This is a genomic window from Lysinibacillus sp. PWR01, from assembly GCF_043359455.1.
GTDB classification, from domain to species: Bacteria; Bacillota; Bacilli; order Bacillales_A; family Planococcaceae; genus Lysinibacillus; species Lysinibacillus fusiformis_F.
Genome location: NZ_JBHERJ010000027.1, coordinates 1 through 57,671 on the forward strand (window position 1 = coordinate 1; position 57,671 = coordinate 57,671).

At 39.1% G+C, this 57,671-nt stretch carries 55 protein-coding genes (1 of these 55 running past the window's edge); 41 read left to right on the forward strand and 14 right to left on the reverse strand.

Going from position 1 to position 57,671, the window contains the following annotated elements; all coding sequences use genetic code 11:
• From ACEVFT_RS03590 to ACEVFT_RS03650, 13 genes are all read left to right on the forward strand, one after another.
• The coding region (locus ACEVFT_RS03590; RefSeq protein WP_393948159.1) for an ethanolamine ammonia-lyase reactivating factor EutA at positions 1–712 on the forward strand (712 nt) is incomplete at its 5' end.
• Between the two features lie 5 nt (positions 713–717).
• Positions 718–2,088, forward strand: a complete 1,371-nt coding sequence (locus ACEVFT_RS03595) for an ethanolamine ammonia-lyase subunit EutB (protein ID WP_008176446.1) — start codon at positions 718–720, stop codon at positions 2,086–2,088.
• 9 nt (positions 2,089–2,097) lie between these two features.
• Positions 2,098–3,108 (forward strand): ethanolamine ammonia-lyase subunit EutC, encoded by a 1,011-nt coding sequence (gene eutC / locus ACEVFT_RS03600; RefSeq protein WP_393948160.1) that lies wholly within the window; start codon positions 2,098–2,100, stop codon positions 3,106–3,108.
• Between the two features lie 11 nt (positions 3,109–3,119).
• Positions 3,120–3,770, forward strand: a complete 651-nt coding sequence (eutL, locus tag ACEVFT_RS03605; RefSeq protein WP_036077522.1) for an ethanolamine utilization microcompartment protein EutL — start codon at positions 3,120–3,122, stop codon at positions 3,768–3,770.
• Positions 3,771–3,785: 15 nt separating this feature from the next.
• Entirely contained in the window at positions 3,786–5,276 is a 1,491-nt protein-coding gene (locus tag ACEVFT_RS03610) for an aldehyde dehydrogenase family protein (RefSeq protein WP_342443119.1), read from the forward strand.
• Positions 5,277–5,292: 16 nt separating this feature from the next.
• The gene (locus ACEVFT_RS03615) at positions 5,293–5,571 is read left to right on the forward strand and encodes a BMC domain-containing protein (protein WP_004269321.1); all 279 of its coding nucleotides are present in this window, start codon (positions 5,293–5,295) and stop codon (positions 5,569–5,571) included.
• 91 nt (positions 5,572–5,662) lie between these two features.
• A complete protein-coding gene (locus tag ACEVFT_RS03620; RefSeq protein WP_342443120.1) occupies positions 5,663–6,253 on the forward strand; it encodes a phosphate propanoyltransferase in 591 nt (196 codons plus the stop codon).
• 12 nt (positions 6,254–6,265) lie between these two features.
• Complete coding sequence (locus ACEVFT_RS03625; protein ID WP_393948162.1) at positions 6,266–7,135, forward strand: phosphate propanoyltransferase; 870 nt, start codon at positions 6,266–6,268, stop codon at positions 7,133–7,135.
• 36 nt (positions 7,136–7,171) lie between these two features.
• The gene (locus ACEVFT_RS03630) at positions 7,172–7,456 is read left to right on the forward strand and encodes a EutN/CcmL family microcompartment protein (RefSeq protein WP_036118365.1); all 285 of its coding nucleotides are present in this window, start codon (positions 7,172–7,174) and stop codon (positions 7,454–7,456) included.
• A complete protein-coding gene (locus ACEVFT_RS03635) occupies positions 7,449–7,817 on the forward strand; it encodes a BMC domain-containing protein (protein WP_205442524.1) in 369 nt (122 codons plus the stop codon). The genes ACEVFT_RS03630 and ACEVFT_RS03635 overlap by 8 nt, the downstream gene beginning before the upstream one ends.
• Complete coding sequence (mdh, locus tag ACEVFT_RS03640) at positions 7,817–8,764, forward strand: malate dehydrogenase (RefSeq protein ID WP_342443121.1); 948 nt, start codon at positions 7,817–7,819, stop codon at positions 8,762–8,764. The genes ACEVFT_RS03635 and mdh overlap by 1 nt, the downstream gene beginning before the upstream one ends.
• A gap of 255 nt (positions 8,765–9,019) precedes the next feature.
• Entirely contained in the window at positions 9,020–10,114 is a 1,095-nt protein-coding gene (locus tag ACEVFT_RS03645; protein ID WP_393948164.1) for a helix-turn-helix domain-containing protein, read from the forward strand.
• Between the two features lie 76 nt (positions 10,115–10,190).
• Positions 10,191–11,687, forward strand: a complete 1,497-nt coding sequence (locus ACEVFT_RS03650) for a carboxypeptidase M32 (protein WP_393948165.1) — start codon at positions 10,191–10,193, stop codon at positions 11,685–11,687.
• A gap of 48 nt (positions 11,688–11,735) precedes the next feature.
• Here ACEVFT_RS03650 and ACEVFT_RS03655 read toward each other — a convergent pair whose 3' ends face one another.
• From ACEVFT_RS03655 to ACEVFT_RS03670, 4 genes are all read right to left on the reverse strand, one after another.
• Positions 11,736–13,397 carry a b(o/a)3-type cytochrome-c oxidase subunit 1 gene (locus ACEVFT_RS03655; protein ID WP_342443124.1) on the reverse strand — a complete coding sequence of 554 codons (1,662 nt, stop codon included), beginning with the start codon at positions 13,395–13,397 and terminating at the stop codon, positions 11,736–11,738.
• On the reverse strand, positions 13,384–13,875 hold the full coding sequence (locus tag ACEVFT_RS03660; RefSeq protein WP_036118325.1) for a cupredoxin domain-containing protein: 492 nt from the start codon (positions 13,873–13,875) through the stop codon (positions 13,384–13,386). Before ACEVFT_RS03660 ends, ACEVFT_RS03655 begins: the two co-directional genes overlap by 14 nt.
• Before the next feature lie 24 nt (positions 13,876–13,899).
• Complete coding sequence (locus ACEVFT_RS03665) at positions 13,900–14,022, reverse strand: hypothetical protein (RefSeq protein WP_009370491.1); 123 nt, start codon at positions 14,020–14,022, stop codon at positions 13,900–13,902.
• Between the two features lie 334 nt (positions 14,023–14,356).
• Complete coding sequence (locus tag ACEVFT_RS03670; protein WP_205442530.1) at positions 14,357–14,815, reverse strand: chemotaxis protein CheX; 459 nt, start codon at positions 14,813–14,815, stop codon at positions 14,357–14,359.
• 492 nt (positions 14,816–15,307) lie between these two features.
• On the opposite strand from ACEVFT_RS03670, the gene ACEVFT_RS03675 reads away from it, so the two are divergent.
• The 11 genes from ACEVFT_RS03675 to ACEVFT_RS03725 all read left to right on the forward strand — a co-directional run bounded on the left by ACEVFT_RS03675 (position 15,308) and on the right by ACEVFT_RS03725 (position 27,310).
• Positions 15,308–16,321 (forward strand): ABC transporter ATP-binding protein, encoded by a 1,014-nt coding sequence (locus tag ACEVFT_RS03675; RefSeq protein WP_393948167.1) that lies wholly within the window; start codon positions 15,308–15,310, stop codon positions 16,319–16,321.
• Positions 16,296–17,273 (forward strand): ABC transporter ATP-binding protein, encoded by a 978-nt coding sequence (locus ACEVFT_RS03680; RefSeq protein ID WP_393948168.1) that lies wholly within the window; start codon positions 16,296–16,298, stop codon positions 17,271–17,273. The genes ACEVFT_RS03675 and ACEVFT_RS03680 overlap by 26 nt, the downstream gene beginning before the upstream one ends.
• Complete coding sequence (locus ACEVFT_RS03685; RefSeq protein ID WP_205442534.1) at positions 17,270–18,061, forward strand: IclR family transcriptional regulator; 792 nt, start codon at positions 17,270–17,272, stop codon at positions 18,059–18,061. Before ACEVFT_RS03680 ends, ACEVFT_RS03685 begins: the two co-directional genes overlap by 4 nt.
• Positions 18,062–18,093: 32 nt before the next feature.
• Complete coding sequence (locus ACEVFT_RS03690; protein WP_393948170.1) at positions 18,094–19,674, forward strand: ABC transporter substrate-binding protein; 1,581 nt, start codon at positions 18,094–18,096, stop codon at positions 19,672–19,674.
• A 67-nt stretch (positions 19,675–19,741) separates the two neighbouring features.
• On the forward strand, positions 19,742–20,674 hold the full coding sequence (gene nikB, locus ACEVFT_RS03695) for a nickel ABC transporter permease (RefSeq protein WP_004269337.1): 933 nt from the start codon (positions 19,742–19,744) through the stop codon (positions 20,672–20,674).
• A complete protein-coding gene (locus ACEVFT_RS03700; RefSeq protein WP_205442536.1) occupies positions 20,674–21,576 on the forward strand; it encodes an ABC transporter permease in 903 nt (300 codons plus the stop codon). The genes nikB and ACEVFT_RS03700 overlap by 1 nt, the downstream gene beginning before the upstream one ends.
• Before the next feature lie 191 nt (positions 21,577–21,767).
• The gene (locus tag ACEVFT_RS03705; protein ID WP_393948172.1) at positions 21,768–24,410 is read left to right on the forward strand and encodes a M14 family metallopeptidase; all 2,643 of its coding nucleotides are present in this window, start codon (positions 21,768–21,770) and stop codon (positions 24,408–24,410) included.
• A 5-nt stretch (positions 24,411–24,415) separates the two neighbouring features.
• The gene (locus tag ACEVFT_RS03710; protein WP_393948174.1) at positions 24,416–25,030 is read left to right on the forward strand and encodes a pyroglutamyl-peptidase I; all 615 of its coding nucleotides are present in this window, start codon (positions 24,416–24,418) and stop codon (positions 25,028–25,030) included.
• Positions 25,014–25,709: a 5-oxoprolinase subunit PxpB gene (gene pxpB / locus ACEVFT_RS03715; RefSeq protein ID WP_393948175.1), complete on the forward strand. Its 696-nt coding sequence runs from the start codon at positions 25,014–25,016 to the stop codon at positions 25,707–25,709. The genes ACEVFT_RS03710 and pxpB overlap by 17 nt, the downstream gene beginning before the upstream one ends.
• Positions 25,710–25,712: 3 nt before the next feature.
• Positions 25,713–26,576 carry a 5-oxoprolinase subunit C family protein gene (locus ACEVFT_RS03720; RefSeq protein WP_393948176.1) on the forward strand — a complete coding sequence of 288 codons (864 nt, stop codon included), beginning with the start codon at positions 25,713–25,715 and terminating at the stop codon, positions 26,574–26,576.
• Complete coding sequence (locus tag ACEVFT_RS03725) at positions 26,573–27,310, forward strand: 5-oxoprolinase subunit PxpA (protein ID WP_393948177.1); 738 nt, start codon at positions 26,573–26,575, stop codon at positions 27,308–27,310. The genes ACEVFT_RS03720 and ACEVFT_RS03725 overlap by 4 nt, the downstream gene beginning before the upstream one ends.
• Positions 27,311–27,346: 36 nt before the next feature.
• On the opposite strand, the gene ACEVFT_RS03730 is transcribed toward ACEVFT_RS03725, so the two are convergent.
• Positions 27,347–27,667: a DUF4183 domain-containing protein gene (locus ACEVFT_RS03730; protein ID WP_342443131.1), complete on the reverse strand. Its 321-nt coding sequence runs from the start codon at positions 27,665–27,667 to the stop codon at positions 27,347–27,349.
• Positions 27,668–27,682: 15 nt separating this feature from the next.
• Positions 27,683–28,108 (reverse strand): DUF4183 domain-containing protein, encoded by a 426-nt coding sequence (locus ACEVFT_RS03735; protein WP_342443132.1) that lies wholly within the window; start codon positions 28,106–28,108, stop codon positions 27,683–27,685.
• Positions 28,109–28,361: 253 nt separating this feature from the next.
• Here ACEVFT_RS03735 and ACEVFT_RS03740 point away from each other — a divergent pair, with 253 nt between their 5' ends.
• The 9 genes from ACEVFT_RS03740 (at position 28,362) to ACEVFT_RS03780 (ending at position 40,012) form a co-directional block, all read left to right on the forward strand.
• Positions 28,362–31,973: a dynamin family protein gene (locus ACEVFT_RS03740; protein ID WP_393948178.1), complete on the forward strand. Its 3,612-nt coding sequence runs from the start codon at positions 28,362–28,364 to the stop codon at positions 31,971–31,973.
• 10 nt (positions 31,974–31,983) lie between these two features.
• A complete protein-coding gene (locus ACEVFT_RS03745; RefSeq protein WP_342443134.1) occupies positions 31,984–32,793 on the forward strand; it encodes a sulfurtransferase in 810 nt (269 codons plus the stop codon).
• Positions 32,794–33,367: 574 nt separating this feature from the next.
• Positions 33,368–33,874: a sigma-70 family RNA polymerase sigma factor gene (locus ACEVFT_RS03750; RefSeq protein WP_393948204.1), complete on the forward strand. Its 507-nt coding sequence runs from the start codon at positions 33,368–33,370 to the stop codon at positions 33,872–33,874.
• Positions 33,871–34,989: a hypothetical protein gene (locus ACEVFT_RS03755; protein WP_393948180.1), complete on the forward strand. Its 1,119-nt coding sequence runs from the start codon at positions 33,871–33,873 to the stop codon at positions 34,987–34,989. The genes ACEVFT_RS03750 and ACEVFT_RS03755 overlap by 4 nt, the downstream gene beginning before the upstream one ends.
• Positions 34,982–35,536 (forward strand): hypothetical protein, encoded by a 555-nt coding sequence (locus ACEVFT_RS03760; RefSeq protein ID WP_205442548.1) that lies wholly within the window; start codon positions 34,982–34,984, stop codon positions 35,534–35,536. The genes ACEVFT_RS03755 and ACEVFT_RS03760 overlap by 8 nt, the downstream gene beginning before the upstream one ends.
• Before the next feature lie 54 nt (positions 35,537–35,590).
• Positions 35,591–36,421 carry an MBL fold metallo-hydrolase gene (locus tag ACEVFT_RS03765; RefSeq protein ID WP_393948182.1) on the forward strand — a complete coding sequence of 277 codons (831 nt, stop codon included), beginning with the start codon at positions 35,591–35,593 and terminating at the stop codon, positions 36,419–36,421.
• A gap of 404 nt (positions 36,422–36,825) precedes the next feature.
• Positions 36,826–38,028, forward strand: a complete 1,203-nt coding sequence (locus tag ACEVFT_RS03770; RefSeq protein WP_205442551.1) for an NAD(P)-dependent malic enzyme — start codon at positions 36,826–36,828, stop codon at positions 38,026–38,028.
• A 237-nt stretch (positions 38,029–38,265) separates the two neighbouring features.
• A complete protein-coding gene (locus tag ACEVFT_RS03775; protein ID WP_393948183.1) occupies positions 38,266–39,033 on the forward strand; it encodes a cache domain-containing protein in 768 nt (255 codons plus the stop codon).
• Positions 38,930–40,012 (forward strand): methyl-accepting chemotaxis protein, encoded by a 1,083-nt coding sequence (locus ACEVFT_RS03780; protein ID WP_393948185.1) that lies wholly within the window; start codon positions 38,930–38,932, stop codon positions 40,010–40,012. Before ACEVFT_RS03775 ends, ACEVFT_RS03780 begins: the two co-directional genes overlap by 104 nt.
• Positions 40,013–40,098: 86 nt before the next feature.
• Here ACEVFT_RS03780 and ACEVFT_RS03785 read toward each other — a convergent pair whose 3' ends face one another.
• The 3 genes from ACEVFT_RS03785 to gdhA form a co-directional block, all read right to left on the reverse strand.
• Positions 40,099–40,752 carry a Yip1 family protein gene (locus ACEVFT_RS03785; RefSeq protein WP_205442553.1) on the reverse strand — a complete coding sequence of 218 codons (654 nt, stop codon included), beginning with the start codon at positions 40,750–40,752 and terminating at the stop codon, positions 40,099–40,101.
• 146 nt (positions 40,753–40,898) lie between these two features.
• A complete protein-coding gene (locus tag ACEVFT_RS03790; protein ID WP_342443139.1) occupies positions 40,899–41,585 on the reverse strand; it encodes a phosphoribosylaminoimidazolesuccinocarboxamide synthase in 687 nt (228 codons plus the stop codon).
• Positions 41,586–41,800: 215 nt separating this feature from the next.
• Positions 41,801–43,174 (reverse strand): NADP-specific glutamate dehydrogenase, encoded by a 1,374-nt coding sequence (gene gdhA, locus ACEVFT_RS03795; RefSeq protein ID WP_393948186.1) that lies wholly within the window; start codon positions 43,172–43,174, stop codon positions 41,801–41,803.
• Between the two features lie 175 nt (positions 43,175–43,349).
• Here gdhA and ACEVFT_RS03800 point away from each other — a divergent pair, with 175 nt between their 5' ends.
• Together ACEVFT_RS03800 and ACEVFT_RS03805 are read left to right on the forward strand one after the other, a co-directional pair.
• Entirely contained in the window at positions 43,350–43,823 is a 474-nt protein-coding gene (locus tag ACEVFT_RS03800; protein WP_089935008.1) for a YaiI/YqxD family protein, read from the forward strand.
• Entirely contained in the window at positions 43,813–45,141 is a 1,329-nt protein-coding gene (locus ACEVFT_RS03805; RefSeq protein ID WP_393948187.1) for a D-serine ammonia-lyase, read from the forward strand. Before ACEVFT_RS03800 ends, ACEVFT_RS03805 begins: the two co-directional genes overlap by 11 nt.
• A gap of 1,160 nt (positions 45,142–46,301) precedes the next feature.
• On the opposite strand, the gene ACEVFT_RS03810 is transcribed toward ACEVFT_RS03805, so the two are convergent.
• The gene (locus tag ACEVFT_RS03810; protein WP_393948189.1) at positions 46,302–47,471 is read right to left on the reverse strand and encodes a pyridoxal-phosphate-dependent aminotransferase family protein; all 1,170 of its coding nucleotides are present in this window, start codon (positions 47,469–47,471) and stop codon (positions 46,302–46,304) included.
• A 141-nt stretch (positions 47,472–47,612) separates the two neighbouring features.
• On the opposite strand from ACEVFT_RS03810, the gene ACEVFT_RS03815 reads away from it, so the two are divergent.
• On the forward strand, positions 47,613–48,668 hold the full coding sequence (locus ACEVFT_RS03815) for a DUF1835 domain-containing protein (RefSeq protein WP_393948190.1): 1,056 nt from the start codon (positions 47,613–47,615) through the stop codon (positions 48,666–48,668).
• Positions 48,669–48,696: 28 nt separating this feature from the next.
• Here the strand turns inward: ACEVFT_RS03815 and ACEVFT_RS03820 are convergent, their stop codons facing one another.
• The gene (locus ACEVFT_RS03820; protein WP_205442560.1) at positions 48,697–49,194 is read right to left on the reverse strand and encodes a hypothetical protein; all 498 of its coding nucleotides are present in this window, start codon (positions 49,192–49,194) and stop codon (positions 48,697–48,699) included.
• 352 nt (positions 49,195–49,546) lie between these two features.
• Positions 49,547–50,173, reverse strand: coding sequence for a nitroreductase family protein (locus ACEVFT_RS03825; protein ID WP_393948192.1), 627 nt, complete (start codon positions 50,171–50,173; stop codon positions 49,547–49,549).
• 193 nt (positions 50,174–50,366) lie between these two features.
• Here ACEVFT_RS03825 and ACEVFT_RS03830 point away from each other — a divergent pair, with 193 nt between their 5' ends.
• On the forward strand, positions 50,367–52,397 hold the full coding sequence (locus ACEVFT_RS03830) for a methyl-accepting chemotaxis protein (RefSeq protein ID WP_393948194.1): 2,031 nt from the start codon (positions 50,367–50,369) through the stop codon (positions 52,395–52,397).
• Between the two features lie 37 nt (positions 52,398–52,434).
• Here the strand turns inward: ACEVFT_RS03830 and ACEVFT_RS03835 are convergent, their stop codons facing one another.
• A complete protein-coding gene (locus ACEVFT_RS03835; protein WP_393948196.1) occupies positions 52,435–53,667 on the reverse strand; it encodes a ferredoxin reductase family protein in 1,233 nt (410 codons plus the stop codon).
• 159 nt (positions 53,668–53,826) lie between these two features.
• Here ACEVFT_RS03835 and ACEVFT_RS03840 point away from each other — a divergent pair, with 159 nt between their 5' ends.
• Positions 53,827–54,315 carry a metal-dependent hydrolase gene (locus ACEVFT_RS03840; RefSeq protein ID WP_205442566.1) on the forward strand — a complete coding sequence of 163 codons (489 nt, stop codon included), beginning with the start codon at positions 53,827–53,829 and terminating at the stop codon, positions 54,313–54,315.
• A gap of 41 nt (positions 54,316–54,356) precedes the next feature.
• Here ACEVFT_RS03840 and ACEVFT_RS03845 read toward each other — a convergent pair whose 3' ends face one another.
• On the reverse strand, positions 54,357–55,178 hold the full coding sequence (locus ACEVFT_RS03845) for a squalene/phytoene synthase family protein (protein ID WP_393948198.1): 822 nt from the start codon (positions 55,176–55,178) through the stop codon (positions 54,357–54,359).
• Positions 55,179–55,391: 213 nt separating this feature from the next.
• Here ACEVFT_RS03845 and ACEVFT_RS03850 point away from each other — a divergent pair, with 213 nt between their 5' ends.
• The 3 genes from ACEVFT_RS03850 to ACEVFT_RS03860 form a co-directional block, all read left to right on the forward strand.
• Positions 55,392–56,126, forward strand: a complete 735-nt coding sequence (locus ACEVFT_RS03850) for an SDR family NAD(P)-dependent oxidoreductase (protein ID WP_205442568.1) — start codon at positions 55,392–55,394, stop codon at positions 56,124–56,126.
• Positions 56,127–56,539: 413 nt separating this feature from the next.
• Entirely contained in the window at positions 56,540–57,376 is an 837-nt protein-coding gene (gene coaW, locus ACEVFT_RS03855) for a type II pantothenate kinase (protein WP_393948200.1), read from the forward strand.
• 126 nt (positions 57,377–57,502) lie between these two features.
• Positions 57,503–57,671, forward strand: partial view of a hypothetical protein gene (locus ACEVFT_RS03860; RefSeq protein WP_004269369.1) — the 5' portion only. 56 nt of this gene lie beyond the right edge of the window; only the first 169 of its 225 coding nucleotides appear in the window; its start codon is at positions 57,503–57,505; its stop codon lies beyond the right edge, outside the window.

A 57,671-nucleotide genomic window follows, 5' to 3' on the forward strand; every position in this document is an offset into this window, starting at 1 on the left:
AGATGAAAAGCATCCATTATTACTAGGGCATTTACCAAACTGGCATAAACCTGTGGATGCCATCGTTTTTACAGGTGGTGTGGCCTCTTGTATTTATGAAAATGAATGTACACAGCGCCAATATGATGATATTGGTGAAAGATTAGCGAAGATGCTATTACAGCAAGAACAGCTACAATCATTTTTATGGCTACGACCAGAGGAAACAGCGCGGGCAACAGTGACTGGTGCTGGTACACAAACCACTGAAATTAGTGGGGCAACCATTCAGGTGGATGCTCATGTGTTACCACTAAAAAATGTACCAGTCTTCAATTGCCATATAGATACGTCTACAGACTTTAACACGACTGTGAAGACAGCCGTAGAGAGAGCAGATGATTTATTTTCTATACAGGACAATCGTTCACCATTTGCACTCTATTTTAGTGAATTGCCGTATTTAAGCTTTCAGGATGTACATGCATTGTGTCAGGCCATTCTGCAACATTTGGCAACAAGATGCTCTAAGGACATACCAATTATCATAGTCATTCAATCAGATTACGCAAAAATTATTGGACAAACCATACAAGCTATTAATGCGACAGTGCCAATTATTTGCATCGATCAAATTAAAGTGGAAACAGGTGATTACATCGACATTGGAGAGGTTCTGCCATCTGGCGTTGTTCCTGTTGTGGTGAAGACCCTTGCCTTCCATTCAAAGTAAGGAGGATGAATGTGAACTTATCGGTGATATTTGGTGGAGAAAAATATAATTTTAAATCATTAAAAGATGTTATGGCCAAGGCCAATGAAGAAAAATCAGGCGATCAGCTAGCGGGTATTGCCGCTGAGACGGTTCAACAACGAATCGCAGCGAAGGCTGTATTAAGTGAGCTTTTAGTAAAAGATATCCGAGAAAATCCATTAGTGCCGCAAGAAAATGATGAGGTTTCACGCATTATTGAGGGCGATATTAATGAGCAAATCTATGGAGAAATCAAAAACTGGAGCATCGAGCAGCTGCGTGAATACATTTTATCGAATGACACAGGTGATCGTGAATTAAAGCGTTTAAGTAAAGGAATGAATTCGGAGATTATTGCCGCTGTTACAAAGCTAATGTCCAATTTAGATCTTGTTCATGCAGCCAATAAAGTCGAAATACTATCAACGTGTAATATTACGATTGGCCAAAAAGGGACATTGTCTTCTCGCCTTCAGCCAAACCATCCAACAGACAATATTGATGGCATCATCGCCTCTCTAAAAGAAGGATTGTCTTATGGTATTGGGGATGCTGTTATCGGCATTAATCCTGTAGATGATTCAGTTGAAAGTGTTAAAAAAGTACTTACGGCTACAAAAGAATTCATCAATGATTGGTCCATTCCTACGCAAAACTGTGTATTAGCTCATATTACAACACAGATGAAGGCGATTAAACAGGGCGCCCCAGCGGATATGATTTTCCAAAGTATCGCAGGGACAGAAATTGCTAACCGTTCGTTCGGTATTTCTGCTGATTTAATAAGAGAAGCAGAGGAGCTAATAAAAAAACAAGGAACAGGTACTGGTCCAAATTTATTCTACTTTGAAACAGGCCAAGGCTCAGAGCTATCGGCAGAGGCACATATGGGCATTGACCAAGTAACTTTGGAATCTCGCAATTATGGATTTGCAAGACATTTTAATCCTTATATTGTGAACACAGTAGTGGGCTTTATCGGCCCAGAATATTTATACAACAATAAACAAGTCATTCGAGCAGGTCTCGAAGATCATTTCATGGGCAAAATGCATGGCATTCCTATGGGGGTAGATATTTGCTATACCAACCATATTAAGGCAGACCAAAATGATGTGGAAGATTTAAGTGTATTGCTAACAGCAGCTGGCGTTAACTTTATTATTGCTGCGCCAATGGGCGATGATGTGATGCTCAATTATCAATCGATGAGCTTCCATGATGTAGCTACATTACTCCAAACATTTGGTAAAAAACCAGCACCAGAGTATTTAGCATGGTTAGAGAAAATGGGCATTTATGAAAATGGTCGACTGTCAGCAAGAGCCGGCGATTTATCCATTTTTGAAAGGTAGGTGAGTCAAGTGAATGATCAATTAGTTTCTATGATTACACAGCTTGTCATGGAGAAGATGGAGAAAAATACAGGTAGCCAAGCACCTGAAGTGGCAACTACTCCAACAGAACAACCACTTATTAATTTTTATGATACAGTAGAAAATCGTTCTTCAGAAACAACAGAAGCTACAGCAACATCACAGGAGCCATTAATTCAGCTATATCAGCATGGAGCTCCACAGCAAGTAACAACGCTTGCTTCTGTCACTTTCGACCAGCCATTAAACGAAGCTGTACCGATCAAGCCCTTTCAGTTTGAGGCAGAAGCGTTAACGGAAAGTGTGCAGGCTGCTAAAAAACATACACCTGCTCGCATTGGTGTAGGGAGAGCTGGGACAAGACCGAAAACGAAAACATGGTTAAAATTCCGACTCGATCATGCTGCTGCGGTAGATGCTGTGTATGGCGAAGTGTCAGAAGATCTTTTACAAAAGCTTGATGTCTTTCAGGTAACAACGAAAGTCACGGATAAAGAGGAATACATTACAAGACCTGACTTAGGCCGTCGTTTATCAGAGGAATCAAAGACATTGATTCAGCAAAAATGTAAACCACAGCCCAAAGTACAGATTATTATCTCGAATGGCTTAAGTGCGAGTGCGATTGAGGAAAATGTACAAGATGTCTACTTAGCCCTTCAGCAAAGTCTTGGCAATTTAAATATTGACATCGGTACAACATTCTATATTGATAAAGGCCGTGTTGCTTTAATGGATGAGATTGGTGAACTGCTACAGGCAGAGGTTATTGTTTACCTAATTGGTGAGCGTCCAGGGCTTGTATCGGCAGAATCGATGAGTGCATATTTATGCTTCAAGCCAAGAATTGGGACAGTGGAAGCGGAACGTATGGTGATTTCAAACATCCATAAGGGTGGTATCCCACCATTAGAAGCGGGAGCTTATCTTGGAACAGTCGTAGAAAAAATCCTGCATTACCAGGCAAGTGGCGTAGAGCTTGTCGCAAAAGAAGGTTAGGGGGCTGAAATATGTATCCTCAAAAAATTATGGCTCAAATCTTGGCGATGCAAACCATTCCAAGAGTCAACAGTGAACTAGCAGAGCAGTTAGATTTAAAGCCACATCATCATAGTATTGGGCTTGTCACACTGACAATCGACGATGTTGGATACGTTGCCTTAGATGAGGCGACGAAAAAGGCAGATGTCGATGTTGTCTATGCAAAAAGCTTTTATGCGGGAGCGGCACATGCGTCTGGTCCATTGTCGGGTGAAGTGATTGGCATCATCGCTGGAAGCTCACCTGATGAAATTCGTAGTGGTCTTGATGCTATTCAACAAAAAATTGAATTTGATACGTATTTTGAAGCCATTAATAATAATGACAATCATGCCTTGTTTGCCCATACCGTGGCAAGCTGTGGGACGTATCTTGCTGAGCTTGCAGATGTAAAGGTTGGCACACCACTTGCTTATTTAATCGCACCGCCACTTGAGGCAGTGGTTGGATTAGATGCAGCATTAAAGGCGGCAGATGTTGAGTTAAAGGTTTTCTTTGGTCCTCCATCTGAAACCAATTTTGGTGGTGGCTTATTAACGGGCAGTCAATCGTCATGCGAGGCTGCAGCACATGCATTCAGAGAAGCTATTGAAAATATAGCTAGAAACCCAGTGATCTAGAAAGGAGGCGGCTTTATGGCCACATTAGACAAAGACTTATTAGCGATTCAGGAAATGAGAGATGCCGTTAAACATGCTAATACAGCACAGGCTGCCTACATGCAATTTTCTCAGCAACAAGTAGACACCATTGTAAAGGCTGTTGCGGATGCTGCCTTTAAGGAAGCAGATCGTTTAGCAAAAATGGCTGTGCAAGAAACAGGGATGGGTATTCCCAACCATAAAAAGATGAAAAATGAAGTGGCTTCACGAGATGTCTATGAAGATATTAAAGACTTAAAAACAGTTGGTATTGTGGGCTATGATCGGATGAAAAAAGTAGCCGAAATTGCAAGTCCTTTCGGTGTCATTGCTGGTATTGTACCCACAACAAATCCAACCTCTACAGCCATCTTTAAAACGCTTATTTCTTTAAAAACGAGAAATGGTTTAGTGCTTAGTCCACACCCATATGCAGTGAAATGTACAAAAGAGGCCTTAGATATTTGTCGAGTAGCTGCTGAAAAAGCAGGTGCGCCAGAAGGATTACTACAATGTTTAACAATGTCCTCCATGGAAGCAACACAGCAGCTAATGAAGCACCCAGACATTCATTTAATTTTAGCTACGGGTGGTGGTGCATTGGTCAAGGCAGCCTATAGCTCTGGCAAACCTGCCTATGGGGTAGGACCAGGAAATGTACCAGCTTACATTGAAAAATCGGCTACTATTCAAAAGTCTGTACGTCAATTGGTGCAAAGTAAATCGTTCGATAATGGCACAATCTGTGCAACGGAGCAAGCCATTATTGTCGATAAGGCGATTGCAGAGCAAGTGCAAACAGAATTAAAGAAAAACGGTGCCTATCTATTAAATGCTGAAGAAAAAGCTAAAATGGAAAAATTGATTTCGCCAGTTCCTGGGAAAGTAAATCCCCAGATTGTCGGTAAATCAGCTACTTGCCTAGCCGATTCTGTTGGTATTACGGTTCCAGACGATACAAAAGTTCTTGTGGGCTTCGAAACAATGATTGGTAAAAATATTCCGTTTTCTCTTGAAAAACTATCACCAATCTTTGCACTTTATGTTGTTGAAAACAGTACAGAAGCCAAGCAGGTGATGATTGACCTGCTAAATATTGGAGGACGCGGACATACATGCTCCATTCACACTGAAAATGCAGCATTAGCAGAGCAATTTTCCGTTGAATTACCAGTATCACGCATTGTGGTCAATACATTATCATCTATCGGTGCAGTTGGTGGCACAACGGGCTTAGCGCCATCCTTTACATTAGGCTGTGGTACATTTGGCGGCAATATTACGTCAGATAACATTACAGCAAGACATTTATTAAATATCAAACGTATGGCGTATGGCATTAAAGATGTCGAAGTGCCAAAACCAGAATTTGAAGTACAGTCCGTTGTCGAGTCGGTAGTCTCACAAGAGCCTGCTCTAGACACAACGATGGTTCAACAAATTGTCGATCAAGTATTAAAACAAATCACATTACAAAATAAATAATTTGGAGGAATGACAAATGAGTACAGCATTAGGAATGGTAGAAACAAAAGGTTTAGTAGGAGCAATTGAAGCAGCAGACGCAATGGTAAAGGCAGCAAGCGTTAATTTAGTAGGAAAAGTACATGTTGGTGGCGGTATCGTGACAGTTCTTGTACGCGGTGATGTAGGTGCAGTAAAAGCAGCAACAGATGCAGGGGCAGCAGCAGCACAACGTGTAGGAGAGCTATTATCAGTTCATGTAATTCCACGTCCACACCACGAATTAGAAATGATTTTACCAAAAGCAGAAGCATAATTTCATGTTCTGATGAGAGCTGGATCTAACTTTAGAACAGCTCTCAACTTGTCCTTATAAAATCAATCAACAAAATAAAGAGGTGGCTAACGTGACAACAGCAACAAAAACTTTTCCAGTGGCCATTTCGGCTCGTCATATCCATCTAAGTGAAGCGGATTTACAAGCACTTTTTGGTCCAAATGCAACCCTTACTAAGGATTTCGACTTATCACAGCCAGGGCAATTTGCTGCAAAAGAGCGTGTCTCTATCGAGGGACCAAAAGGCATTATTCATAATGTCCGTGTCCTTGGACCTGTAAGACCAGCAACCCAAGTAGAGGTAAGCCGTACAGATGCCATGAAGCTAGGGGTGACACCTCCTTTACGGCAATCAGGTGATATTGACAATTCTGCAGGCATTAAAATTCTTTCTCAAGACAAGGAATTAGAGATCCAGCAGGGGGTCATCATTGCACAGGCACATATTCATATGACAGAAGAAGATGCCAAAGCATTGGAAGTACACAATAATGAATTAGTTTCAGTGGAAGTTGTAAGTGATCGTCCTGTCACTTTTCGAGGTGTCGTTGTACGTGTTTCCAATGATTTTAGTCTGGAAATGCACATTGACACGGATGAAGCAAATGCTGGCTTTATCGAACAGCAGGCACAGGGTAAATTAATGAAAGTATTATCGTAAGGAGGAGGCAAGATGCAAGAAAATTTAGTGCAAAAAATTGTGGAAGAAGTTCTGCAACAAGTCTTAAAAAATCAATCTTCCCCTCCACATGACGGTAAAATTCCGATTGGTGTATCTGCCCGCCATGTCCATCTTGCACAAGCAGAAGTGGAACAGCTTTTTGGTGAAAATTATCAGCTTACACCGAAGTCTGAGCTTTCACAACCAGGGCAATTTGCTGCGGAGGAAACTGTAGTGATTGCAGGTCCAAAAGGGTCGATAGAGCGCGTACGTATTCTTGGCCCCGCTCGTTCCTTATCCCAAGTGGAAGTAAGCTGGACAGATGCGATGAAATTAGGGCTGAAGCCACCACTAAGAATATCTGGTGATATTCAAGGTTCAAGCCCTGTTACATTGATTGGTCCAAAGGGGAGTGTCGTGTTAAATGAAGGACTCATTATTGCACAGGCACATATTCATATGTCCCCAGCGGATAGTGCGAGATTCCAAGTAGTAGATGGACAATCAGTTCAAATCAAGGTGGAAGGTATTCGCCCGATTATTTTATCAAATGTGGTTATCCGTGTTTCAGAGCGCTATCGCTTAGAAATGCATATTGATACAGATGAAGCAAATGCAGGGTTAATTCAACAAGGAACACTTGCAGAAATTTTGTATCATCAAGTAAGCGAACCAGCTATCGCTGTGAAAGAGCAGTCGCCAGTCGTACAGAAAGTAGAACAGCCATCCGTCTATCATTATGACAAAAAGCTACTTTCACAAATAGAAGTGCTCGATATCGATGCACAAGAAATTGTCGTTCCAAAGAAAACCATTGTGACAGCATTGGCTTATGATAAGCTGCGAGAGTTAAATAAAACATTAACAATCCGCTCGGAGTAGTAAGACAAGCTGTGTCGCATAAAGAGGGTGAAGTTCATGCAAATGGGAAGAGTGATAGGCAGTGTATGGGCAACTCGCAAGGAGGAAGGGTTGAATGGTTTAAAGCTACTAATCATTCAACCAATTGATTCCAATCAACAGCCGATTCGCACAGAAATGGTTGCAGCTGATCGCATAGGAGCGGGTATTGGTGATGATGTACTTATTACAAGTGGTGGATCATCACGCTATATTATGAAAGAAAATCCGTTACCGATTGATGCAGTTGTCATTGGTATTATTGATTCTACGGAAGTAATGAGAGGTGAGGACAATGAGTAGCGCAATTGGAATGATCGAAACAAAAGGATTAGTTGGTTCTTATGAAGCTGCTGATGCGATGATTAAAGCGTCAGACGTCACAATCGTCAAACAAGAATTTGTTGATGGTGGCATCGTGACGATTGTCGTGAAGGGTGACGTAGGTTCTGTACAAGCAGCAGTAGAAGCTGGAAAAGCAGCCGCTATGCGTGTTGGTGAATTATTAGGCGCTCACGTCATTCCGAGACCTGATGAAGATGTCTTTAAAATGATTAAAGGACCAGAGGCACCAAAGAAAAAGCCTGTCTCTGCACCAGCAGCAACGCGGGCGAAAAAAACAACAGAAGCAACATCCGCAACAGATAACCGAGGTGAGGCATAGTGGCATTTCGTAAAAATAAAATCGCTGTAATTGGAGCAGGCCACACTGGTTCCACATTGAGTTTATTTTTAGCGCAGAAAGAATTAGGCGATGTGGTCCTTGTTGATATTCCAGAAGCCGAGAACCCGACAAAAGGGAAAGCTTTGGATTTGTTACAGACAGGCCCAATTGAAAAATTCAATGTGTCCATTCAAGGCACGAGTCAATATGAAGATATCGCTGGAGCAGATATTGTTGTCATTACAGCAGGCATTCCACGTAAACCAGGGATGAGTCGTGATGACTTAGTGACAACAAATGCCAAAATCATTCAACAGGTTTCAAGACAAATTAAACATTATGCTCCAAATAGTATTGTTGTTGTGTTGAGTAATCCTGTTGATGCCATGACGTATGTGTGTCATAAGGAAACAGGCTTTGCCAAAAATCGTATCATTGGTCAATCGGGTGTGTTAGATACAGCTCGCTTTAATACGTTTGTTGCGCAGGAGCTTCACATTGCACCAGAGGATGTATCAGGCTTCGTGCTAGGTGGACATGGCGATGAGATGGTGCCATTAATCCGTTATTCCTATGCAGGCGGCATTCCATTAGAGAAGCTAATTCCTCAGGATCGACTGCAGCAAATCGTCGAGCGTACACGTAAAGGTGGCGGAGAAATTGTCGGCTTACTAGGCAATGGTAGTGCCTACTATGCACCAGCCGCAGCGTGTGCCCAGATGGTTGAAATCATTATCAAGGATCAACGAAAAATTATCCCTTCTATTGCTCTTTTAGAAGGAGAATATGGGTACCACGATCTCTTTTTAGGGGTACCAACGATTTTAGGTGGCAATGGCATCGAATCTGTCATCGAATTGCACCTAACAAATGAAGAACAAACAGCCCTTCAGCATTCTGCAGAGGCTGTGAAACAGGTAATTGCTATTTGCCAAAACATTGAATAGGGTAAACAGACTCTATTTTTCAATGGATCGAAAGGATCCCCAACTTTCTTTCCATAAGACTTCATGATAGCTCAAAAAAATGTTTGATTGGAAACCGAACATGACTTGAAAGCTAGCGTAAATCCCCCATTTTTAGAGAAAGCTCTCAACTGTAGCAGGCGCAAAAGCTTGCTACAGTTTTTTTATTGCACCTTCACAACTTATATCATAAAAACAATTACCGATTCTACTATAATCAAAGTAGGAGGGATGTGGATGAACAGTATCGTACAGGAGATGATTGATTGGATTGAAAGTCACCTATTAGAAGGATTTTCATTAGAGCATTTAGGGAAGGATATGGGCTATTCTCCGTATTATTGTTCTTTTAAATTCCATCAGATGACCGGGATGACAATTAAAAAATATAGATCACTACGCAAAATCTATCTTGCATCTATTGCATTAAAAGACCCCCAAGAGAAAATAATTGACATCGCCTTTCACTACGGCTTTTCATCACAGGAATCCTTTTCTAGAGCCTTTAAAAGGTACTTCGGTATAAGTCCGAATGATTACAGAAAGTCTCCTCAACCTTTACAAACCTTTGTAAAGTTGAAATTACAAAATGATGGAGGATGGTTTACAATGGATATTTCTCAGAAATTAAAAATTGAAGCGTTACAAGAGAAGATCAATGCGCAATACGATCGAGAGATCTTGAATGTATTAAATGGTCAAATGATGTATGAGGAGTTTGTCAAACAGCAATTAATGGGCAATAGTGATTACGTACCTTTCAATGAAGCGATGTGTGCGAATCCAACGACTAGTCCGATTTTCAGTGAAGAATTTAATAAACTTCGTGCTACAGGGCATCAGGTGGCATTACAAGAATATGAGCAGGTGACATTAAATCCGTTGAAGCCATTACTGACAAATGACTATCAATGTATCGTTTTATGGTTTGGTGATGATATGTTTTGTCAGATGAACTTACTGACAGTGCTGGCTTTCCTGGAGCAACAAAGGTATCAAGGCAAAGTCTATTATTATATGGTCAAGGAAATGACCTATGATGTGGAGGAAACAGAGATAGAACTTGGACCTTATGGGGAGGTCTATCAAGAGGTGTTGATGCACCATCGTCTGCCCAAGACAACGCTTATACCTGTCATGTATCAGGGCATTCAATTATATTTCAACTATTTAAAGGAAGAGAATGAGATCACTACATATATAAAAAAACACCTCAATCTATCTCAAAATGACCTGTTAAAGCAATTGTTTTCCCTATTTCCACACTATGGATTAGGAGATATTCAATATATCAAAATAATAGAGAAGTTAAAAAGAGAATATTCTGAATAATTTACCTAGAAAGTCCACAATATACAAAATTTTCGAAAATATGATAAACTGATAACGTGAAAAGGAGGATGAATGCATGACTGTTCAACAATTTACAGACTATGTGAAGAAGATGCAGCATTATGAGGAAGCACTCAATGTGATTTATTGGGATATGCGGACGGGTGCACCAAAAAAGGGGTTAGCGCAACGTTCTGAGGTAATTGGTACATTATCAGCCTCCTTATTTGATATGCAGACGAGTGAAGAACTAGGAGAGCTTTTAGCAGCATTAGAGGTACAAAAAGCTGATCTTGACTATGTAACACTGCGTTTAGTAGAAGAAGTAAGAAAGAATTACGATCAAAATAAAAAAATCCCTGCGAATGAATACAAACAATTCGTCATTCTTCAATCAAAGGCGGAAACGGCTTGGGAAGAAGCGAAGGCCAGCAATAATTTTGCCTTATTCCTACCTTATTTAGAGGAAATCATTCAATGGCAGAAAAAGTTCATTCAATACTGGGGTATTAAAAATGGATCTCCATACAATACATTACTAGATTTATATGAACCAGATATGACAACAGATGTCTTAGATCAAGTATTTGGTGATTTACGTGAATCCATTGTGACGCTTGTTCAAAAAATTGCTCATTCATCGAATAAACCAGACACTAGCATGTTATTTAAGCATTTCCCGCGTGAGGAACAGCGTGAATTATCGTTAGAATTGCTTGCTCAGCTTGGCTATGACTTCGATGCTGGGCGTTTGGATGAGAGTGTCCACCCATTCATGATTGGTTTAAACTACGGAGACGCTCGTATTACAACAAAATATGATGAAAATGATTTCCGTTCGGCTATTTTTGGCACGATTCATGAGTGCGGTCACGCGATGTATGAGCAAAACATTGATGAAAAACTTGCAGGTCTGCCATTAGCTACGGGTACATCGATGGGGATTCATGAATCTCAATCATTATTTTATGAAAATTTTGTCGGTAGAAATGAAAAGTTCTGGGAGCATAACTATGAGCGCCTTCAACATTTCTCACCAGCACAATTTGGTGATGTTGCATTAGCCGATTTTTTACGTGCCATTAATATGGTCGAACCATCTTTTATTCGTATTGAAGCGGACGAATTAACGTATCCACTACATATCATGATTCGCTATGAAATTGAACGTGATTTGTTCAATGGTGATTTACAGGCGAAGGATCTGCCACAAGTGTGGAATGATAAATATGAGGAATATTTAGGCATTCGTCCTGAGACAGATGCAAAAGGAGTATTACAAGACATGCACTGGTCAGGAGGCATGTTCGGTTATTTCCCATCCTATGCATTAGGAATGATTTATGCAGCACAATGGAAGCATGCGATGGACAAGGATATCCCTAATTTTGACGAGTTACTGGAAAAAGGGGAGCTGCTACCAATTCGCGAATGGTTAACTGACAAAGTCCATCAATATGGGGCATTGAAAAAACCGTTCGAATTGTTAAAAGAAGCGACAGGGGAAGGCTTAAATGCCAAGTACCTTGCAGACTATTTACAAGAAAAATATACAAAGCTATATCAGTTATAAAAAACAAGCGATTTCTCTACAATGAGAAATCGCTTTATTTCTAAATGCTTACCACAATTGATAGCCTTTGGAGCCGGCTGGTGAGTTCGAGATAATATCGATAATTGGTACTGTGTAAGCGAATAAAATTAAGGCTACTAAAATAACAAGCCAGATTTTAAAGTTTTCTAAAATAGCTGGTGTTGGACCGCTAAGCTCATGTACATCACCTACAGGGAATTCTTCTTCACCTTTAGGTGCGAACCAAGCTAATTTCACCACGATATAAATGATCACTAGGATGGCGATAAAGAGAATTGTTCCACCCACAGCTTGCGCGATTTGATAAGGAATCCAATCATAAGCCTGCTGAGCGCCACCATATTCTGAGTAATCTGAGCGACGAGGAGCACCGAACAGACCAGCAATATGCATCGCAGAAGACATAATCGTCATACCAGTAGCCCATAAGATACCAGCGAAATTACTAAGATTATTTAAAGACTTCGAAAGTGTACGACCTGTTAAATGTGGAATTAACCAGAATGCCGCACCGAAGTAAGTTAAAACAACAGCTGTTGCAATCGTTAGATGGAAATGTCCTGTAACCCAAATGGTATTATGAATTAATTGGTTCATTTGATAAGAGGCATTGACAATTCCGCCTGCACCCCCTGGAATAAATGACACCATACCGATAAATGGTACGAAGAAACGAGCATCCTTCCATGGCAATTTTTTAAACCAACCGAATAACCCTTTACCACCTAATTCACGACCACGTAACTCGAACATCGCAAACATCGAGAAGGCTGTCATCAGAGATGGCACGATTACAGCGAATGTTAATACAACTTGAATGAACTTCCATGTACCATCAATACCAGGCTCTGTTAACTGATGGTGAATCCCAACAGGAATAGAGAAGAGTAAGAACAGCATAAACGAAAGTCTTGCTAAAGAATCGGAGAAAATTTTTCCGCCAATTACTTTTGGAATAATCACGTACCAAACCATATAGGCAGGTAATAACCAGAAGTATACGAGTGCATGACCAAAATACCAGAAAAGGGTACGCGATAATGCCACATCGACACGCTCAATTAAACCTAATGACCATGGTAACAATTGAATTAAAACAGAAGCTGCAACACCAAGCGTTGCCACGAACCACATTAAATTATTAACAACTACCATAAATGATAGTAATGGGCTGCGTTGTCCGCTCGCTTTATTTTCTTTACGCCACTGGACATAACGTAAAATTTGACCTACGCCGCCAACCCAAGAACCAACTACGACTAATGTAAGACCTAAATAGAAAATCCAATGTGCCTTTAATGGTGCATAGAATGTATAAAGAACAGTTGCTTTATTCAATAAAACCATCGTTGCGGCAGCAGCTGTACCGATAGTCATTAACCAGAAACCAATCCAGCCAAGTCTTCGTTGAGTATCAGTGAATGTACCTGATGTTCGACTTACACTTGCAATTTGGAAGCCGTAAATAAAGAATGTAGTTAATATAAGACCGAGTAGTACACCATGAACTGTTAATACTTGATAATAACCAATGCCTGCTGGTAATGTAAATTGACCAGAACGTACAAAAACTTGTAATAAACCTGCAAGACCACCTAATAACAATGCGATAAATGCCACGTAAATATGTGCCATTGCTAGCTTTGCATCTCGACGATCCACTTTTGTCATTGAATTAGTGTGACTCATTTGAATCCACCACCTTTAGCATAGAGTGCATCATCGTATGTCCTGTACCACAATACTCATTACATACGATTAAAAACTCGCCAACCTTATTGACTTCTGTCACATATTCCGAAATATAGCCAGGCTCAAGCATCATATTGATATTCGTACCTGCAACCTCAAAACCATGCATAACATCTTCGCTTGTCGCGATAAATTTTACCTTTGCACCAAGTGGAACCTCAATTTGTGGAGGATTATAATTGAATGCAGAAGCAACTACCACCACTTCGTAATCCCAATCCTTACCTTCAACCTTATGGACACCTGGATTATCAAAAGGTGCTGTCTCTTTCACTTTCTCGTAATCTAGTGTTTTTTTACCATTGTTTGGATGGGAGCCTTGATGAAATGCCCCGATACCGAGAATGATCAGGAATGCGACTAAAGTGGCAACTCCAAACACAAGCCAGTATTTCTCATACTTATGTATGTGCATATGTTTCTGTCCCTTCTTCGTAGATTAAAACCGTCCAATGAACAAATCGAAGCAGTACACCCAAAGTAAAATGATGATAATACCTACTCCAAAAACTGCATAGAGTGAACCTTTTAAATTTTCATCTGACTTCTTTTTGTTTGCCATTTTTGCTCCTCCTACGCTTTTTATTGTTGTGTTTCTTATTGTCATCATATAAAAATCCACTACATTTTGATGTGAAAAAAATCACACTTCTAGGGGAAATGTGTGAAGAAAGTGTGAAGAATTGTGAAGAGAAAAAAACAAGCTATCTCAAAAGTCATTGAGATAGCTTGTTGACGTACTATATTTTGCTTAATTTTAATAAAAACAAAAGATTGGTAGGAAAGTGCATTCCTTTTTTTGTCATTCTTTTTATGCGAATGACAAGTTTTTTACATGTGTGCTGTCTGCTTGAGCATACAATGTCTTATTTGGGATCTTTATCAAATCTTGTTTTCTATTCTTCTTCCTCTATTGTTAATAGAACTGTTAGTGCACCAATGCTTGGGACCGAAACTGGGAGAGCAAATGCTTTTTCAAAACCGTATAATTTTGTAGTGCCCACCATCACCGTTGGCGGAGTGATATCAATTTCTAAGCTTTCTTGCCCAACAGCTGTACATAAATTTCCTGCAATCATATTACCGAATTCTCCTGTAAAGGATTCTAGCATTTCTCCCTCTAACGGCATACCGAACATTGTACTGCCAATCCCACTAAACACATCAGGAGAGGAATCAATGATGACGCGTCCCTTTAAATCTCCGATTAAGCCAATTAATACGCCCATTTGTTGCTGTTGAAAGGGTTCAGAAATAATACTAGGCGACTTTACTTCTATATCCATAGGAAGAATGGTTTTTAAAGCGTGGATTGTCCCGTTTAAAATAGTTTGAAAGTACTTCGAATTACTCATCATTACCGCATCCTTTTTCCGACTTTTCTACATCTTACCATGTAAAAAGGGTAATATGAAAGTATGTCTTGACGAATTAACGTGAAATTTATAATATATTAATGAGAATGATTTTCAAATTCAATGCAAACATCTAAAAACTTAACGAAAAATAACTAAGAAGGAGCGGTTAGCAATGACATTCGTATTGATTGGAGCAGCTGTAGTGATCTATATTGGAGTTGGGAAATACGTCATGAAACAGGCGACTGCACATTTGAAATAAGAGATAATACTTGATAAACATTTTTAGGCATGGTCCGAATATTCGGGCCATGTTTTTTTGTATTTCTAGGAATGAAGATCGTGAATAAATGAGTTAAACGTTTTTTTGGAATAATTTAATTAAAATGAATTTTTATTTTTTTCTGAAAACTATTGAAATAACCCGGTTTTTTCTGTTAAGATTTTAAAAAATGGAATCGCGTTTCATATTTTGGAACGGAGGGGGAAATGAGTTTGAATATTTTAGAAGTAAGCGATTTGAAAATAGGTATTCAACAAAATAAAAAAGATATTGCTATTGTGAATGGAGTATCATTTCAACTTGAAAAAGGCAAAACTTTGGGGATTGTAGGGGAATCAGGTTGTGGAAAAAGCATGACATCACTTTCACTTATGGGATTGTTACCTACTGGGGTTAACTGGCAAGGTGGAGAAGTTTACATAGATCAAAAGCAAATTAATAAAAAGTCGAAGAAGGAATGGCGAAAGATTCGTGGGAAAAAAGTTTCTATGATATTTCAGGAACCAATGAGTTCGCTCAATCCAGTGTATAAAGTCGGTTCGCAAATTATGGAAATGATTCATAGTCATGAAAAAATTTCAAGGAAAGAAGCTCATGAACGTGCCGTTGACATGCTTCGTCTCGTAGGTATTCCTCGTCCCGATAAAGTAGTGAATGAATATCCTCATCAATTATCAGGAGGAATGCGACAAAGGGTTATGATTGCCATGGCATTGGCTTGTGGACCAGAAATATTAATTGCAGACGAGCCTACTACAGCATTAGATGTGACAATTCAGGCTCAGATTTTAGATTTAATGAAAGACATACAAGAAAAACTAGATATGTCCATCATTTTAATTACCCATGATCTTGGTGTAGTAGCGGAAATATGTGAGAGAGTAATCGTGATGTATGCTGGTGAAATTGTTGAAGAGGCTACAGTGCTAGATTTGTTTAATCAGCCGCTTCATCCATATACCAAAGGGTTATTAAATTCATTGCCTGACATTGAATCAGAACAAGAGTACCTTCCATCAATTGAAGGGGTGGTGCCATCACCATCCGATATGCCTTCAGGTTGTAGATTTTTCGATCGATGCGAATTTGCAACAGATCAATGTAAAAAGAAGCCTGATCTATTTACAACGTCTAATGGTACCAAGGTAAGATGTTGGCTGTATGAAGAGAACGAAGTGGGAGGGGGAATTGTCAATGGGCAGTCCATTGTTAGAAGTTAAACACTTAAAGAAATATTTTTCAGTTAAAGGATCTCGTTCAGGGCATTTAAAAGCAGTAGATGATGTTTCATTTTTTGTAAATGAGGGTGAGGTTTTAGGAATTGTCGGAGAGTCAGGGTGCGGAAAGTCGACTATGGGTAAAACATTAATCCAACTTCTTACACCTACTGAAGGCGAAATTTTACTGAATGGAGAAAATATTGCCACTCTTAGCCCAAAAGAGGTACGTCAAAAACGTCGTGATATGCAAATCATCTTTCAAGACCCTTTTTCTTCCCTTAATCCTCGTATGAAGGTGTTTAAAATAATCGAAGAACCTTTGGTGAATTTTGGAATAGGTACAAGGGAAGAGAGAAAGCAACGTGTTTATGAAGTAGCCAAACAGGTTGGACTTACACAAAAGCAGTTAGAACGTTTTCCACATGAATTTTCAGGTGGTCAAAGACAACGAATTGGAATTGCTAGAGCATTAGTGTCCAATCCAAAATTGATTGTTGCAGATGAACCAGTATCTGCTCTTGATGTTTCGATTCAATCTCAAGTATTAAATATTATGAAAGATTTAAAAAAGGAAATGAACCTTACCTACATTTTCATATCTCATGATTTAAGTGTAGTGCATCACTTTTGTGACCGCATAGGGGTAATGTACTTAGGTAAGTTAGTGGAAATGGCAGATAAACACGAATTATTTAATAATCCTAAACATCCATATACAAAAGCTTTACTATCAGCATTACCAAAATCTCATCCTTCAAAAGGAAAGGAGCGTATTGTGCTAAGTGGAGATGTTCCCAATCCTGCTAATCCACCATCGGGCTGCACATTCCATACACGATGCCCAAACTGCATGGAAATATGTAAGGTGACACCTCCAAAATTAAACAAAATTGGCGATAAACATGAAGTTTCCTGTTTACTTTATGAAGAGCAAATGGAGCGATTAACATGAGCAAAACATTGGAAAAAGGTATTAATATTTTAACGTTATTTACTGAAGAGAAACCTTCTTGGCGGTTAGACGAGCTAGCAATCGAAACAGATATTCCTAAACCGACTTTACATAGGTTTTTAAAAACATTTACAGATTTAGGCGTATTAAAACGTCCTTATATTCAAAGTGGTGGACAGTTAGTATTGAGTGATCATTATCTACTTGGGAATAAACTCATTGAATTAGGTGCAATTGCAGCAAATTCAATTGAAATTCGCTCTTTGGCTATACCGTATATGAAGATGTTGCAACAGAAGTTTGACTTGGCTGTTCAACTAAGCGTACTGGATGAAACAGATGGTCTTTATATTGAAAAAATTGAAAGTTTAAAACCGGTTTTACTTTATACACGAGTGGGAAGAAGAGCACCACTTTATGCAGGCGCTTGTTCAAGGGTACTTTTATCCTTTCAATCAGAGGAGAAAATTAATGAGGTACTTCAAAAACCTCGTAAAAAATATGCTAGTGGAACACCTGTTACTGATGAAGAGATATTTGAACTCATTGAATTTGGGAAAAAAAATGGCTATGCCTACAGCGTATCAGAATTGGAAGAAGGCACTGTATCAATAGCAGTACCGATTTTCAATAGCGAACGCAAAGTAGAATACTCGATTAGTATAGCGGGCATAGAGACGCTAATACCAAAAGAAAAAATAAATGCATTTTTAGAAGGTCTGTGGGAAACGGCAGCTTCAATATCTGCTGAACTAGGTTATTCGATGCCATATCCATATGGCGTATAGATAGCACAAATACAAAAGGGGATGAACAATGTATGAAGAAACAAAAATGGATTGCGCTATTACTTGTTTGTATAATGATTGTTTTAACAGCATGTAGTGGTGGCACATCATCAAAAGACGAAAGTAAAAACGGTAGCAAATCATCTGGTGAAAACCCAGCAACAACACGTGGAAATGAATTAGTTATTCGTGTGGCTGGAGATCCACAAAACTGGGACCCAATTGATACGTTTTTACTTGCTTGGAGTACAGTAGCAACATCGGTATTTGAAGGATTAGTAAGTCGTTCTCTAGATTTAGAAATTCAACCAGGGTTAGCGGAATCTTGGGAATATATAGATGATAAAACGATTGTGTTTAAACTACGACAAGGTGTTACCTTCCATAATGGCGAACCGTTTAATGCGGAAGCAGTTAAATTTACATTTGATCGTTTACTAGGAGAAGAAGGTCAAAAAGGTCCGCAATATTCAAACTATACGTCAATTGATAATGTTGAAGTAACAGGTGACTATGAAGTTACTATGCACTTAAATGCCATTGACCCAGTTTTACTGACTAAGCTTTCAGGATATGGTGCTGTCATCGTACCACCTAAATATATCCAAGAACAGGGTGCAGAGAATTTTGACATGAAGCCTGTTGGTACTGGTCCATTTAAAATGACTGATTATCAACGTGATAAACAAGTAGTTATTGAGCGATACGATGATTATTGGAATAAAGACGCTATTAAACTAGATAAAGTAACATTTAAAGTGATTCCAGAAACAGCGACGGCACTGGCAGAATTACAAACAGGAAATATTGATATTATGACACGTTTAGAAGTTTCGCAAGCGGCAACAGCAGAAGGAACTGATTTCATTGAATTAAAGGATGTGTCCACTCCTACAGCGTATTCAATTCGCTTTGATACAGCACAAAAGCCAGTTGATGATGTACGTGTTCGTCAAGCGATTAACTATGCCATTGATAAGGAAACAATAGTGAAGGAAATTTTAGGTGGCTATGGTAACCTCATTAGTTCTTTCCAAAGTAATCTATCTTTTGGCTATAACAAAGATTTAGAGCCATATCCATATGATCCAGAAAAAGCAAAAAAATTACTTGCGGAAGCTAAGGTTCCCGAAGGTACTACACTTGAATTCTTTATTCCAGGTACCGATGGGACATTTAAAGAAATTGCCCAAGCAGTAGCGTTTTATTTAGAAGAAGTGGGATTAAAAGTTTCAATTAATAGTGTGGAAAATACTACATTCCAATCAGAGTTAATACCACAAGGAAAAGCTGGCCAAATGTATAAAAATGGCTGGGGTGGTTGGACTTTAGATTTTGATAATACAGCTTATTTAATGTATCACGAAGGGGAATTCTGGAATCCATCCTATAAAAATGAAAAAGTAGAACAATTATTAGCGGCAGAGCGAGCAACGATTAATAATGAGGAGCGTCAAAAAATCTTTAAAGAGCTGACAGAAGTGTTATACGAAGATGCTGCAGAAGTTAATTTATATTCTGAGGTTGAAATATACGCAGTGAATAAACGAATAAAAGATTTCCAACCACCTCATGATGGCCGCTTTAGATTTGAAGGTGTCACTGTCGAGTAAGTAAAAAATTATGAGATAGTATGCTTGTCATACTATCTCTTTCATTTCAAATTAGGAGGATGGAATTATGCTTTCCTATATACTACGACGATTATCGCATACCGTGTTGGTGATAATTGCTGTCTCATTAATTATATTTTTCGCCATTCGTTTAACGGGTGATCCTGTAAGCATCATGTTCGGTGCAGGGGAACCATCACAACAAGCGGTAGAGGAACTGACAGCAAAGTTAGGTTTAGATAGACCTGTTTGGGAGCAATATATCATATTCATGAAAGATTTAGTAACGCTTGATTTTGGCACATCGTATCGTTCGAATAGTCCAGTTTTGGAAATGTTGTTAGAACGAGCATGGCCAACACTCGCACTTGCTTTAGGGGGGATGACTGTAGCATTGTTAATCGCTATTCCTATCGGTATCCTTTCGGCAGTTTATAAAGGCAAGTCTATTGATATTTTTGGGCGTATTTTTTCTTTATTAGGTATCTCTTTTCCTAATTTTTGGTTAGCGTTTATGCTAATCTTGATCTTTGCTGTTCAGTTAAAATGGTTACCCGTATCGGGCTTTGAGGGGTTTAGCTCATTGATCCTTCCATCCATTGCATTGGGTCTGATTTTATCTGGTATTTTAGTTCGATTAATTCGTACCTCTATGCTTGAGGTACTTAAAATGCAATATGTGACAACTGCTCGAGCAAAAGGAATTCGAGAATGGCTTGTCATTATTCGACACGCCTTTCGAAATGCCTTATTGCCAACTGTGACGTTTGTTGGGTTACAGTTTGGTGGACTCCTAGGAGGGGCTGTTATTGTAGAGCAAGTATTTTCTTGGCCAGGAATCGGAAGATTAATTGTTGATTCTATTAATCAACGAGATTATCCGGTTGTACAGGGTGGAGTAATTCTCTTAGCTCTTATCATGATTGTCGTAAATCTAATTGTGGATTTATGTTATTCATTAATTAACCCAAAAATACGCACTGGAAGAGGTGACAATTAATGACACAGATAATGGAAGCAGAAACAGTCGAAATAAAAAAGGTTAGCAGAATAATAAGTGTTTTAAAGTTTATTAAAAATAATCCAACTGGGATCATCGGTCTATTATTAGTTGTCACGACTATTCTTTGTGCGATATTTGCCCCATATATTGCGCCATATGATCCAGGAGCAGCTAGCTTAGGACATCGTTTAGATTTGCCCAAATGGTTAGACGATACTGGTAAGTCTCAATATTTACTTGGGGGAGACCAAGTTGGACGAGATTTGCTCAGTAGGATTATATACGGTGCTCGTATTTCACTATTGGTTGGTATTTGTGGTGTGCTCATTTCGTTAGTCCTTGGAACGTTTCTAGGAATTGTGTCAGGGTATTTTGGAAAATGGATGGACGATTTAATTATGAGGTTAGCTGAAGTTCAATTGGGTCTGCCATTTATTTTACTAGCAATTGTCATTATGAGTGTATTTGGAACAGGGATTGAAAAAATCATCATTATTCTTGGGCTTACATATTGGGTTAGCTTTGCAAGACTAATTCGAGGGGAGATTTTAGCTCTAAAGGAACAAGAATATATCCAGGCTGCAAAGGCAATCGGAGGAACACATTTTAAAATTATCCTTAAGCACATATTACCAAATGTTGCTTCTTCGATTTTAGTGTTAGCAACAATGTGTATCGCAGAGTTTATCTTATTAGAGGCTTCCCTAACATTTTTAGGGTTAGGTGTTGAACCGACAATACCGTCGTGGGGCGGCATGTTGGCAGATAGTCGGAATTATATGACGTCAGCTTGGTGGATTTCTGTATTTCCAGGTATTGCAATTATGTTAACTGTACTAGGCTTTAATTTACTAGGAGATTGGTTACGAGATCGCTTAGATCCAAATATGAAAGTTTAGGTGATACTGTGAACTCTAAAATATTTTCAATTTTATTTAATAAGAATGAAACGATAAAAAAGCCCTCTTTATTTATAAACTTACCTACAAATCTTGCTCCCATAGGATTAATTGATTTTTGTGCGAGGTTAGGCTTAGAGTCAAATGAAATAGATTTTGATTTATTTCAAGCGTCAAATCAGCAGTACTCAATGGAATTTTTACAACATAGTAGTACATTTATTTCACAGAATGGGTCCAACTTTACAGTCTATTATGAGACTGAGTCTTCGCTGTCAACGTTGTTAAGTACGATAGCAAGTGAAGGAATGGCCGAAACGTATACAGACATTCCATCATCTTATTATGAAAGTTTAAGTCACCTTTGGTCAGCCTATGGAACTGGTGAGAAGGACGAGGCACATCCACAACAGCATTTAAGTGTGAAAATTAATTTACAACAAGAAATAAAGTCCAATGCCATTATAAAAGAAGTTTGCTATCTTGCATTACGTTTAGGATTGTATGCTACCTCTGTTTCTTTACCAGTTATCACAAAAGATCATCGACATTTTTCAATTGACATCAAGCAAGGAACTGCAAATTTAATGGAGCTAAGTTCTAGAAACGTTATTCAAATTTGTGGTACAAAAGATAGCTTACCGACTGTTCTACATTCAATAGCAAAAGAAAAGCATGTGTCTGAAGGTGGCTTATTTGGTGTTTGGGAGCTAAATGAAAAACAAGTGAATGTAGCGGATTTATTGTATGAAACAACATGGGAAGATGAATCGGAAGCGTCATATATTATAAATGCTTTGCAAGATGAACCAAATAAAATGCTTGATGCTGAAATCTATCTTACAGCTTCTAAAAAAAATCGAGATGAATATTGTTTAGAATTGTATAAGAAATTTTCAAATTTAAAGACAATTACAGTTCGCTCTGCATTTAAAACAGGGTTATACTGGATATTAGAGGAAGTACTTCCATCTGTTTCAGGCCATTTTGAACAAGTAAAAATAGTATGTAAAGATGGGATTAGTGAAAACGGTTTAGAACAACATAATCGCTGGATTATGGAGCTTTATCCAGTGGATGAATTGATTGAAAGGCAATATGGTGTACCGAAAGAACATGTACAATTTGAGCTTTCAAGCACACAGCAGCACATTTACAGTGTCTATGTTGATGATGTATTAATTGCTGAACTAAATCCGTTAATTAGTGAATTGGATTATGTTGACGGTCAGAAAAAAGTCTATCCAACTACAGCTGGGTATAGATTATTTGAAAGTGGGAAACTAGTTCAAGAAAATGCAATATTGTCAGATCGTGAGCGTTTCTATAAAACGTACATCAATGAGTTTCTTCCTCAAATAGTGGGAAAATTAAATATTGATGTAACGAATCGTGATCAAGGACAATTGTTTCCTTTATTTGATCGAATCGAAATTGACTTTACTTCATCTGGAATTGAAGAAGAATTAAACGTTAAGCAAGAGGCAAACTCCTCCTTCGAAGCGTTATACGAAGATCTATATTTTAACACGCTAGATTATTTTAATGAGCTCGGTCGCCGATTAGTTAATCAACCTTATAAAGCTCCTGGTGGCATTATTCCCTCTATTCATATAGAGGAAAATATTTATAAGCCTATTAAAAGTGTAATACGGGCATACCAATGGCATGAAAAACCCAATCTAGTTCCAGTTACAAAAAGAATTTTATTTAATCCAGAAGGGCAATTTGAAACGGTAGAAATGTATTTAGGTAATTATCTCAAAGTAATGAAAGTGAATGATTATTTAAAATACAAAATTAAAAATGTTTATCAATTATCAACCCGGTATCAAAATTATTCTGAGGTCAAACTGAATTATGGGGATATATCTTACAAAGGGAATGTCATTCCATTTTTTGAAGTGACTGAGCCTATTACTAGTGACTTTTATTCAGGAATTAAAAAATCGGATGAAAAGCATACGATTGTCTTTGAAGCTGGCCATCATCCAAATGAAGTATCTAGTACACCTGCTATATTAGAGCTAATGGAAGATATTATTTGTCACCATCCTGAAATCTTGAAAAAGATTAATATAATCATTATTCCGTTATCAAATCCAGATGGTTATGAAATAATGGAGAGCTTGACAAAAGAACATCCAAAATGGAAACATCATGCTGCAAGATTTAATGCAGTAGGTTTAGAGTTTGCCCATGTCAAATTTCAAGAAAGCGTATTTGGTGAGGCAAATGTTTTACCACTCATCTTAAAAAAATGGGCACCTGATATAGTAATTGATGATCATGGAATCCCTGCTCGTGAATGGGTTCAACCATTCGCAGGGTATGCATGTCCACCTATTTTTCCTGTTTCTTATACGCTTCCGAGTGCCAAGATTTATGGAATTGGTCGTTACGCGGATTATGATACGAGGGAAGTCCAGGCTAAAAATCTAGAACTAGTAGCTGAAAAAGTGAATATGTTTTTTGAGGGCTCAACATTTGCCCAAGAAAATGCTTATTGGCGTGAACGCTACTATAAATATGGCACAAAATGGGATCCGCAAAAGTACCCAATTGAGGAAATGGGGAATATTAATTTTTATCGGAGTATGGAAGTTACGCCAACTTACTCATCTGTTAGTATATTACGCTACCCGCAGTGGGTGGCTCTAGATATCATTTCTGAAGTGTCCGATGAAATTGTTTATGATGAAGAATTAATTTCTTGTATTGAAGCACATAAATTATTTAATCAAGCTATTATTGAAGCTACAATTTCTACTAAAGTAAATAAAATTAATCAATCTGGACGCTATATTAAAAAACGTCCGATAGAAATCAGGTGACAAATATGACAAAAATATTATTAACAGGGTTCGAACCATTTCTTGATTATAAAATAAATCCAACGATGCAAATTGTGGAAGCATTAAAGGGAAAGAAGATAGATGGCTATGATATTGTCGGACGAATTCTATCTGTAGATTTTCAGCAATCAGCGGAGCAATTAAAACAACAGATAGAAGAAGTGAAACCGCAAATCATTATCTCATTAGGATTAGCTGGGGGGCGTTTTAAAGTAACACCGGAGCGCATTGCCATTAATGTGAAAGATGGAGAGCCTGATAATAATGGCTACACACCAGTTGATGAGCGTATCCATGAGGAGGGGGCAGATGCTTATCTAACAAACTTACCGATTCGCAGTATGGTGAATCGTTTGCAGGCAGAAGGATATCCAGCCGAAATCTCCAATACAGCGGGTACATACTTATGTAATAACATTATGTATGAGGGGCTTGCTTATGCACAGCTACATGAAGGGGTTCGTGCTGGCTTTATTCATATTCCAGCATCATTTGAGCTAGCAATCCAACATGGCAAAATTCCCGGCTGGAATATCGGAGATTTAATAGCTGCGGTAACGCTTTGTATTGAGGAGACGGTACGTGCAACCAATCATTGATTTTCCTCATTCGATGTGGATTAGTCAACATACTATTCGTTTTGCATTCAAGGAGGAAATCTCCCACTCAAATTTTCACGCGGTCCAAACGTTTAATAGGTTTCTGAAACAGCAGCTACGGCATAACCTAGTCGAAAGTGTTGCAAGCTACCATACTGTGACAGCTTATATTAAACAAAAAATAGATGTTGAACGTTTAGGCATGCAGTGGCTTGAGATGCAAACCTCCACAACAATTGATAAAGGAACGAATCGTCTTTTAAAAATACCCGTCTGCTATGATGAGGAATTTGCCTTAGATAGCAAGCGCGTAATGGATTTCACAGGGCTATCTTTTGAGGACATTAAAACATTGCATGTGTCCAAAAGCTATTATGTTTATTTAATCGGCTTTTTACCAGGTTTCCCCTATTTAGGTGAGCTTGATCCTAAGTTGTTTGTGCCACGCTTACAGAAACCAAGGGCATCTGTATCAGCGAGTTCCGTTGGAGTTGGGGGTGGACAAACAGGAATCTATCCTGTCGATTCACCTGGTGGCTGGAATATTATAGGGAAGACACCTTTGGATTTATTTGATGTACATGGCAAAGAGCCGTTTTTATTTGCACTTGGAGATGAAGTTCAATTTTATGAAATAACCAAACAGCAATTTTGGGAAATGAAAAGCAAAGGAGTGTAGCGATTGAAGCCACTTCTGCTCGTAACAAAACAAGGGGTTTATGGTAGCTTACAAGACAAAGGAAGGTACGGCTATCGGGCATTTGGTATTCCGTTATCTGGACCAATGGATCACCTATCGTTTCAAGCAGCTCAAAGAATCTTGCATCATTACCATGAACAGACGTCTTTTGAAATGTTTGTTGGTGGTTTTGAATTTGAGGCACTGGCTGATGGTGTCTATGTATTAACGGGTGGATATAGTACATGCTTGGTTAATCATGTACCAATTGAAATGTGGAAAACATTCCATTTAACGAGAGGTGATATACTATCTATCAAGAGTGTCCATCAAGGCTCTATTGTTTACTTAACACCATTAAGAGGATTTCATACAAACGATGAGCTTGGTAGCCAATCCTGCCTTCCGCTTGGGAATTTGGGAACATGCATTACAAAAGGAAGTATTTTGTATGGGCAGGTATCAGCATCTTTAAAATATAATAGAGGGCTATATGCACCCTATCGTCCGAGGTTTGACAGTTCCATTACGGTTCGATTGTTTAAAGGACCGCATTTTCATTTATTTACAGAAAAGAGTCAACAACAATTTTTACAAAATCCTTTTCAATTTATCGGCGGCAATCGTATGGGCTACTACATAAAAGGACCTGCCTTACAACTTCAGGAAATGAAAGATATTCTGTCAGAAGCTACTCAGTTCGGAACGATCCAAGTGCCTCAAAGTGGTGATCCCATTATTTTAATGGCTGATGCACAAACAGTAGGAGGCTATCCTATTATCGCGACAGTACATGAAGAGGATTTACATAAAGTAGCGCAAATGCGTATGTATAACACAATACACTTTGTACTGGAGGAAGCATGATGCCAATTGATATTAATTGTGATCTAGGTGAAAGCTATGAAGCTTTTATCACGGGAAAAGATGAAGCACTCTTAGACTATGTAACATCCATCAATATTGCATGCGGCTACCATGCAGGGCATCATTCGATCATGCATCAAATTGTACGCAGTGCCATTCGTAAAAATGTTCACATTGGTGCACATCCAGGCTATCCTGATCGAGAGGGATTTGGTCGCCGCAATATGGAATGTAGCCCAGCTGAAATTTACGATATGATGGTTTATCAGATGGGTGCCTTACAAGCCTTTGTGCAGCTTGAAAATGGTACGCTTCATCATGTTAAACCACATGGCGCACTCTATAATCAATGCGCGAATGATCGTGAAAAAGCGTTAGCTGTAGTCAATGCAGTGTATGATCTTAATCCACAGCTTATTTTATATGGCTTATCGGGCAGCCTCATTGTGGAGATTGCTAGAGGCAAGGGGCTTCAAGTATATGAGGAGGTTTTTTCGGATCGACGCTATAACGATGACGGCACATTAGTGAACAGACAGGAGCCAAATGCCTTAATACAATCGGAAGAGGAAATGCTCGTGCATGTAAAAGGTATTTTGACTGCTAATGAAGTGATGTCCGTCCAGTCCAAAAAAATTAAAGTTGCGGTCCAAACCTTATGTATACATGGAGATGGCCCACATGCGCTAGACTATGCAAAAAAAATTGCAGGTCTCAGAAAGCAATCACAATAATAAGAATGGATGCCCTAAACAAGGCATCCATTTTGTTTAGATTGTCGTCACAAGTTCAACAGCTTCAAGCACAATTGGCGTACCAGCAGAAAGTGTACCTGTGACAGTATTGAACGTTATATCGTCTGCAGAAACTGTATAGGCACCACCCTCTTGAAGAACACCATTGATATATAAGTTATAGTAACCATTTGCGACTTCTGGAAATACTGTTGCTGCTGTACCACTATCATTTAAAAATGTTGTTGCAGCGACTGTCGTGCCATCTGCAATGGCAAGGGGTGCAGCTAAGACGTTAAAAAATCTCGTAGAAGTACCAGTTACATTGACGTGAATATTAATAATGGAAAGTGCCACCCGATTCACCTCCTTTCATTTTGTTGTAAAGCCTAGCGATTCAATAATGATGGGTGTTCCTCTATACAATGTGGCATTATAAGGTACGATTGTTAGGGAGGCTGGGGTTATCGTATAAATGCCGCCTTCCTGCATCACTGCATTAATATAAAGGTTAACGTAACCATTGGGTGAAAAAACTGTAAACTCAGTAATGGTATTTGCATCATCATTCCAAAAGAGATCCGCTGGAAGCGTTGCCCCATTAGATAGATCGAGATCGGCTGTAACGATATAAAAATATCGCTGGATCGTTGGTATAATCGTTCCTTCTGGGACTATTTCAGAAGGAGGATTAATAGGTATTCCGTTTGTTGCTTTTATACGGGGCCAGATAAATCGGTCCTCACAGTTACATGAACAATATTTTTCGATGATTTGACGAGACCTAGGATTCATCATATGTCATCACACTCCCTTCATAAAAAATAACTTTGCCCCGAATATGCTTACTATAAAATATGAAGAAAATATAAAAAGAACTAGTTGACCATCTATCATTTGGCATAGATTTTTTGTATAAACAAGTTTTATGGTGAAAGCTATTAGGATGGAAACGTTGGCATATATGCTTTAAATTAGTGTTATACTTTGCTAGTTGAATAAGGTAGAATACTAATTATGAATAATTAACGAAAAAGGGGTTACTGGTTTCATGAAAGATTTTGAACAACAATTGGAGGGGCTATTAAAGCAAGCCTCTTTGCAATACATAATTTATCAGCATAATGGTGATACAGAGCGCATGGATAAAACTTCACTTTTTGCTCGAAAAATTCAGCAAAAAGAGTATGTGATTGGCTTCGCAGGCCATTTCTCAGCTGGGAAATCAAGTATGATTAATGCGCTGTCTGGTGAAAATTTACTGGCATCTAGTCCAATTCCAACAAGTGCGAATATCGTGAAGGTGCATAAATCAGAGGAAGACTTTGCGATTGTTTATATGCACAATGAAAAGCCTGTAAAATTTGAGGCTGGCTATGATTTCAAAACGGTAAAAGAGCTAAGTAAAAATGGGGATTTAGTGTCACAAATTGAGATTGGACACAGCGCCTCTACACTCCCACTAGGCGTTACTGTGATGGATACGCCAGGAGTAGACTCCACAGATGATGCACACCGCATGTCAACGGAATCAGCACTACATATTGCCGATATCGTATTTTATACAATGGACTACAACCATGTGCAGTCGGAATTAAATTTCCAATTCACAAAGCAATTAATGAAATATAATCCAAATGTTTATTTAATTGTCAATATGATTGATAAGCATAAAGATAATGAATTGAGCTTCGAAGAATTTAAAGCAACGGTTCATCAATCCTTTGCAGCATGGGGCGTTGTGCCAAAGGGTGTGTTCTTCACATCATTAAGAGAGCCTGAACATCCTCATAATGATTTTGAGGCTGTAAAGAAAATCGTGATGGACAGTATGAATGATTGGCAGGAGCAGCTTGTACAAACTGCTACAAATACATTGTCTTTATTACAAAGCGAGCATGACAATTATTTAATGGAAGAAAGACAGGATCGTTTAGCGATTGATGAAGAAATTTTAAGTGCGGATGACTGGGCACACCATCAAGATATTTTAGAGCAATACAATAAATTAAATCGTCAGGTTGAATTATTCTCCGTAGAGGCATGGAACGAAACATTTGAAGAACAGCGTAAGGAATTACTTGCTAATGCAGCTATTATGCCAGCTGATTTACGCGACCGCTTACGCCTTTATTTAGAAAGCATGCAGGAAGGCTTTAAAGTAGGGGGGCTCTTTACTGCGAAGAAAAAAACAGAGGAAGAGCGTAACCGTCGTAAAGAGGATGCGTATAGTGCCTATCAAAATGTGGTCCATGCACAAATCACAGGGCATTTAAAAGGACTCATGAAGAAGGCATTAAAGGACGTTGGTGCATTAAATGAAGAACGTGCTACAGCCATTGATGCCTATGTATTTGACTTACCTTTTTCATTGATTGAGCAGCAAGTTCAAACAGGCGCTATTTTAACAGGTGATGCTGTGTTAAACTTCGCTAACCGTGTCGCAGAAGCAACAAAGCGCTACTTTATTCAGGAAACAGATAGCTGGAAAAATGCGCAAGCAACAACACTGGAAGCTGTAGCAACAGAAACTGCCGCACCGTCAAAATTAAAAATGGCGGGTATGCAGGACAAAGTAGATGCCATTAATGCGGTACTTGAAATTGAAGGCTATCAGCAATATAGTGCAAGCACTATGCATCAAGCGAGCAATGAAATCCGTAAAATTGCCAATCAACAGCTTACAAATTGGGAACAATTATTTAAGCAAGATTTAGACGAAATTCGCTTGTTTGATGAGTCCATGCTGAAGCCAAAAGAGCAAGTCATTGAACAAGAAGAAGCTCAGCAAGCTATTAGCGCAACGACTTTACCAATCGATGGTGTGATTAACCGTGCACTGCATACTGCCAATGCAGTCAAAGAGGTTCAAGGCTTTGCCGAAGTTGCCCAATACCTTGAAAATAAAGTAGAACGTTTACAGAAAAAGGATTTTACGATTGCTTTGTTTGGCGCATTTAGTGCGGGGAAATCATCCTTCTCAAATGCTTTAATGGGAGCGAAGGTATTACCTGTATCACCAAACCCAACAACTGCAGCCATCAATAAAATTCGTCCCGTTACACCTGAGCACCCTCATGAAACAGCGGATGTACAGCTTAAAACTGCCGAGCAAATGCTAGAGGACATTCAAGGCTCCTATGCGGCAATTGGCTTGTCTGTGTCTTCATTAGAGGAAGCCTATAATCGTGCTGATGAAGGGCTAGCAGTTCAGTTAACGGACGAACGATTAAATATTCATAAATCATTTATTCGTGCCTATAAGGAAGGCTATCCAACCTTTAAATCGGAGTTTGGTTCTATCCTTCGCGTAGACCGTGAAGAGTTTGAAAAATTTGTAGCACAAGAGAATAAATCTTGCTTTGTTGACAATATCGACTTCTACTATGATAGTCCATTAACGCGTATGGGCGTGACACTTGTTGACACACCAGGAGCAGATTCGATTAATGCTCGTCATACAGGTGTAGCATTTGAATATATTCGTAATGCAGATGCCATCCTATTTATTACGTACTATAACCATGCCTTTGCCAAAGCGGACCGTGAGTTTTTAATTCAGCTTGGTCGTGTAAAGGATGCTTTTGAGCTAGATAAAATGTTCTTTATTGTCAATGCGATTGATTTGGCAACAACGGATGAAGAACAAGAAGATGTAAAAGGGTATGTACGCTCAGAGTTACAACGCTTTGGCATCCGTTTCCCACGACTATATGGGGTATCCAGCCTGTTAGCGTTGCAAGAAAAGGTAGAAGGTGCCGATTTAACATCGGGTATGCCACCGTTTGAAAATGACTTCCATACATTCTTAAATGATGAATTGAGTGCATTAGCAGTTCAAGCTCTTGCAGAAGAAGTCGATAAAACAGAGCAACGTTTGGCTGATTTAATTGCACAAACAGAGGAAAACTTAAAACGTAAAGATGAGCGACTAGAGGAATTAACAACACTTGAACAACATATTCAATCGAAGTTCAGTGTACTGAATACGAGCATGTTAGAGAGTGAAACAAAACAAGAGCTTGATGAGCTATTGTATTATGTTCTCCAACGTGTCTATTATCGTTATCCTGAGTTCTTTAAGGAAGGCTACAATCCTTCTACATTTGCTGCAATGCCAGCACAACAAGCGTTGGAGCATGCATTGAAAGAAGTGATGCAAAGCTTACGTTTTGATTTTACACAAGAAATGCGTGTAACAAACTTCCGTTTATCGCAGTTCATTAGCAAGAAAATGCAGCATCGCTTTAAAGATGAAGTACGCGAATTGAAAGAGTTAAATCGAAGCTTCTCATTCCTAGCCTTTGAATCTTCTGAGCCAAATTTACTTGATTTTGAAGGTCCATTTGGTGAGATTTCGAAATATGCGAGCGTAAAATCTCACTTCCGCAATCAAAAAGCTTTCTTTGAGAAGAATGAAAAAGTGAAGCTGAGTGAGGCGCTAGAAGCTGTCACAAAACCAGATGCACAAGATTATTTAGATGCACAGAAAGTTTCCCTCATGACATGGGCGATTACGTTTATTGCAGAGGAAGCCGAAAAATTACGTTTGTATATTTATCATCAAGCGCTTGAGCAAATTGACACAGAAAGATTAGCATTACAAGAAGAGAGCCGTTTAGCTTCTTGGAAAGCGATTTACGCACAATTACAATACGCATGAGGTGATTCCTATGGGAAAAGTATTCAAATCAGTGGATGAAATTCAATTTGAAGGCGTCCGTTTCATCGATGCTCGTTTCGATCTTCAGGACAAAGAAGCAGGTAAAAAAGCATTCGAGGAAGGCCATGCAACTGGTGCTGCTTATATTGATTTAGAACAACAGTTATCAGATATGGACAGCAAAGACGGTCGTCACCCGATGCCAAGCAAAGAAAAATTGACTTCTGTTTTTCAAGAATTAGGATTACGCTATGAAGATCAAATTGTTGTCTACGACCAAGGAGCAGCGCCATTTGCTCCACGCGCCTGGTGGATGCTGACATATGCTGGTTTCCCAAATGTAGTGATTGTCAACGGAGGTGCACCCGCACTAGAGGCGAAAATGCCGTTTACCAAGGATATTATTAAATATCCACCAACCATCATTGAGTTTGCTTGGAAGGATGAGCTTTATGCCCCACGCCAAGCTGTAAAAGCCATTGTAGATGGAGAAGTGAAAGCCACTTTACTCGATGCACGTGCTGCTGAAAGGTACCGAGGAGAAGTAGAGCCATTGGATAAGGTAGCAGGCCATATTCCAACTGCGAAAAACTTTGACTGGGAGCAACTAAAGACAGATGGTCAACTAAAGGCAAACGATGCATTACGTCAAAAAGTGGCACCTACTGAACCAGTTGTAGTTTACTGTGGAAGCGGCGTAACCGCCTCTCCACTTTATGCTGTGTTAGCAGATGAAGGCTATGAAAACATTCAATTATATGTAGGCAGCTTCAGCGATTGGATTACAGCATATGACGTGGAAAAAGGCACAAACGAATAAAAAGAAACGCTCACTTCGGTGGGCGTTTTTTTATATGTAGTGTGGTGGATAGCCCGTTTAAAGTAGAGGATAGGATGCATTGTAGTGGATAGGGTGTGAAAAGTGGAGGATAAAAAGCTTAGAGTGACGGATAGAAATGAAAAAGTGAAGGATAGCCCGTTTAAAGTAGCGGATAGGATGCATTGTAGTGGATAGGGTGTGAAAAGTGAAGGATAGAATGCTTAGAGTGACGGATAGAAATGAAAAAGTGAAGGATACGCCGCTCAAAGTAAAGGATAGAATTTAGTAGTGGAAGCCTGCGTGGAGTGGTGGATAGAGCGTGAAAAGTAGAGGATAAAACGCTTAGAGTGACGGATAAAAATGAAAAAGTGGAGGATAGCCCACTCAAAGTGAAGGATAGATTCAAAGAAGCGGATAACCCGCTCAAAGAATAGGACAGAATCCATCAAAGTGGAGACAGAGCATACTCAAATCGATGGTAGGGATACATAGTATTAGGAAATTTTTGATTAGTAAAGCTAAATGGCGTAGTTTTAGCGTCTAATAGGTAAGGGGAGGTGAGCGGGTGCAGGAAATGCTTGTTGCACGAGCTAAAAAGGGTGATGCGGAGGCGTTTGCACAGTTGTTTTCACAGTATGAAATGGATCTATATAAAATGGCTTTTATCTATGTGGGCAATGAGGCAGATGCACTCGATGTCGTACAGGAAGTCGCTTTCCGTAGCTTTAAATACATACATTCTCTTCAAAATTCATCTTATTTGAAAACATGGTTAGTAAGGATTGTCATAAACTGTGCAACAAATTTACTAAAAAAGCGTGAACTGCTTGTCGATTATGAACCGGAGTCAGAACTAGGGGAAGAGCCGCATGAAGAGCTTCCTGAGAGATGGGCGCTGGAAGATGTGATGACACGGCTCACAAAGGCGGAAAAGGATGTTATTTTGCTGAGATTCTATCAGGATTATACATTACTTCAAGTGGCTCAGGTATTGCAGCTGAAATTAGGGACGACGAAAACCATTTTGTATCGTGCATTAAAAAAATTAAAGCAGGCACTGGAACAGGAGGGGCAAGGGTGAACGATCTAAAAAAGCAGATGGATCAAATAGACATTCCGAAATCGTTGCATCAGCGTAGTCTACAAGGTATTGAACAAGCAAAAAAAGAGCAGCACAAGTCTAAGAGCTGGGTGCCCAAAATTTTGACTGCTGCTGTAACACTTGCAGCAGGTGGATTTGTGGCATTAATGGTGGGTGAACACCACCTAGATAATGATCGGGCAAGTGCGCTAATGTCACAAGTAGAAAATTTATCCCCTCCTATGTACTGGATATTTGCTATTTTATGCATATTTATCACATTATACATCTCTAGGAAAAAGCTTCAGGTTGGTGCTGATCAGAAAAAGACGATTGGTGTTGCCGCAGTTTTGATTCTAATGATCGGTAATAGTACGCTTTTTTTACAACATCAATTAATAAAACCAATCGTAGTACCTACTGTAATCGAGGGTACGAATAGCTTACAGAATGCTTTAGAGATACGGTATATTACGAACAAAGATGACCGTCGATATGTGAAATACTTGCAGGCAGAAGATGTGCAATTACCAATTGTATATTACCAAACGGAGCAAGAAAACCTAGTGAATGGCTTTTATTATCCATTGGATACGTCTCAAGATTTACGCTATCAAAATATTCGTTTAGCTTTTTTTCAACTTGATTTAAGCACTCTGGAAAAAGTGATGGCAAGCAAAAATATTTATCTTGTATTAAGTGACGGGATGAAATTGCCTGCTCCAATTCGTCTTACGATGGAACCATCCATTTATGAAAATCAGGTCATGAATATTAGTTTTAGTCGGTCACAACATGATGCTGAGCAAATCATTTCATTTACCCTTCAACAGGATGCTGTTTTTGATGCATTTTATGTTCCACCTACATTAGAGGATAAAATACTATTGAAGGAATGGAGATTAAATGATCAGCGCTACACGGCAAGTGATTTTCCTTTTTCAGTGACGAAAGGTCAACGATTGGATATAACAATTCAATTTAAGGAAGCACCTTTAGACATCAATACGTCCATCGGTTTCAGTGGCCCGGATGGTTATTTAACTATGAGATTATATTCGCAAACGTATTTTACGACGAATTTGGTGAAAAAGGTGCGTGAAAACAATGAGTGAATCTAAACAGCAGATAAAACTTCTACAATGGCTTGCAGTGGCGCTCTTCTTTCAATTTATTTATTTAAATATTTTTAAATACGCTAATCTTCTACAAGATATTCTTGTTTATGGGGCCTATTTAAAAAGTCTCTCATTTTATAAAGAAAAAACACCAATCAAAACATATATGGCTTGCGCTATGATTCTTACCTTAATGAGTACTTTCATTTTTTCACATCTTTTCTTCTATTGGAGTACGGTTTTAATTCAAGGACTTGATTTGCTAATCATAATGGAATTTGGAAAAATTTTATTGAGCATTGAACAAAAACATCATGCACAGGGCCCAACTACAAGAGTGATGAAAAAATATATAGCGATTGCCTTTGCAGTCATTATTAGTTGGACGCTGTTAATGAATGTTACAGGTGATTGGCAGATGGGATTATTTTTCCTAGGCGCATTGCTTTTATTGGCCGTAAATATACGTTTGTTTTTTCATGTGTTAGCACTTCGTAAACATGTAAAGAGCAAATCCTTTGTTGTTACCTACTTGCAAAAATGACTCACCATTCATTTTATGCTACACTTTTTGTACAAGGGGCAAAGGGGGAGAAGGATGTTTAAACGAGAGAAAAGTATAGAGATTCAGCAGCATCGGGGTGTACAATGTGCGCACGGGAAAGTTGCGGTTCAGGGGATTGGCATGAGTGTGTACAGCTTTTTTGTGGATGGGTTACTGATTGATACAGGCTCCTACTCACTGTCGCAGGAATTTCAATCCTTTTTTAACGATATACCGATAGCGCAATTGGCATTAACGCATTGTCATGAGGATCATGCAGGAAATGCAGCGTGGATTCAACGTCATAAGAATGTACCGATTTATATTCATCGTGATTCAGTCAATCTCTGTGCTGAAGATGGGGACTATCCACTTTATCGTCAGGCATTGTGGGGGGAACGACCAGCGTTTGTTGCCCAACCATTTGGTGATACATTACAAACGAATTCAGCCATATGGGATGTCATTGAAACACCTGGACATACTGCAGATCATCTTTCTTTTTATAATCGAGAAACAGGCGCTATGTTTACAGGAGATTTGTTTATCCAGCCAAAGACGAAGGTTGTGCTTGATGAAGAAAATATTGTCCATACCTTGGCGTCTTTGAGGAAAATAGTACACTATGATTTCGATGTCGTCTATTGCTGTCATGCAGGCTTTATAGAGGATGGTCGAACGAAAATACAAGAAAAAATTGCTTATTTGGAAGATATGGAGGGAAAAGTGAAGCAATTGTTTATGCAAGGTTATTCTGTTGAAGAAATCACCAAAACAATTTTTCCTCGTGATTATCCGATTACAAAAGTTTCAGGAGAACAATGGTCTTCCAAGCATATTATCACGGCTTTTATTAATCATTTTACCCAAGAGTCCTTTATATAAGGGCTCTTTTTTTGGTTTGTTAAGAGTTTCACAAATACTTTTATCTGCATAACAAAAAACTTTGTGAAAAAATGTGGATAAATTGTGACAAAGTCAGTCAGGACAATGGATGCGCTTACATAAGTTTGTGAAAAAATTCTCATTTACATAAGAAAAATACTATGTGAAAAGTTGAACAGGCAAAATGGCTCTATTTGTACATTTTACAATGTGTCAAGAATTGTATTAATTATCTCAAAATAATTGATTGTGAAATGTTTAATTTGACAGAAAAATGTATTGAAAGTCAATAAACATTGAATTTTTGAAGATAAAAATAAATTGACAGAAAATTCGTTGACTATATTTTCACAAAGTATTATGATTCTGAAATACAATAAAAAAAGGGAAAAGGATGGGATAGAATGGACGTAATGAAAAAGGCATTAGAAATGCATGCACACTATAGCGGAAAACTTGAGGTGAGCTCAAAGGTACCGGTACAAGATTCCTATGATCTTAGTTTGGCGTATTCACCGGGGGTAGCAGCGCCATGTGTGGAAATTGAGAAAAATCCTTCGCTTGTGTATGACTATACAATGAAGGGCAATATGGTAGCTGTTGTGTCGGATGGGACAGCGGTTTTAGGGCTAGGAGATATCGGACCGAAAGCGGCATTACCTGTAATGGAAGGGAAGGCGATTTTACTAAAGCGTTTTGCCAATGTTGATGCTTTTCCAATATGCTTAGATACGAAAAATACGGATGAAATCGTCAGCATTGTGAAGGCGCTTGCCCCGACATTTGGTGCGGTAAACTTAGAGGATATTTCAGCGCCAAGATGCTTTGAAATTGAAGATCGCCTACGTCAAGAATGTGATATTCCAGTTTTTCATGATGATCAACATGGAACAGCGATTGTTGTAGGCGCAGCGATGATTAATGCCAATCGTATTGTGCAAAAGGATGTAGCAACAATGAAGGTTGTGATTAACGGTGCTGGTGCTGCAGGTATTGCGATTTTACGCATTCTTGTGCAAATGGGCTATAAAAATATTTATATGTGCGATACAAAAGGTATCATTTATGAGGGACGTACAGAGGGGATGAATCCGATTAAAGAAGCGGTTGCTCATTTGACAAATCCAGAGAAGCTACATGGTACACTTGAGGATGCACTAACAGGTGCGGATGTCTTTATTGGTGTTTCTGTTGCCAATCTATTAACAGAGGCACATATTGCATCCATGAATGAAAATCCAGTTGTTTTTGCCTTAGCCAATCCAAATCCTGAAATTACGTATGAAAATGCCAAAGCATGGGGTGTACGTGTTATGGGAACGGGCCGTTCAGATTATCCAAATCAGATTAATAATGTTCTCGCATTCCCTGGTATTTTCCGTGGAGCGTTAGATGTGCGTGCTACGGATATCAATGAATCGATGAAGCTAGCCGCTGTTGAAGCGATTGCCTCTCTGGTGAGTGACAAGGAACTAAAGGAAGAATATATTGTGCCTAAATCTTTGGATGAGCGCGTTGTGGCAATCGTCTCACGCGCAGTAAGTGGGGCAGCTGTAGAATCTGGCGTATCCGAGCTATTCCAGCAAAGTACAGCACTATCTGTCTAAAAAATGATACCTCCTTGAAAGTAAAGCAGATCGAGAAAAGTTATAGGCTTTTCTCGATTTGTCTTTTTTTTATGGCGAATTTGTTCGAAAGTTGTTGTTGTTTGTATTTTTATGTAATAAGATTAATAGGAATTATGTAATGTTTGATATTTTAAATTTGTAATAATTAATCCTGATTTTTGTCTTTTTATTGCAAAGCTCAGGCCTAAAGTTTATATAAAAAGAGGTGTTGGGCACATGAAATCATTATTTCAATTTCGATCCATTAAGGCGAAACTGATTGCTTTCTCTTTGCTACTTTTGTTGATTCCCCTTATAATACTTGGGTTTTCAAGCTATCAACAAAGTAAAGCAAATTTAGAGACAGTAGGAAAAGAAAATTTACGAAACAGTGTTGAAATGACCATTGCCATGATTGAACAATTCAATCAACAGGTAGAGGCAGGTAATCTATCCTTAGAGGAAGCGCAAGAAAAAGTAAAGATTGCGATTTTAGGTGAGAAGGATAGCGAAGGGAAGCGACCAATTAATAAGGATATTAAGCTTGGTGATAATGGCTATATATTTGTCGTTGACCAAAAAGGAAACTCCATTGCACACCCTAACATCGAAGGCTCTAATGTCTGGGATGAACAAGATGACAGCGGGTTTAAGTATATGCAGGAAATCATTGCTGTTGGGAATGACGGCGGTGGTTTTGTAAGCTATAAATGGGCATTACCCAATTCAAACCAACTAGAAGAAAAGGGTGTGTATACCGAAACGGATCCTTATTGGGGTTGGGTCATTGGCGCAAGTACCTATTTAATTGATTTCAATAAACCAGCAGAAAGTATTTTAAAATTAACAATCCTTGTGATTGCTATTGCCGTTATTGTGGGGATATTTGTGATTTGGCAATATGCAAGTAGTATGGCGAAACCGATTAACCGTGTGGCTCATGCTATGGAGCTTTTTGCACAAGGATTTATCTCAAGAAAGCATATCCATCCGATCAAAGGATGAAATAGGCAAGTTAGCAACTGCAATGAATCAAATGCAATTGAAATTAAAGGATATGATTCATAATATTGCACAAGCTTCTGATCTGATTAATACTTCTAGTAAAGAACTGACACAATCTGCCAATGAAGTAAACAAGGGAGCGGAGCAAGTGGCGATTACGATGCATGAATTAGCATCAGGTGAAGAAGGACAAGCCCATCATTCGAATGAATTAACGTCTCTAATGGAACGCTTTACTGTTGATTTGCAAGAGACGAATCAACATGGTGCGCATATTCATCAATCTTCTTTGGAAGTATTAACGTTAACAAAAGAAGGCGATCAATTAATGACATCCTCCAATTCTCAAATGGTGAAGATTGATAGCATGGTGCAAAATGCAGTACAGAAAGTGAAAAATTTAGACGCCCAAGCACAGGAAATTTCAAAATTGGTTGTTGTCATTAAAGATATAGCAGATCAAACTAACCTGCTAGCTTTGAATGCTGCAATTGAAGCGGCTAGAGCTGGTGAGCAGGGTAAAGGATTTGCAGTGGTAGCAGATGAAGTACGCAAGCTGGCAGAACAAGTGGCATTTTCAGTTAACGACATTACATCGATTGTGACGAACATTCAGCAAGATTTTGCTGTCGTAACAACTTCTTTAGAGGATGGTTATCAAGAGGTCAAAGAAGGAACAAATCAAATAAAAGCTACTAGCGAAACGTTTAATACGATTAGTCATTCCGTCAATGATGTAGTGGAAAGTGTTAAATTAATTTCAATAAATTTATCAAAGGTAACAGAGGATGGCAATAAAATGAACAATTCTATTCAAGAAATTGCTGCTGTAGCGGAGGAATCTGCTGCTGGTGTCGAGCAGACAACGGCTACTACGGAAGAGACAAGTAGCTCTATGGAGGATATGGCAGGACAATCTGCGCAATTATCCGAATTAGCTTTACAATTGAAAGGGTTAATAGCCCAATTTAAACTGTAGAAAAAATCTCCCGCTCTTTGATATACTACACCCTCAATGATCAGATAGATAATTGAGGGTGTAGTTCATTTCAGAGGGAAGATTTTTTAGACCATGCCAACGCCAATAATACCGATGAGTATGACAAAGAAAAGAACAAATAAGACGATGAATATAATAATGGCTGGAATAAAGATGGTGAAGAAAGCCATCCAGTTCGAAATCTGGTGTGCTTCAGCAACTACACCAACGGAAATAACAAAAGACCAGATTGTAATAACGATGTTAACTAAAATAGTTAGCCAAAAAATCCACGGCAACGTACCCATGAAATTCGGATCCAATAATGAATCTGGTGCAGTCATTAACCAAATAATATAAAGAGGAACCAGTACAATATATGGAACGGCTGTTAAGGTTAATCCTTTAAATAAGTCCGAGTATGTTCCAGTACCTTTAAATAATTTCCCGAATAGCCATGAGATGAGTGCAGAAATAGCTGTTCCAATCATACCCGCGATAGGAGCAAAAACGACACATAATAAGACTAAAAGCCATGGAGAAAAATCAGGAAATAATTCCGAATCAATTAACCCAGACATAAGGGAGCCAATATAACCAATAGACAAAACCAAAATAGCAAAGCCAATAGATTTTTCATCAATCATATAACGAGTCGTTTGCTTTGGATGCAGCCAAACCGATAAAAATGGATTTAGTTTTGACCTCTCTTCTTTCGATGTCTCATTCAAGTTTTCCATCAAACTACCTCCAAAATAATAGAATAATTGCTTGTTACATATAGTTAATATACGAGTGAAGGAAGGAAAAGTTTCGTGGAAAATAAAAATAAGCTTGCACATAAAAAAAGAGTCGTACTTGTCGACTCTTTTTAAGCATAATTCTATTATTCAGCTAACATAATTTTTTCAAGTTCTAACGGTTCGATATATTGCTCACCTTTGTAAGCACGCATATTACCGCCTGAAATTTCATCGATTAATAAAATTTCATTCGTTTTCGCATCACGGCCAAATTCTAATTTAATGTCATAAAGCGTTAAGCCCTTTTTAGCCAGCTCTGCCCCTACGAATTTGGAAATTTCGATTGTACGTTGTTTTAAAATGGCATATTCTTCATGAGTTAACAGGTTTAACATCGCTAAAGCATCTTCAGAAATTGGAGGATCTAAACGATCATCATCTTTAATTGTTACTTCTACAAAGGAGTCTAAGTCTTGTCCTTCCTTTACATAGGCACCATAGCGGCGTAGGAATGAACCAACTGCCTTGAAGCGGCAAATAACCTCTAAACCTTTCCCGAAAACTGTTGCCGGTTTTACTGTCATCGTTGCATCTTCAAAGTTAGCATCTACAAAGTGTGTAGGAACACCTTGTTCGTTTAATTTTGCGTAAAAATAAGAAGTTAAGCGTAAACCAGCTAAGCCAGCACCATCGATCGTTAAACCAACAGTATTTGCACCTGGGTCAAACACGCCGTTTTCTCCCGTAACATCGTCTTTAAATTTTAATAAATAATGGCCGTCTTCTAATTTGAACACATTTTTTGTTTTACCTGTATACAATAATTCCACAAAAAAACCTCCAATATTTCATAGTACTCTAAAATTATAACACGAATGTTTTAAATATTTAATAATAAAAATGTTCGTTTTAAGCGTTTATTTATATGTTTTATAACGAAATTGCAAATAAAAATCAAGGTGATAACGAATGTTCGTTACCACCTTGATTGAAATTAAGAATATTCCGAATTCAAATCCTAGGAAACAATGAAAATAGAATGTTATTAATAGACACCTTCAGTAAGCATTCCATCTGCCACTTTGATAAAGCCAGCGATGTTTGCACCAACTACTAGGTTTCCTGGGAAGCCATATTTTTCTGCTGCTGCTTTGCTGTCTGTATAAATATTTTTCATAATTTGATGAAGTTTCGCATCTACTTCTTCAAATGACCAAAATACGCGGCTAGAATCTTGTGCCATTTCAAGAGCAGATACCGCAACTCCACCAGCATTCGCGGCTTTCGCTGGACCAAATAATACGCCTGCATCTAGGAATTCATTAATCGCTTCAAGGTCTGATGGCATATTTGCACCTTCACCAATTGCTTTCACACCATTCGAAATTAATGTACGAGCTGACTCACCGTTAATTTCATTTTGCGTAGCACATGGTAGGGCAATGTCACAAGGAATTGTCCAAATACCTGTACAACCTTCTGTAAAAGTAGCATTTGGTCGGTAATTAACGTAAGTTGAGATACGGTCACCTTTTACTTCTTTAATTTCTTTGATGGCATCTAAATCTAAGCCCTCTGGGTCATAGATATAGCCTGAAGAGTCTGAGCAAGCAACCACTTTTGCACCATACTGTTGCGCTTTTTCAATGGCATACGTCGATACATTCCCAGAACCAGAAACGACCACTGTTTTTCCTTCGAATGAATCGTTTACGTCCTTTAGCATTTCATTAACAAAGTAAACAGTACCGTAACCAGTTGCTTCCTTACGTGCTAAAGAGCCGCCATAGCCAGGAGTCTTACCAGTTAATACGCCTGATTCATTTGCTTTTGTTAAACGTTTATATTGACCCCATAAATAACCCACTTCACGAGCACCTACACCAATATCACCAGCAGGAACATCGACATTAGGACCAATATGACGGTATAATTCAGTCATGAATGCTTGGCAGAAACGCATAATTTCTGAGTCTGATTTACCTTTCGGATCGAAGTTTGAACCACCTTTACCACCACCGATTGGTTGCCCTGTTAAAGCATTTTTAAAGATTTGCTCAAAGCCTAGGAACTTAATGATGGATTCGTTTACGGAAGGATGGAAGCGAAGACCGCCTTTGTAAGGGCCCATGACATTGCTGTATTGCACACGATAGCCACGATTCACTTGCACTTGATTGTTATCATCTTGCCAAGCTACACGGAAAGAAATAATGCGATCTGGCTCTACAATACGAGATAAAATATTGGCCTTAATATATTCAGGATGCTGAGCGAATACAGGTACTAATGAGATAAAAATTTCTTCAGCTGCTTGTAAAAATTCCGCTTGATGACTGTTCTGTTGTTTAAGTTGCTCAAATACGCCATCTACGTATTCTTTTGCTAATTGTTCATTGCTAACAGTTGTGATTGTCATAAATAAAACCCCCATTTAGTTGATAGGTGTATCGTATATCTATTTTTCAAACTATTCAATAAAATACTTTAAGAGTTTGTGAAAAATTGAGCAAGAGAGGTTGTATAAATGTTATATTGAAATAATTTAAGGTTGAGTTATTCATCTAATTACGAGAAAGGAATGATGCCTTATTGTGAAGGTTCTAATAGACGCTGATGCCTGTCCAGTCGTGGATTTAGCGCTATCTATATCATCTGAGTTTGAGATAGAAACTATCTTGTTTTGCGATACATCCCACCGTGTTGAACGTGATAATGTAATAACAATTATTGTACCCAAAGGTCCAGATTCGGTTGATTTTACGCTAGTGAACGCGCTTTCAAAACACGATATTGTCATTACACAGGATTACGGATTAGCTGCCATGGTTTTAGCACGAGGGGGGTATCCGATTGATCAAAATGGACGAGAAATGTCTGATGAAAATATCGAACGTTTGCTCGATATGCGTCATGTTGGTCAAAAAATTAGGCGGGCAGGAGGACGAACAAAGGGACCTAAAAAAAGAACACAAGAAAACAATATTTCGTTTGAAATGAAATTTCGACAAATTTGTGAACGAGCAATTTTAGCCCATAAAATGGAGGAATCTACAGGTGAAAAATGAACAGAAACACGAACTATTTGAACAATATCCGCAGTTGAAAGATCTAGCAAATAAGGATACTGTATTGTGGGAGAATACGAATTGGGTAAAAAATCCAGAAATAACACTCTTTACTATGCCCGAAGTGGAGGATGCAGAAGCAACATTGCAACGTTTTTCTTCTTATTTAAAAGTAGCATTTCCTGAGCTTTTAGAAAGTGATGGTTTGATTGAGTCCACCATCAAGGAGATTCCTACAATGAAAGGTGCTATTGAACAAGCATATGGTGTGGCGATACCTGGCCAACTGTTTTTAAAATGCGATCATGCTCTACCCATCTCTGGTTCCATCAAGGCACGTGGAGGGATTTACGAGGTATTAAAGCACGCAGAAAGGCTAGCACTGGCAAGTGGAAGGTTCAAAGAAGAGGATGATTATGCGCTTTTAGCAACAGAGGAGTGGCAGCTGTTTTTCCAGCAATATACGATTGCTGTAGGCTCTACAGGAAATCTAGGTTTAAGTATCGGCATTATGGGCAAGAAGCTCGGCTTTAATGTCGTCGTACATATGTCGAGTGATGCCAAGGAGTGGAAAAAAGCCTTATTGCGAGAAAAAGGAGCCACAGTGATTGAATACGAAGCCGATTACAGTGTAGCCGTTGAACAGGGGCGACAAGAAGCTGAGCAAGATTCAAAATGTCATTTTATTGATGATGAAAATTCAAAGGACTTATTTGCTGGCTATGCTGTAGCCGCAAAGCGCTTAAAAGGACAGCTAGAAAGGACGAATATTAAAGTGGATAAAGCACATCCATTGTTCGTGTATTTACCATGTGGTGTAGGTGGCGGACCAGGTGGTGTTGCCTATGGATTAAAAGAAATTTACGGTGAACATGTGCATATTTTCTTTGCAGAACCTGTCGCCTCCCCTTGTATGACCATTGGGCTGATGACAGGCTTACATGATGCAATCAGTGTAGAGGATATTGGCCTTGATAATAAAACAGAAGCGGATGGGCTAGCGGTCGGTCGCGCCTCCAAATTTGTAGGAAAAGTGATGGAGACGTATATAAGTGGTTGCTATACGGTGACAGATGAAGAATTATTTACATCCCTAGGGTTAGCCATGGAAAGTGAAGAATTATTTTTAGAACCATCTGCTCACGCAGGAATGTTTGGAGCCATGCGCTTACTGCAACAAGGTCAATCCTATCTAGAAAAACACGCATTAGTAAACTATCTAACACAAGCCACACATCTTGTATGGGCAACCGGCGGCAGTATGGTCCCTCCAACAATGCGAGCTGCTTATTTAGCGAAGGCCAAGGAATTTAATTAAAGACGGTAGGATGCTTTGTTTGGATGGCGGCGTGACCAGAGTTATTTTTATTCTGCTCTAGCAGGGGTGGAAAGTGCTCAACAAGTAGGTTGACCTGCTCAAGTAGGAGTCAAAAGCGCTCACAAAAGTGGTGTGACCCGCTCAAATAGGTGACAGAAGCGCTCAAAAAGTGGTGTGACCCGCTCAAGTAGGTGACAGAAGCGCTCAAAAAGTGGTGTGACCCGCTCAAGTAGGGGACAGAAGCGCTCAAAAAGTGGTGTGACCCGCTCAAATAGGTGACAAAAGTGCTCAAAAAGTGTAACGACCTGCTCAAGTAGGTGACAGAAGCGCTCAAAAAGTGAGTCAGCCCGCTCAAGTAGGTGACAAAAGTGCTCAAAAAGTGGTGTGACCCGCTCAAATAGGTGACAGAAGCGCTCAAAAAGTGGTGTGACCCGCTCAAGTAGGTGACAAAAGTGCTCGAAAAGTGGGTCAGCCCGCTCAAGCAGGGGGACAAAAGCGCTCGCGAAGTGAGTCAACTCGCTCAAGCAGGAATCCAAAACGTTCGCGAAGTGTGTAGACCCACTCAAGAAGGGTGCCAAGTGTTAGTCAAGAGTGAGAATTCACTTAAGTAGAATGTCGAAGCGCTCGTAAATTATGTAAACCCGCTCAGACAGGATATAAAAGCGCTCAAAAAGTGAGCCACTCCGCTCAAGTAGGTGTCCAAAGCGCTCAAAAAGTGGGTCAGCCCGCTCAAGTAGGAGACAAAAGCGCTCAAAAAGTGTAACGACCCGCTCAAGCAGGAAACAAAAGCGCTCAAAAAGTGGGTCAGCCCGCTCAGACAGGAGACAAAAGCGCTCAAAAAGTGAGCCACTCCGCTCAAGTAGGAGTCCAAAGCGCTCAAAAAGTGAGATGCCCCGCTCAGACAGGAGACAAAAGCGCTCAAAAAGTGAGACGCCCCGCTCAGACAGGAGACAAAAGCGCTCAAAAAGTGAGCCACTCCGCTCAAGTAGGAGTCCAAAGCGCTCAAAAAGTGAGTCACTCCGCTCAGACAGGTGTCAAAAGCGCTCAAAAAATGAGCCACCCCGCTCAGATAGCGTCTACAAACGCTCACCGCAACTTCAAGATAGCTAAAATACATTTTAAAAACAGGCGGAGAATTTTCTCCGCCTGTTTTTGGTGTTTTAACGTTGTAGTGCTTTGCGGTGTGCTGCTAAGTATACTTCTTGTGCGGCAAGGACGCCTGCTCCTGGCTCGAAATCATAGGAGAAGTCTTGTAGGGCAGCCTCCAGTAGGGAAACGGCTTGTAAAATGTCACTTGGGAAGCAATAGCCCATATGGCCGAATCGGAAAATTTTACCCTGTAGATGACCAAGTCCGCCTGCAAAATCTAAATGATAGTGTTGCTTGAGGTGTGTCAAAAATTCACCAAGATCTATTCCCTGAGGTGTTTTAATTGCTGTAATAGTTGGAGAAGCGTATTGATCCTCAGTTAATAGCTCAATGCGTAATGCTTTCATTGCATTGCGCACCATGTTTTTCATGAGTTCATGGCGGGCAACTGTCTGAGTAAAGCCACCTTCTTGTTCAATAAGCTTGCATACTTCGTGCAATCCATAAATCAGTGTGATTGCTGGGGTATTAGGCGTCATGCCCTTTTCCGCCCAGCTACGATAGCTTTGTAGATTTAAATAATAAGCAGGTGTTTGATTTTCTTCAATAACTTTCCAAGCTCTTTCGCTAACGCTAACGAGGGAGAGTCCAGGTGGAAGCATCATCGCTTTTTGAGAGCCTGTCACGAGAATATCAATGCCCCAAGCATCCATTTCAGCAGGAGCGCCACCAATACAGCTTACGCCATCTACGATAACGAGGGCATCTGTTTCCTCTTGGATGACCTGTGCTAGTTCAGCGACTGGGTTTAAAATGCCTGTAGATGTTTCATTGTACGTAACAAAAACGGCTTTAATATTTTGTAATGGCTGTAAAAAAGCTCGTAGTTCTTCGGCTGTGCAAGCTTGTCCCCATTCCTTTTCCAGCTTATGTACATGGAAGCCATATTGCTCACAGATGGAGACGAAATAGTCACCAAAGGCTCCAACCGTGATGACGACAACCTCTTCACCAGCGGAAACGGTATTAACTGCCGCAGCCTCAAGTGCAGCTGTCCCACCAGATGGTAAAAGTAAGATATCCTGTGTGGTACCAAAAACAGGCTTTACTAATTCAATGGTTTCTCGGTATAATTCTACAAATTCCTGACTACGATGACTAAAAATATCCCGATTCATCGCAAGCTGAACCTTTTTTGGAATCGGCGTTGGCCCTGGATGTCTTAAAATATTTTCATACATATTCATCAATCCCCTTTGTTAGAAATTCAAAATTTTCTAACTATAATAATAGCATATTTATTGTGCTAGCTAACTACTTTTTTGAAAAATGATGGAAGAGATTGTCATTGTGGTACAATTTTCAAAAAGGAGGCTGTGCGAATGGAAACATCCATGCATTATCCATTTATCTATTTCTTATACGACACAAACCAAGTGCTGGTATATAAAATTCAAGCGCTAGAGTATATCACAATCACAGATGTGATGAGGAAGGGGGAATGGCAGGGGTTTGAGCTTCAGCCATCTGAATCATTTACGGCGTTTCATCATGAGCAAAGTACGCCTCAGCAGGGATGGTCTTTTTTTGTGGCGCAGGAACAGCTCCATTATTTTGTAGAGATTATTAATGATTATATACAACAGGTCATGACCACGACTTCAGCACAAATGGTACATATCGTTTGCTCGGAATCTGCAGCAGGCTCTTTACGAGTGGCACTTGCTCCACCGAAATATGTTATCGGGTTTCCTGAGGATTTGTCGATCGGGCCATTATGGAAATTAGATGAAAAAAGGGGACAGGCATTCCGTGATGAGTGGCTAAGGGAAAATATTAATGATGGAATGGACGATTTTGTAAATCTAAACAAATTGATGAACACAATCAGAGAGATACAGGATATTCCAAGCAACCTGCCGATTTACATTTGGTATGGGCATAATGCAGAAGAGCAGTGTGGACTACGATTTCTCCTCTATCTATTACGTGATAAAACAAATGAAGTTGTTCTGATTGATACGGGCGAACAAGATGCTATAAATCGTCATTGGAATATAGAACTGTATGCAAAAAAGAAGCTGTCTGCGAAAGAGCGTCTGATTTTTCAACAGCAGTGGGAAAGTTTAGCACAGACAAAGGATGTTTGCCGTCTATGGCTACATCAGCAAATTCAAGCAGTGCCAGAGCATGATTATGATAAATTGATTGTGTCAACGCTCAGACAACTTCATGAGGAGCAAGGGGATACCGACTTTATTCACACTGGAACATTCATTTCAGCGCTATTAACAAGAATGGATGCTCCTCCAAATATCTTCTTTTTAGAATATAGAATTCGCTATTTAGTATATAGCGGGGTCTTTGGGTTAAAAGGGATTCCTAAATCAATGCACCATTACTCTGTGAGAATACGTCAAAAAACCTCTTTAGCCTGAGGGCGTAAAGAGGTTTTAAAATAGGGAATTAAGCTACGAAAGGTCTGTTCATACGCATTAAGCCGTAGATAGCAAAGAACAATCCACCTGTTATAACCATTAAGATTGTGTATAGTACAGCCTTACCTGTTTCGCCACACCAGCGGTAGAATAGGCGATACGTGAAATAGAGTGTAAAGCCTGCTGCTCCTAAAGAAGCGAGAATACCGATAAATGGGATAAACGAAACGATGATCAAGCCCGCATAAATAAGCGTATTTTTTAGAGCTGTTGCACGTACTGTTTCTCGAGTATCCCCACCAGCTGTCAGCAGGAAGAGACTGTATACATTAATAATGGGAATCCAAGCGATATAAGCTACATCTCCAAAACCATTTGTTTTAGATGTCATAAAATAAATAAGTGCACTAATAATGTAGGCAATTAAACCAATAGCAAGAGCGGCTAGTATAAAGATAAAAAATAAACCACCCATGGCTGCATCTAAATCTGAGTAATAATAAGAATCATTATAGTCATAATTCATCAGAAAAACCTCCCTTCATATGAAAATACCTCCTAATCATACCAATCCTCAAGTGTTTAAGCTACAACGATTTATATGTAATATTTAGTAGAAATCACACAAATGTACTAGAATAAAGTCGGTTGTGTAAGTCTTTAATGATGATTTTTTGCGTAGCTTATGATAAAAATGCAAAAAATATCCTTGGGACCATTATTATGCTAGTTTTCGAGAATCATTTTGCGTTTTATTCATTTCGATAGTTGCTACTTGCAAACCATTACTATCCTATGATGATAGATGCGCAAGACATGCCACAAAAAATAAAAATAGCCATCTTAACTACTTCGTAAGATGACTATTTTCACGTGTATTAAATGAATTTGGCAATATGCGCTAGTTCAATACGGGAAGAATTGTAAGCAGGTGCTGCAGCTTTACCAATCGCAATTAAAATAACTGGGACGATATGATCAGCTAATTCAAAGCGTTGAGCGAAAGCTTCTTTATTAAATCCACCCATTGGTACTGTATCGTAGCCCATGTCTTTTGCTAGCAGCATGATTTGCATGGAAATTAGCCCAGCGTCAAATGTAACGATATTTTTTAATACTTCTTGTGGAAGTTGAGAATATAGATTGACCGAGTTGTTAATCATTAAATCTTTTGTTGCCTCATTGATATAGCCCAGATCGAAGTTCTTTGTAAAGACAGCTTCCGCATTTTCGTACATTTTTGTATCACCTAGAACAGCAATAATCGCTGAGGAAGTTTCTACTTGTTCTTGGTTATTGGCAATAGCACGTAGCTCTTTTTTGACCGCCTCATCTTGAATCACTAAAAAGCGCCAAGGCTGTAGGTTACTAGATGATGGAGCAGATGTTGCTTCTACAAGTAATTCTTCTAATTGTTGTTGCGGAATTTTATAGTTTTCATCGTATTTACGAACGGATTTACGCTCATGCATAATTTTATTTAAAGAACTTTTTGTCACTGTCATTATTTTGTCTCCTTCATGGTATGATGCGATTTTTACTATACGATAAATGAATTCATTTTCCAAGTAAATTGCTCGAATTAAAGAGTCTTGAATATAGGATTTAAAAGTTACAAAAAAACATATTTTTGTAGGTGTAATCCATTTATACTAGAGAATAAATAGAGCAATAATAATAGATATGGAGTGAAGGTGAATGAAAAAGCTATTAGGAAATTTAAATATTATGGCAAAAATCGGAATGCTTATTCCTGTCATCACTGTTTTTTTAGGTGGTATGTCCTTCCTTAACTATTTGAACGTATCCAATGAACTTGAAAGCTCTATTGAAAATGAAATGTCTATACTAGCGGATGACGTTGCAGGCTCCGTTGAGAGTAAACTGCATGCGCACATTCAGCTTATAAATAGTGCAAAGACAACAATAGAATCGGCTGACAGTATGATGACCAGAGAACAATTTATTCGCTACGTACAACAGCTATTGCCGTTCAATAAGGAAACGTATGGTATGGGATTATGGCTAGAGGAAGATGCGGCAAAGGGTGAAATTTTTGGACCGTATGCCTATAAGGAAGAAGAAAAAATTGTCTCTACGGATGCTTATGAAGATCCTGCCTATCATTTTCATGAGCAAGATTGGTATCGTAACAGTATCCAATCTAATAAGGTAGTTCATACAGCACCTTATTTTGATGAAGCTTTAGGAGAAATGTTTATTTCATTTGGTACACAAATTGTGAAGGATTCTACTCCCATTGGCGTCATTACAGGAGACTATGTATTAGATTCAATTCAAACCATCGTTTCTGATGTGAAAATTCGAGAGAGCGGTTATGCATTTTTAATTGATGAAAATGGAAAAATTTTAACGCATCCTGATGTCAAAAAAGTAAATAATGAAACGATTCAGCAGTATTTGAACATACCTGTTGAACAGTTATCTGAGCAACAAAAGCTGATACATACAGGGATTGAAGGTAAAGATTTTACCTTGCAATTTAAGCAACTACAGGATATGCCATGGAAGTTGATATTACTTGTTCCAACCAATGAGCTTTACGGCGAAATAGAGGCCATGCTCCAGCAGCAAATCGTGATCAGTGTCGTTCTGATTGTACTTATCGCGATTAGTATTTATTTCCTTGCTCGTTATATCCGTGGAGAAGTGAAAACGATGAATACGCATTTAGGCTATCTTGCTACAGGTGATTTAACGCAACAAATGGCCGTTCATACAAAGGATGAATTTGGTGAAATGGCGCAGTATTATAATGACTCTGTGGAAGCATTAGGTTCGATGATGCAGCGCATTGTCGCTGAAACGGAGACAGTTGCTTCTACTGCGGAGGAATTAACAGCAAGTGTGCAAGAGGTCAATAAAACTGTCACAGAAGTAGCTATTTCTATGCAAGAGGTGGCAGAAAATACGAGTTCACAACAACAGGTGAGTGGGGAGTTAGAAGGTGTAACAACACAATTAGGTGGGGATATGAAGACCGCCATGGCCGATTTACATGAAGCGGTCCAACAATCGCAAACAACTTCTGAACTGGCTACAGGAGGCTCACAAAAAATACAAGCTTTCGTGGATGATATTGTCCATCTTCATGCACAGGTAGACAGCAGTGCCAATCTAGTGAATGGCTTGAAGGAGCATTCGACTCAAATAGAGCAAATGAGTCAGCTCATTTCGGCTATTACCGACCAAACCAATTTACTATCACTTAATGCTGCCATTGAGGCGGCACGAGCAGGCGAAGCAGGGAAAGGCTTTGCTGTTGTAGCAGGCGAGGTCAAAGCACTTGCTGAACAAACTAGCCGTGCCTCGTTAGATATTGCAAAGGTCGTGCAGACGATTCAGGAACAAATGAATGAAGCGGTAGTGATGATGGAGCAAAGTCGAAAAATTGCCCATCAAGGTATTGGTTCTGTCCAGCAAGCAGGCATGACCTTCGATACGATTGCCAGCGCAATTGAAGGACTCCAAAACACGATGCAAAAGACAAGTAAAACGACATCGAATGCCTTTGAAAATCTGCATGAAGTGACCGTAAAAGTGCAAGCAATTAGCAAACAGGCACTTGCAACGAATGATCATACATTAAATGTATCGGCCATCACGGAGGAGCAGGCATCTACCATGAATGAAATGTCCGTAGCCTCTGAGCAGTTAGCACAACTTGCTCAAAATCTGCAAGAAGAAGCAACTAAATTCACTATTTAATGCTAAGGTGTACATCTATATGGAGGTGTACACCTTTTTAGGATTTAAAAGAAAAGGCTTCCCACTGTACATTTTTCTTAGGTGCAGCCGATTTGAAATGCTTGATCATTTTTTTGGGTCCACAAATAAAAATACTTGTTTGTGCAGGGATGGATAACGCATCAACAGAGAGCCTGTCCTGCTGCGTTGTATCGATCAACGTGACTGTAAAATGGTCGTTTGCTTGCGCATAATCCTGTAAAAAATCTTTGTAGATGGCATTGTCTTGCCCGTGAAAGGAATAATATAAGTCAATTTTCTTATTAGGCTTCGTGTGTAAATAGGCAAGAAATGGTGTGATGCCCATACCACCAGCAATCCATAGCTGCTGCTCATGCCCTTTGTCGAAATCAAAATGACCATATGGACCATCTACAGCCACCTCTGTGTGGATTTGAATAAGGTTGTAGACCTGTTTGGTATAATCTCCAACAGCTTTCATCGTAATATTGATTTGTTGCCCATGACCCCCAGAAATAGAGAAGGGATGCGGTGCTTTTTCGATGCCTTCTTGAAAGATTTTCAGAAAGAGAAATTGTCCTGGCCGATAATCAAGCCTTTTCGCCAGCGTCAGCTCAACTTCCATTACATTGGGTTTCAGCTTTTGAATGGATGAAATATGACCTTTATAGGGAAAGAACATATCCTGATACATTGTCAGCATATAAAGGGCAGACATACATCCAATTGTAGTTGTGAGTGCTGTAAAAATACCTAAAGCTGAGGGCTGTAATAAATCATAGTGGCTAGAAAAATAAGCATGATAAATACCGAATGCATAGGGCACAAGTAATAAGCGATGGAGCCAACGCCAATGCTCATACTTCAGGAATTTTGCAATAAAGGCAAGAACAATTAGGATGATAAAGCCGTATTGGGCAAGCTCGCCAAGTTCTTTAGCGAATTCATTGAGTGACGTTCGATGTGTTAGCTCCTCATCAGGAACCATTTTTTGTAATTGCCCGTGGATAAGAATCAATCCAAGTGAAAGGATAGCTAGTAATTTATGATAAAAATAGATTCGCTCAAGACCATAGAACCAACGCTCCAAAATTTTACTTCTTGTAGCTAATAAGAATACAAGGAATAAACTAGTCGTGGCTAAGCCTCCAATGACATGACTTAGTGTGTTCAACGGATGGATGGGTGCCATAGGTTTGGCAAAATACCAAAGTAAAGCACTACCGCACATAATGAATAAAATAAAAAGTATTCCTTTATAAGCTCTCATATCTAACCTCCACCTCTATGTTTATCCATATTTTCTCTAGCTATACAAATATAGAATAAAAAGTTTCGAGCGTACGTTCGGAATGTATGTTCCCTTCCGTGTCGAATTATGTTACATTAAGAAAGAAAATATAAGAGAGAGAAGGAGTGGAAGTAATTTATGCAAGGGAATACCCATATCGTTGGGGGCATTACAGCAAGTCTTGCCTTTGCACAGTTTTCAAATGATAACCCACTGGTCTTAGTAGGTGCAGGGGTTATCGGTGCATTACTTCCAGATATTTGTCATAGAGGCAGTAAAATAGGTCGTACATTTCCCCTCATCGCAAAGCTAGTGAATACGATATTTGGACATCGTTCCTTTACACATAGTTTGTTGTTTTTAATAAGCATGATGGTGTTATTACATATGTTGATTCCTTATCGAGCGATATCTATTGGAATTATTATCGGAATGGCTAGCCATATCGTACTTGATATGTGTACAAAAAAAGGGGTCAAATTGTTTTTCCCCGCATCTGTCTCTATTCGTTTTCCGCTTACAACGAAAACAGGTAGCAAGGTGGAAGGGGTTGTACTGATGTTGTTATCAATGCTATCCATCTATTTGAGCTATGAATTGATTGTAAGATTTATTGAGGCAATATAAATAAGACAAGCCCCAGTATGCGTTTACTGGGGCTTTTGATGTCAGTCGGCCTGTACCTCTTCAACAGTCTGCTCAACCTCGGCACGAGACATTTTTTCTCGTCCTTCCTGCATTGCCTTTAGTGTTTTGTGGGCTAAGGCAAGTGGTAGGCGGCAGAACAGCAGAATAGTACGTTTATTGATATCCTTCATATACAGATCTGCTTTAGCTAAATTTTCTTCTGCATAAGCAAATAAATCCTCGCGTGTCCACCCGTCAGGTACGAAACTTACACCACGTTCATCTAAATCCTCATGCTGATTTCGTAAGATGTTGACAGCCTGTAATCCGCGACCGTAGCCAATTGCTAGCTCGCGATCGGTTTGAACGCCTGCACCCCATGCCCAAAGCTCAGACAGCATCGTTCCAACAAGCCCAGCCACGTAGTATGTATAATCATCTAAATCCTCACGTGTGTGGACCTGCCAATTGGCCTTTGCCCATTTTGCCATACCAAAAGCCATTTCACTTGTGGAAGCCTGCACAATTTTTCTGGATTCCTCAGGGCAAAATGTCAGCCAATCTGCTAAACGAAGAGATACTTCAGGTAATTGGTCTGCATAAGGTGCGAGTAATGCTTGATAGGCTTCTTCATTAAAAGTGTCCTTTAATAATTCGCTCGTTGCTGACAGCAAATCAAATTTCACATCATTAGAAAGCTCTTCATGGTCTTCAATTTCATCAATGGCACGCATAGCTAAATACGCAGCAGCCACCGACACCTTTAAATCATTTTTTAAAAAAGTAATCGGTATATAAAACGTGCGGCTTGTATCTTTCAAAACCTGCATCGCTTCTTTGTAAAGTCTTTTTTGCTCGTTCACTTGTATTCCTCCGTTCAAATGGTTCCACATCTATAGTATATCGTATCGTAAAAATAGGGAAAGATAAAACAGATTGTTCATATTTAGAGAGATATTCTTTGAAAACGTTTCCTGAGAATGATATAGTTTAATTGTAAACTATTTAAACCTATACTTTTATTGTGGACGAAAGTATAGGTTAAACCACATTTCAGAAGAGAGGAAGTTTAGAAAATGGGACGTTTAGATAATAAAATTGCGATGATTACTGGTGGCGCATCTGGTATGGGTGCAGCAATGGCGAAATTGTTTGCGCAAGAGGGTGCTACGGTAATTGCGGCTGATATTAATGAAGAGAACCTAGCAAAAATCTCAGAGCTAGACAATGTAGAGGGCATGAAATTAGATGTTTCCTCTGACGAAAACTGGGCAGAAGTGACGAAAGCCATTGTCGAGAAATATGGTCGCATTGATATTTTAATTAACAATGCTGGTATTTCATCCGAAAAAGGACCAGATCAAATTACACAAGCGGACTGGTCAATCATGCATAATATCAATGCTTTTGGTCCATTCCTAGGCATTAAACATGCGTCTAACTATATGAAAGAAGCTGGGAAAGGCTCTATTGTTAATACATCCTCTTACACAGCGATTATTGGCGCAGGCTTTAATGCCTATACAGCCTCTAAAGGGTCTTTACGTGCGATTGCTCGTGCAGCGGCATCAGAGCTTGGTGCTTTCAATGTTCGTGTTAATACAGTATTCCCTGGTGTCATTGAAACACCCATGACAGCTAAATTATCAGAAGCAAAAGAAGCAATGGATATGTTAGTAAGAGCAACACCAATGGGTCGCCTTGGCCAACCAGAGGAAGTAGCAAATGCTATTTTATTTTTAGCATCAGATGAAGCTTCTTATATTACAGGTGCTGAGCTTGTCATTGACGGTGGCTATTCAGCACGCTAATTAATCGCTATAGGAAAGTGAAAATGCCTGTTCAAGCAGTGCATTTTCACTTTTTTTGTTTTTTTAGTAAAATGATGATAAAGCTTTCGAAATGCATTAAAATTCAGCTATCGATTAGAAAAAATTTGATATTTTTCGTGATTTTTTCATGAAAGTTTACGAAGTTATTGCACAATCATTTCAACAGCGTTAAAGTTTAGAAAGGGCGAAAATGTCATTACACAATTTGGGGGATTGTACTGAGCGTTTAGCTTTTGTACGAACAAATTAATTGGTCAGGATTTTGGCACACAAAACTCCTTGCAAAATCCTTAGTACCAAAGAGGGCATGTACTTTATTAGTTGCCTTAATCATCGCGTAAACTGCAATCATTGTATGAGGAAGTTACGTAATAAAAACAAAGGAGAATTGTATGCCAAAGGCTATAGGTATTGATGCAGGCGGCACATTGACAAAGGTTGCTTATTTAGATCAACACAATGAGCTTATTTTAACAACCTTTCCGTCTAATGATTTGCAATCTGTAAAAAAATGGATTATTGATCATCCAGATATTGAGGATATTGGTGTTACGGGGGGACGTACAGAGCAATTACTTGATGTCATTAAAACAATGAAATCGATTCATTATATAGTGGAATTTGAAGCAACATTAAAGGGTGTCCGATTTTTATTAAATAAAGAGGGCTACTTTTTTGAGCGTAGTATGATCACCAATATTGGGACAGGCACTTCCATTCATTATATGGAGGGCAATACCCATATTCGCGTTGGCGGAACAGGCGTTGGTGGTGGGACATTAATTGGATTGTCAGCGCTTACAACAGGCATTACCGATTACAATGAGCTACGAGAAATGGCTGACAATGGCCATCGTGAGAGTATTGATTTATTGGTTAAGGACATTTATCAGGGCATGGATACACCGATTGATGGTCATTTAACTGCGAGTAATTTTGGGAAAGTAGGCATTACAAAGTCCATCAAACATCCGGCCGAGGATATTATTGCGACGGTTCAGGGACTAGTAGGCGAAGTCATCACAACACTTAGCATTCAATATGCGGAAGAAAAAAAGGCTCAGCATATTGTCTATATTGGATCAACTCTCAGCAATAATGCTCATCTTGCCCGTGTAATTGCAAATTATACACGCACGAAGAAGCATACACCTGTCTTTATAAACGATCATGGCTTTTCAGGCGCTGTCGGAGCATTGCTCAACATTACAGAATATACAATTGTCTAGAGACAGATAAGAATGAACATGACTAATGCAGATTAGTCATGTTCATTTTTTTTACAAATAGCGAAGAAAATTACCTACATAGTAACGCCTCTATTTGAACAAATTATGTGCAGGAGGTGAAGTTACGTGGGCAAACGTAATAATCGGAACAACAGTAAAACCATGAATATGCGAACACATAATCCTTTTGGTACTTACAAAAGCAAAGATCTTGATCGAAGTAATAGCAATAATAACAACCCGAATGACAACTTGAACGAAGAGTTCGCAGCAGAATTTGATGCGAAAGCTAAAA

What these genes read in the sequence shown, in the direction of transcription:
- ACEVFT_RS03595 (WP_008176446.1), top strand. Translation starts at nt 718, where the DNA reads ATGAATGTGAACTTATCGGTGATATTTGGTGGAGAAAAATATAATTTT.
- ACEVFT_RS03625 (WP_393948162.1), top strand. Translation starts at nt 6,266, where the DNA reads ATGCAAGAAAATTTAGTGCAAAAAATTGTGGAAGAAGTTCTGCAACAA.
- eutL (WP_036077522.1), top strand. Translation starts at nt 3,120, where the DNA reads ATGTATCCTCAAAAAATTATGGCTCAAATCTTGGCGATGCAAACCATT.
- ACEVFT_RS03780 (WP_393948185.1), top strand. Translation starts at nt 38,930, where the DNA reads ATGCAAGTAGTATGGCGAAACCGATTAACCGTGTGGCTCATGCTATGG.
- ACEVFT_RS03705 (WP_393948172.1), top strand. Translation starts at nt 21,768, where the DNA reads ATGGAATTTTTACAACATAGTAGTACATTTATTTCACAGAATGGGTCC.
- ACEVFT_RS03615 (WP_004269321.1), top strand. Translation starts at nt 5,293, where the DNA reads ATGAGTACAGCATTAGGAATGGTAGAAACAAAAGGTTTAGTAGGAGCA.
- ACEVFT_RS03680 (WP_393948168.1), top strand. Translation starts at nt 16,296, where the DNA reads ATGGGCAGTCCATTGTTAGAAGTTAAACACTTAAAGAAATATTTTTCA.
- ACEVFT_RS03815 (WP_393948190.1), top strand. Translation starts at nt 47,613, where the DNA reads ATGGAAACATCCATGCATTATCCATTTATCTATTTCTTATACGACACA.
- ACEVFT_RS03765 (WP_393948182.1), top strand. Translation starts at nt 35,591, where the DNA reads ATGTTTAAACGAGAGAAAAGTATAGAGATTCAGCAGCATCGGGGTGTA.
- ACEVFT_RS03825 (WP_393948192.1), bottom strand. Translation starts at nt 50,173, where the DNA reads ATGACAGTGACAAAAAGTTCTTTAAATAAAATTATGCATGAGCGTAAA.
- ACEVFT_RS03760 (WP_205442548.1), top strand. Translation starts at nt 34,982, where the DNA reads ATGAGTGAATCTAAACAGCAGATAAAACTTCTACAATGGCTTGCAGTG.
- ACEVFT_RS03775 (WP_393948183.1), top strand. Translation starts at nt 38,266, where the DNA reads ATGAAATCATTATTTCAATTTCGATCCATTAAGGCGAAACTGATTGCT.
- ACEVFT_RS03650 (WP_393948165.1), top strand. Translation starts at nt 10,191, where the DNA reads ATGACTGTTCAACAATTTACAGACTATGTGAAGAAGATGCAGCATTAT.
- ACEVFT_RS03670 (WP_205442530.1), bottom strand. Translation starts at nt 14,815, where the DNA reads ATGAGTAATTCGAAGTACTTTCAAACTATTTTAAACGGGACAATCCAC.
- ACEVFT_RS03770 (WP_205442551.1), top strand. Translation starts at nt 36,826, where the DNA reads ATGGACGTAATGAAAAAGGCATTAGAAATGCATGCACACTATAGCGGA.
- ACEVFT_RS03690 (WP_393948170.1), top strand. Translation starts at nt 18,094, where the DNA reads ATGAAGAAACAAAAATGGATTGCGCTATTACTTGTTTGTATAATGATT.
- ACEVFT_RS03635 (WP_205442524.1), top strand. Translation starts at nt 7,449, where the DNA reads ATGAGTAGCGCAATTGGAATGATCGAAACAAAAGGATTAGTTGGTTCT.
- ACEVFT_RS03675 (WP_393948167.1), top strand. Translation starts at nt 15,308, where the DNA reads ATGAGTTTGAATATTTTAGAAGTAAGCGATTTGAAAATAGGTATTCAA.
- ACEVFT_RS03750 (WP_393948204.1), top strand. Translation starts at nt 33,368, where the DNA reads ATGCTTGTTGCACGAGCTAAAAAGGGTGATGCGGAGGCGTTTGCACAG.
- ACEVFT_RS03660 (WP_036118325.1), bottom strand. Translation starts at nt 13,875, where the DNA reads ATGCACATACATAAGTATGAGAAATACTGGCTTGTGTTTGGAGTTGCC.
- ACEVFT_RS03700 (WP_205442536.1), top strand. Translation starts at nt 20,674, where the DNA reads ATGACACAGATAATGGAAGCAGAAACAGTCGAAATAAAAAAGGTTAGC.
- nikB (WP_004269337.1), top strand. Translation starts at nt 19,742, where the DNA reads ATGCTTTCCTATATACTACGACGATTATCGCATACCGTGTTGGTGATA.
- ACEVFT_RS03710 (WP_393948174.1), top strand. Translation starts at nt 24,416, where the DNA reads ATGACAAAAATATTATTAACAGGGTTCGAACCATTTCTTGATTATAAA.
- ACEVFT_RS03745 (WP_342443134.1), top strand. Translation starts at nt 31,984, where the DNA reads ATGGGAAAAGTATTCAAATCAGTGGATGAAATTCAATTTGAAGGCGTC.
- ACEVFT_RS03830 (WP_393948194.1), top strand. Translation starts at nt 50,367, where the DNA reads ATGAAAAAGCTATTAGGAAATTTAAATATTATGGCAAAAATCGGAATG.
- coaW (WP_393948200.1), top strand. Translation starts at nt 56,540, where the DNA reads ATGCCAAAGGCTATAGGTATTGATGCAGGCGGCACATTGACAAAGGTT.
- ACEVFT_RS03685 (WP_205442534.1), top strand. Translation starts at nt 17,270, where the DNA reads ATGAGCAAAACATTGGAAAAAGGTATTAATATTTTAACGTTATTTACT.
- ACEVFT_RS03820 (WP_205442560.1), bottom strand. Translation starts at nt 49,194, where the DNA reads ATGAATTATGACTATAATGATTCTTATTATTACTCAGATTTAGATGCA.
- ACEVFT_RS03630 (WP_036118365.1), top strand. Translation starts at nt 7,172, where the DNA reads ATGCAAATGGGAAGAGTGATAGGCAGTGTATGGGCAACTCGCAAGGAG.
- ACEVFT_RS03850 (WP_205442568.1), top strand. Translation starts at nt 55,392, where the DNA reads ATGGGACGTTTAGATAATAAAATTGCGATGATTACTGGTGGCGCATCT.
- ACEVFT_RS03655 (WP_342443124.1), bottom strand. Translation starts at nt 13,397, where the DNA reads ATGAGTCACACTAATTCAATGACAAAAGTGGATCGTCGAGATGCAAAG.
- ACEVFT_RS03840 (WP_205442566.1), top strand. Translation starts at nt 53,827, where the DNA reads ATGCAAGGGAATACCCATATCGTTGGGGGCATTACAGCAAGTCTTGCC.
- ACEVFT_RS03835 (WP_393948196.1), bottom strand. Translation starts at nt 53,667, where the DNA reads ATGAGAGCTTATAAAGGAATACTTTTTATTTTATTCATTATGTGCGGT.
- ACEVFT_RS03735 (WP_342443132.1), bottom strand. Translation starts at nt 28,108, where the DNA reads ATGATGAATCCTAGGTCTCGTCAAATCATCGAAAAATATTGTTCATGT.
- gdhA (WP_393948186.1), bottom strand. Translation starts at nt 43,174, where the DNA reads ATGACAATCACAACTGTTAGCAATGAACAATTAGCAAAAGAATACGTA.
- ACEVFT_RS03665 (WP_009370491.1), bottom strand. Translation starts at nt 14,022, where the DNA reads ATGGCAAACAAAAAGAAGTCAGATGAAAATTTAAAAGGTTCACTCTAT.
- ACEVFT_RS03810 (WP_393948189.1), bottom strand. Translation starts at nt 47,471, where the DNA reads ATGTATGAAAATATTTTAAGACATCCAGGGCCAACGCCGATTCCAAAA.
- ACEVFT_RS03645 (WP_393948164.1), top strand. Translation starts at nt 9,020, where the DNA reads ATGAACAGTATCGTACAGGAGATGATTGATTGGATTGAAAGTCACCTA.
- ACEVFT_RS03740 (WP_393948178.1), top strand. Translation starts at nt 28,362, where the DNA reads ATGAAAGATTTTGAACAACAATTGGAGGGGCTATTAAAGCAAGCCTCT.
- ACEVFT_RS03725 (WP_393948177.1), top strand. Translation starts at nt 26,573, where the DNA reads ATGATGCCAATTGATATTAATTGTGATCTAGGTGAAAGCTATGAAGCT.
- ACEVFT_RS03785 (WP_205442553.1), bottom strand. Translation starts at nt 40,752, where the DNA reads ATGGAAAACTTGAATGAGACATCGAAAGAAGAGAGGTCAAAACTAAAT.
- ACEVFT_RS03610 (WP_342443119.1), top strand. Translation starts at nt 3,786, where the DNA reads ATGGCCACATTAGACAAAGACTTATTAGCGATTCAGGAAATGAGAGAT.